Annotated in this window: 53 protein-coding genes, 1 tRNA gene and 1 pseudogene (2 of these 55 running past the window's edge); 24 read left to right on the top strand and 31 right to left on the bottom strand. The window is 64.6% G+C overall.

Annotated elements, in window-relative coordinates; all coding sequences use genetic code 11:
* Positions 1–413 carry the 3' portion of an NAD-dependent deacylase gene (locus C3E99_RS19015; RefSeq protein WP_076073520.1) on the top strand. 292 nt of this gene lie to the left of the window's left edge, so 413 of the gene's 705 nt are visible here — the last part of the coding sequence; the start codon falls outside the window, past its left edge; the stop codon is at positions 411–413.
* Positions 414–434: 21 nt separating this feature from the next.
* Here the strand turns inward: C3E99_RS19015 and tadA are convergent, their stop codons facing one another.
* On the bottom strand, positions 435–890 hold the full coding sequence (gene tadA, locus C3E99_RS19010; RefSeq protein ID WP_076073518.1) for a tRNA adenosine(34) deaminase TadA: 456 nt from the start codon (positions 888–890) through the stop codon (positions 435–437).
* A 130-nt stretch (positions 891–1,020) separates the two neighbouring features.
* On the opposite strand from tadA, the gene rpmB reads away from it, so the two are divergent.
* On the top strand, positions 1,021–1,314 hold the full coding sequence (gene rpmB / locus C3E99_RS19005) for a 50S ribosomal protein L28 (RefSeq protein ID WP_076073516.1): 294 nt from the start codon (positions 1,021–1,023) through the stop codon (positions 1,312–1,314).
* A 36-nt stretch (positions 1,315–1,350) separates the two neighbouring features.
* Here the strand turns inward: rpmB and C3E99_RS19000 are convergent, their stop codons facing one another.
* Complete coding sequence (locus C3E99_RS19000; protein WP_076073514.1) at positions 1,351–2,349, bottom strand: esterase-like activity of phytase family protein; 999 nt, start codon at positions 2,347–2,349, stop codon at positions 1,351–1,353.
* A 162-nt stretch (positions 2,350–2,511) separates the two neighbouring features.
* Between C3E99_RS19000 and C3E99_RS18995 the strand changes: the two genes are divergently transcribed.
* The 4 genes from C3E99_RS18995 (at position 2,512) to C3E99_RS18980 (ending at position 6,406) form a co-directional block, all read left to right on the top strand.
* Positions 2,512–2,901 (top strand): glycine zipper 2TM domain-containing protein, encoded by a 390-nt coding sequence (locus C3E99_RS18995; protein WP_104960264.1) that lies wholly within the window; start codon positions 2,512–2,514, stop codon positions 2,899–2,901.
* Positions 2,902–3,103: 202 nt separating this feature from the next.
* A complete protein-coding gene (locus tag C3E99_RS18990; protein WP_076073512.1) occupies positions 3,104–4,198 on the top strand; it encodes a Ppx/GppA phosphatase family protein in 1,095 nt (364 codons plus the stop codon).
* A complete protein-coding gene (locus C3E99_RS18985) occupies positions 4,195–4,926 on the top strand; it encodes an RlmE family RNA methyltransferase (protein WP_076073510.1) in 732 nt (243 codons plus the stop codon). The genes C3E99_RS18990 and C3E99_RS18985 overlap by 4 nt, the downstream gene beginning before the upstream one ends.
* A gap of 19 nt (positions 4,927–4,945) precedes the next feature.
* A complete protein-coding gene (locus C3E99_RS18980; RefSeq protein WP_104960263.1) occupies positions 4,946–6,406 on the top strand; it encodes a S41 family peptidase in 1,461 nt (486 codons plus the stop codon).
* A 19-nt stretch (positions 6,407–6,425) separates the two neighbouring features.
* On the opposite strand, the gene C3E99_RS18975 is transcribed toward C3E99_RS18980, so the two are convergent.
* Positions 6,426–8,129, bottom strand: coding sequence for a class I adenylate-forming enzyme family protein (locus tag C3E99_RS18975; RefSeq protein ID WP_420894044.1), 1,704 nt, complete (start codon positions 8,127–8,129; stop codon positions 6,426–6,428).
* A 183-nt stretch (positions 8,130–8,312) separates the two neighbouring features.
* Complete coding sequence (locus tag C3E99_RS18970; protein ID WP_076073506.1) at positions 8,313–9,287, bottom strand: DMT family transporter; 975 nt, start codon at positions 9,285–9,287, stop codon at positions 8,313–8,315.
* Positions 9,288–9,385: 98 nt separating this feature from the next.
* On the opposite strand from C3E99_RS18970, the gene C3E99_RS18965 reads away from it, so the two are divergent.
* Both C3E99_RS18965 and C3E99_RS18960 read left to right on the top strand, forming a co-directional pair.
* The gene (locus C3E99_RS18965) at positions 9,386–9,898 is read left to right on the top strand and encodes an Lrp/AsnC family transcriptional regulator (protein ID WP_076077459.1); all 513 of its coding nucleotides are present in this window, start codon (positions 9,386–9,388) and stop codon (positions 9,896–9,898) included.
* A 99-nt stretch (positions 9,899–9,997) separates the two neighbouring features.
* A tRNA-Glu gene (locus tag C3E99_RS18960) sits at positions 9,998–10,072 on the top strand.
* A 288-nt stretch (positions 10,073–10,360) separates the two neighbouring features.
* On the opposite strand, the gene C3E99_RS19925 is transcribed toward C3E99_RS18960, so the two are convergent.
* Entirely contained in the window at positions 10,361–10,585 is a 225-nt protein-coding gene (locus tag C3E99_RS19925) for a hypothetical protein (protein ID WP_158682374.1), read from the bottom strand.
* A gap of 96 nt (positions 10,586–10,681) precedes the next feature.
* On the opposite strand from C3E99_RS19925, the gene C3E99_RS18955 reads away from it, so the two are divergent.
* Positions 10,682–12,265: an ISL3 family transposase gene (locus C3E99_RS18955; RefSeq protein ID WP_104959409.1), complete on the top strand. Its 1,584-nt coding sequence runs from the start codon at positions 10,682–10,684 to the stop codon at positions 12,263–12,265.
* 90 nt (positions 12,266–12,355) lie between these two features.
* On the opposite strand, the gene C3E99_RS18950 is transcribed toward C3E99_RS18955, so the two are convergent.
* The 6 genes from C3E99_RS18950 to C3E99_RS18925 form a co-directional block, all read right to left on the bottom strand.
* Positions 12,356–13,723, bottom strand: a complete 1,368-nt coding sequence (locus tag C3E99_RS18950; protein ID WP_104960262.1) for an aminotransferase family protein — start codon at positions 13,721–13,723, stop codon at positions 12,356–12,358.
* Positions 13,724–13,797: 74 nt separating this feature from the next.
* The gene (locus C3E99_RS18945; RefSeq protein ID WP_104960261.1) at positions 13,798–14,400 is read right to left on the bottom strand and encodes a TetR/AcrR family transcriptional regulator; all 603 of its coding nucleotides are present in this window, start codon (positions 14,398–14,400) and stop codon (positions 13,798–13,800) included.
* A gap of 48 nt (positions 14,401–14,448) precedes the next feature.
* Positions 14,449–16,533, bottom strand: coding sequence for a TonB-dependent receptor (locus C3E99_RS18940; RefSeq protein ID WP_267894978.1), 2,085 nt, complete (start codon positions 16,531–16,533; stop codon positions 14,449–14,451).
* Between the two features lie 196 nt (positions 16,534–16,729).
* Positions 16,730–18,058: an MFS transporter gene (locus C3E99_RS18935; RefSeq protein WP_104960259.1), complete on the bottom strand. Its 1,329-nt coding sequence runs from the start codon at positions 18,056–18,058 to the stop codon at positions 16,730–16,732.
* Positions 18,059–18,080: 22 nt separating this feature from the next.
* Positions 18,081–18,668: a hypothetical protein gene (locus tag C3E99_RS18930; protein WP_104960258.1), complete on the bottom strand. Its 588-nt coding sequence runs from the start codon at positions 18,666–18,668 to the stop codon at positions 18,081–18,083.
* A 10-nt stretch (positions 18,669–18,678) separates the two neighbouring features.
* On the bottom strand, positions 18,679–19,284 hold the full coding sequence (locus C3E99_RS18925; protein WP_104960257.1) for a hypothetical protein: 606 nt from the start codon (positions 19,282–19,284) through the stop codon (positions 18,679–18,681).
* Positions 19,285–19,419: 135 nt separating this feature from the next.
* On the opposite strand from C3E99_RS18925, the gene C3E99_RS18920 reads away from it, so the two are divergent.
* Both C3E99_RS18920 and C3E99_RS18915 read left to right on the top strand, forming a co-directional pair.
* Positions 19,420–19,626, top strand: a complete 207-nt coding sequence (locus tag C3E99_RS18920; protein WP_199775045.1) for a hypothetical protein — start codon at positions 19,420–19,422, stop codon at positions 19,624–19,626.
* A 93-nt stretch (positions 19,627–19,719) separates the two neighbouring features.
* On the top strand, positions 19,720–20,169 hold the full coding sequence (locus C3E99_RS18915; protein WP_104960256.1) for a hypothetical protein: 450 nt from the start codon (positions 19,720–19,722) through the stop codon (positions 20,167–20,169).
* Here C3E99_RS18915 and C3E99_RS18910 read toward each other — a convergent pair.
* Positions 20,166–20,498, bottom strand: coding sequence for a helix-turn-helix domain-containing protein (locus C3E99_RS18910; protein ID WP_104960255.1), 333 nt, complete (start codon positions 20,496–20,498; stop codon positions 20,166–20,168). The genes C3E99_RS18915 and C3E99_RS18910 overlap by 4 nt on opposite strands.
* Positions 20,476–20,916 (bottom strand): type II toxin-antitoxin system RelE/ParE family toxin, encoded by a 441-nt coding sequence (locus C3E99_RS18905; RefSeq protein ID WP_234002542.1) that lies wholly within the window; start codon positions 20,914–20,916, stop codon positions 20,476–20,478. The genes C3E99_RS18910 and C3E99_RS18905 overlap by 23 nt, the downstream gene beginning before the upstream one ends.
* 401 nt (positions 20,917–21,317) lie before the next feature.
* On the opposite strand from C3E99_RS18905, the gene C3E99_RS18900 reads away from it, so the two are divergent.
* Positions 21,318–21,551: a helix-turn-helix transcriptional regulator gene (locus C3E99_RS18900; RefSeq protein ID WP_439512233.1), complete on the top strand. Its 234-nt coding sequence runs from the start codon at positions 21,318–21,320 to the stop codon at positions 21,549–21,551.
* Complete coding sequence (locus C3E99_RS18895; protein WP_267894965.1) at positions 21,548–21,742, top strand: helix-turn-helix domain-containing protein; 195 nt, start codon at positions 21,548–21,550, stop codon at positions 21,740–21,742. Before C3E99_RS18900 ends, C3E99_RS18895 begins: the two co-directional genes overlap by 4 nt.
* Here the strand turns inward: C3E99_RS18895 and C3E99_RS18890 are convergent.
* The gene (locus tag C3E99_RS18890; RefSeq protein ID WP_104960254.1) at positions 21,717–22,913 is read right to left on the bottom strand and encodes a tyrosine-type recombinase/integrase; all 1,197 of its coding nucleotides are present in this window, start codon (positions 22,911–22,913) and stop codon (positions 21,717–21,719) included. The two genes, C3E99_RS18895 and C3E99_RS18890, sit on opposite strands and share 26 nt — an antisense overlap.
* A 257-nt stretch (positions 22,914–23,170) precedes the next feature.
* On the opposite strand from C3E99_RS18890, the gene C3E99_RS20200 reads away from it, so the two are divergent.
* Positions 23,171–23,575, top strand: coding sequence for an Arm DNA-binding domain-containing protein (locus C3E99_RS20200; protein WP_234002541.1), 405 nt, complete (start codon positions 23,171–23,173; stop codon positions 23,573–23,575).
* A 376-nt stretch (positions 23,576–23,951) separates the two neighbouring features.
* Here the strand turns inward: C3E99_RS20200 and C3E99_RS20195 are convergent.
* Positions 23,952–24,083 (bottom strand): annotated as a pseudogene (locus C3E99_RS20195) (helix-turn-helix transcriptional regulator); the annotation flags it as partial.
* A 516-nt stretch (positions 24,084–24,599) separates the two neighbouring features.
* On the opposite strand from C3E99_RS20195, the gene C3E99_RS18875 reads away from it, so the two are divergent.
* Genes C3E99_RS18875 through leuD form a run of 3 tightly spaced genes read left to right on the top strand, consistent with a single transcriptional unit; the run spans position 24,600 to position 27,777 of the window.
* Positions 24,600–25,784 (top strand): CaiB/BaiF CoA transferase family protein, encoded by a 1,185-nt coding sequence (locus tag C3E99_RS18875; RefSeq protein ID WP_104960253.1) that lies wholly within the window; start codon positions 24,600–24,602, stop codon positions 25,782–25,784.
* Positions 25,781–27,190 carry a 3-isopropylmalate dehydratase large subunit gene (locus C3E99_RS18870; RefSeq protein ID WP_104960252.1) on the top strand — a complete coding sequence of 470 codons (1,410 nt, stop codon included), beginning with the start codon at positions 25,781–25,783 and terminating at the stop codon, positions 27,188–27,190. The genes C3E99_RS18875 and C3E99_RS18870 overlap by 4 nt, the downstream gene beginning before the upstream one ends.
* On the top strand, positions 27,187–27,777 hold the full coding sequence (gene leuD, locus C3E99_RS18865) for a 3-isopropylmalate dehydratase small subunit (RefSeq protein ID WP_104960251.1): 591 nt from the start codon (positions 27,187–27,189) through the stop codon (positions 27,775–27,777). The genes C3E99_RS18870 and leuD overlap by 4 nt, the downstream gene beginning before the upstream one ends.
* Positions 27,778–27,839: 62 nt before the next feature.
* On the opposite strand, the gene C3E99_RS18860 is transcribed toward leuD, so the two are convergent.
* From C3E99_RS18860 to C3E99_RS18840, 5 genes are all read right to left on the bottom strand, one after another.
* Positions 27,840–28,967, bottom strand: a complete 1,128-nt coding sequence (locus C3E99_RS18860) for a DUF4437 domain-containing protein (RefSeq protein ID WP_158682372.1) — start codon at positions 28,965–28,967, stop codon at positions 27,840–27,842.
* Between the two features lie 13 nt (positions 28,968–28,980).
* Complete coding sequence (locus tag C3E99_RS18855) at positions 28,981–29,913, bottom strand: DUF4437 domain-containing protein (protein WP_104960249.1); 933 nt, start codon at positions 29,911–29,913, stop codon at positions 28,981–28,983.
* 54 nt (positions 29,914–29,967) lie between these two features.
* On the bottom strand, positions 29,968–30,978 hold the full coding sequence (locus C3E99_RS18850; protein ID WP_158682371.1) for a DUF4437 domain-containing protein: 1,011 nt from the start codon (positions 30,976–30,978) through the stop codon (positions 29,968–29,970).
* 104 nt (positions 30,979–31,082) lie between these two features.
* The gene (locus tag C3E99_RS18845; protein ID WP_158682370.1) at positions 31,083–33,302 is read right to left on the bottom strand and encodes a TonB-dependent receptor; all 2,220 of its coding nucleotides are present in this window, start codon (positions 33,300–33,302) and stop codon (positions 31,083–31,085) included.
* Positions 33,303–33,555: 253 nt separating this feature from the next.
* Complete coding sequence (locus C3E99_RS18840) at positions 33,556–34,875, bottom strand: MFS transporter (RefSeq protein WP_104960246.1); 1,320 nt, start codon at positions 34,873–34,875, stop codon at positions 33,556–33,558.
* Positions 34,876–35,083: 208 nt separating this feature from the next.
* Between C3E99_RS18840 and C3E99_RS18835 the strand changes: the two genes are divergently transcribed.
* The 5 genes from C3E99_RS18835 (at position 35,084) to C3E99_RS18815 (ending at position 39,381) form a co-directional block, all read left to right on the top strand.
* On the top strand, positions 35,084–35,857 hold the full coding sequence (locus C3E99_RS18835; RefSeq protein WP_104960245.1) for a GntR family transcriptional regulator: 774 nt from the start codon (positions 35,084–35,086) through the stop codon (positions 35,855–35,857).
* A 90-nt stretch (positions 35,858–35,947) separates the two neighbouring features.
* Positions 35,948–36,907 carry a hydroxymethylglutaryl-CoA lyase gene (locus tag C3E99_RS18830; protein WP_324787693.1) on the top strand — a complete coding sequence of 320 codons (960 nt, stop codon included), beginning with the start codon at positions 35,948–35,950 and terminating at the stop codon, positions 36,905–36,907.
* Entirely contained in the window at positions 36,904–37,599 is a 696-nt protein-coding gene (locus C3E99_RS18825; RefSeq protein WP_199775043.1) for an isochorismatase family protein, read from the top strand. The genes C3E99_RS18830 and C3E99_RS18825 overlap by 4 nt, the downstream gene beginning before the upstream one ends.
* Complete coding sequence (locus C3E99_RS18820) at positions 37,592–38,467, top strand: polysaccharide deacetylase family protein (RefSeq protein ID WP_104960244.1); 876 nt, start codon at positions 37,592–37,594, stop codon at positions 38,465–38,467. Before C3E99_RS18825 ends, C3E99_RS18820 begins: the two co-directional genes overlap by 8 nt.
* Positions 38,464–39,381, top strand: a complete 918-nt coding sequence (locus C3E99_RS18815) for a polysaccharide deacetylase family protein (RefSeq protein WP_104960243.1) — start codon at positions 38,464–38,466, stop codon at positions 39,379–39,381. Before C3E99_RS18820 ends, C3E99_RS18815 begins: the two co-directional genes overlap by 4 nt.
* A 552-nt stretch (positions 39,382–39,933) precedes the next feature.
* Here the strand turns inward: C3E99_RS18815 and C3E99_RS18810 are convergent.
* Complete coding sequence (locus C3E99_RS18810; RefSeq protein WP_199775042.1) at positions 39,934–41,940, bottom strand: phytase; 2,007 nt, start codon at positions 41,938–41,940, stop codon at positions 39,934–39,936.
* Positions 41,941–42,077: 137 nt separating this feature from the next.
* Here C3E99_RS18810 and C3E99_RS18805 point away from each other — a divergent pair, with 137 nt between their 5' ends.
* Positions 42,078–42,878 carry an inositol monophosphatase family protein gene (locus C3E99_RS18805; RefSeq protein WP_104960241.1) on the top strand — a complete coding sequence of 267 codons (801 nt, stop codon included), beginning with the start codon at positions 42,078–42,080 and terminating at the stop codon, positions 42,876–42,878.
* On the opposite strand, the gene C3E99_RS18800 is transcribed toward C3E99_RS18805, so the two are convergent.
* The 10 genes from C3E99_RS18800 to C3E99_RS18755 all read right to left on the bottom strand — a co-directional run bounded on the left by C3E99_RS18800 (position 42,866) and on the right by C3E99_RS18755 (position 54,977).
* A complete protein-coding gene (locus tag C3E99_RS18800; RefSeq protein WP_199775041.1) occupies positions 42,866–43,990 on the bottom strand; it encodes a Gfo/Idh/MocA family protein in 1,125 nt (374 codons plus the stop codon). The two genes, C3E99_RS18805 and C3E99_RS18800, sit on opposite strands and share 13 nt — an antisense overlap.
* Positions 43,987–44,175 (bottom strand): hypothetical protein, encoded by a 189-nt coding sequence (locus tag C3E99_RS18795; RefSeq protein ID WP_158682369.1) that lies wholly within the window; start codon positions 44,173–44,175, stop codon positions 43,987–43,989. Before C3E99_RS18795 ends, C3E99_RS18800 begins: the two co-directional genes overlap by 4 nt.
* Before the next feature lie 17 nt (positions 44,176–44,192).
* Positions 44,193–45,596: an alkaline phosphatase D family protein gene (locus tag C3E99_RS18790; protein WP_158682368.1), complete on the bottom strand. Its 1,404-nt coding sequence runs from the start codon at positions 45,594–45,596 to the stop codon at positions 44,193–44,195.
* A gap of 11 nt (positions 45,597–45,607) precedes the next feature.
* Positions 45,608–46,942, bottom strand: a complete 1,335-nt coding sequence (locus C3E99_RS18785; RefSeq protein ID WP_199775040.1) for an MFS transporter — start codon at positions 46,940–46,942, stop codon at positions 45,608–45,610.
* 96 nt (positions 46,943–47,038) lie between these two features.
* The gene (locus C3E99_RS18780; RefSeq protein ID WP_067106852.1) at positions 47,039–48,547 is read right to left on the bottom strand and encodes a CoA-acylating methylmalonate-semialdehyde dehydrogenase; all 1,509 of its coding nucleotides are present in this window, start codon (positions 48,545–48,547) and stop codon (positions 47,039–47,041) included.
* A 9-nt stretch (positions 48,548–48,556) separates the two neighbouring features.
* On the bottom strand, positions 48,557–49,348 hold the full coding sequence (iolB, locus tag C3E99_RS18775) for a 5-deoxy-glucuronate isomerase (protein ID WP_199775039.1): 792 nt from the start codon (positions 49,346–49,348) through the stop codon (positions 48,557–48,559).
* On the bottom strand, positions 49,348–50,241 hold the full coding sequence (gene iolE, locus C3E99_RS18770; RefSeq protein WP_104960237.1) for a myo-inosose-2 dehydratase: 894 nt from the start codon (positions 50,239–50,241) through the stop codon (positions 49,348–49,350). Before iolE ends, iolB begins: the two co-directional genes overlap by 1 nt.
* Positions 50,238–52,073 carry a 3D-(3,5/4)-trihydroxycyclohexane-1,2-dione acylhydrolase (decyclizing) gene (gene iolD, locus C3E99_RS18765; RefSeq protein ID WP_104960236.1) on the bottom strand — a complete coding sequence of 612 codons (1,836 nt, stop codon included), beginning with the start codon at positions 52,071–52,073 and terminating at the stop codon, positions 50,238–50,240. The genes iolE and iolD overlap by 4 nt, the downstream gene beginning before the upstream one ends.
* Positions 52,070–54,010 (bottom strand): bifunctional 5-dehydro-2-deoxygluconokinase/5-dehydro-2-deoxyphosphogluconate aldolase, encoded by a 1,941-nt coding sequence (locus tag C3E99_RS18760; protein WP_104960235.1) that lies wholly within the window; start codon positions 54,008–54,010, stop codon positions 52,070–52,072. Before C3E99_RS18760 ends, iolD begins: the two co-directional genes overlap by 4 nt.
* A 94-nt stretch (positions 54,011–54,104) precedes the next feature.
* On the bottom strand, positions 54,105–54,977 hold the full coding sequence (locus tag C3E99_RS18755; protein WP_199775038.1) for a MurR/RpiR family transcriptional regulator: 873 nt from the start codon (positions 54,975–54,977) through the stop codon (positions 54,105–54,107).
* A gap of 147 nt (positions 54,978–55,124) precedes the next feature.
* Between C3E99_RS18755 and iolG the strand changes: the two genes are divergently transcribed.
* Positions 55,125–56,088 carry the 5' portion of an inositol 2-dehydrogenase gene (gene iolG / locus C3E99_RS18750; RefSeq protein WP_104960234.1) on the top strand. It continues 20 nt past the right edge of the window, so 964 of the gene's 984 nt are visible here — the first part of the coding sequence; its start codon is at positions 55,125–55,127; its stop codon lies off the right edge, out of view.

Raw genomic sequence — 56,088 nt, 5'->3', positions numbered from 1 at the left:
AACGCGCCGGCGCCCGGCGGCTGGTCCACATGCACGGCGAGCATCTGAACGCCTGGTGCACCGCATGCGACACGCGCAGCCGCTGGACCGGGCCGCTGATCGACCGCCCCCCCTGCCCCGCATGCGGCGTGGCCGGCCATCTGCGCCCCGACGTCGTATGGTTCGGCGAGATGCCCTATCGGATGGACGACATCTATCGCGCGCTGAACCGGGCCGACCTGTTCGTGTCGATCGGCACCTCGGGCGCGGTCTATCCCGCCGCGGGTTTCGTCCGCGAAGCGCGCCAGTCGGGCGCACGCACGCTCGAACTCAACATGGAGCCGAGCGAGGGCAGCCATTGGTTCGCCGAGGCGCGGCACGGTCCGGCAACGCGGCTGGTGCCGACATGGGTCGACCGGATGCTGGAGGTCTGAGCTCGAGCCTCCGCGCGCTTTTCAACGGCGCGCGGCGAAGAAATCGCGGAGCAGCACCGCCGCCTCGCCCGCGCCGATGCCGTCGTAGATTTCGGGGCGGTGATGGACCGTCGGCTGCGAAAAGACGAGCGCGCCATGCGCGACCGCGCCGCCCTTCGCATCGTCGGCGCCGTAATAGAGCCGCGCGATCCGTGCATGGGCGATCGCGCCCGCACACATCGCGCAGGGCTCCAGCGTCACATAGAGGTCGCAGCCGTCGAGCCGCTCGTTGCCGAGCTTGGTCGCCGCGGCGCGAATCGCGACGATTTCGGCGTGCGCGGTGGGATCGTGCGATTCGCGCGGACGGTTGTGCCCTTCGGCAATGATCGCGCCGTCCTTGACGATGACGGCGCCGACCGGCACCTCGCCCCATTCGGCGGCGATTCGCGCCAGATCGAGCGCGCGGCGCATCGGGTCGGGAAGTGGGAAACAGGCCATAACTTTCCCGCTAATCGCTTGACGAATCTCCGGCAAGCGGATAAGCGCGCGCCTTTCCCGGCCGATCCGGTTTCCTTGGCGCTTGTCGCGCCAACCGGCGCGCCGCCCAGATTTTGTGAGGACGAAGACGATGTCGCGCATTTGCGAACTGACCGGCAAGGGCCGCCAGGTGGGCCACAATGTCAGCCACGCCAACAACAAGACCAAGCGCACCTTCCTGCCCAATCTGCAGAATGTGACGCTGTTGTCGGAAGCGCTGGGTCGCGGCGTCAAGCTGCGCGTCTCGACGCACGGCCTGCGTTCGGTCGAGCACAACGGCGGCCTCGACAACTGGCTGATGAAGACCGGCGACGACCTGCTTTCGGCCAACGCCCGCAAGGTGAAGAAGGAAGTGGCGAAGAAGCTGGCCGAAACGGCCGCCTGACCGCCTTTCCATCGCCGACGCAATCAGGCGGCCCGGTTACGGCGCCGCCTTTTTGCTGTCCGCAGTGCGCGGCGGCAGCCCGACGAGTTCGAATTGCAGCAACAAGCTGCGCTGCCAGCTGGTGAAATTGTCGTCGGACACCAGCCAGACATAGGTGCGCCCGCGCTCGACCGAAACCGCCGCGCCTTCGAAATTGTCGGCGATCGCGCGCGGAACGCGGCCGATGGTGCGCGACCGGACGACCGTATCGGAGCCGATGTCGGCGGGATCGACCACGGCGAGGATCGTCGTGAAGACCGGCAACAGGCCGAGCCTGCGATGGACGAGCAGGACGCGCCCGTCGGGAAGCGGCGCCGCGTCGCTGACCGATCCCTTGGCCTGTGCATCGTAGAAGAAACGCAGCGGCGGCGGGCCCGGCGCCGCCGGATCGGTGGCGTAGAGCAGCGCCTCGCGGCCGCGCGGATCATCGTCGGCATCTTCCGAAAAGACGATAGTGCGCCCGTCGGCCAGCCGTGCCATCGCTTCCGGCCCGCCATTGCCCGGCCAGGCGGGCTGCGGCAGCGTCCGGCGCGATTCGATCCGCGACAGCGCCGGATCGTATCGCCGGATCTCGTTGACGCCCTCGAATGCGATCCAACTCGCGCCGCTTGCCGGATCGATCGCCATCGCCTCGGCATCGACCAGCGACTTGCGCCCCGATCCGCCCTCCAGCGTCGGCAACAGACCGATGCGCACATTGGTCACGCGGCCGTCGGGGTGCAGCGTCAGGCGTGTCCAGCCGCCGGCGTCGCTGACGAGCTGGAAGCGGCCCGGCCCCACCCGGGCGAGCGCGGAGAAGCCGCCGAAGCGGCTGTTCGGGCTGACCAGATGCCAGCCGCGCACGAAGCGGAGCGCCCCGGTCCGACCCGGCGCGCCGTCGAGCGGGCGCGCGACGATGCTTTGGGTGAAGTTATCGACCGGAAAGCGAAAGGCCGTCCCCAGAACGGGGCCGACGGCAAGGAAGATCAGCAGGGCGAAGAGCAGGCGGCGGCGCATCGCCGCCGGGCGTAGGGCCGCGACGCGGGAAAGGAAAGCCGCGCATCGAAGCTGAACGCCAGCCGACAGCCATGTTCAGGCTTCGCTCAAACCGAATCGGGCAAAACCGCATCATCGACCCACCGCCCGGCAAGGGCCCAAGACGAAAGAAGGAGACAAGAGATGAAAAAGATGATGACGCTCTCCCTCGCCGCCCTGATGTCCACTGCGACCCTGGGCCTGGCGACTCCGGCCGCGGCGCAGAACGGCTATTACGACCGCGACGGCTATTCGACCTATTATGCGGGCCATCGCGACAACCGGCGCTACGATCGCTCGGACCGCCGCGATTATCGGAACGACCGGCGCTATTACAACCAGCGCTATGACCGTCGCAATTATCGCCAGTGCGACAACGGCACCGGCGGCACGGTGATCGGCGCCATCGCCGGCGGGCTCGCCGGCCACGAGATCGCCGGCCGCGGCGACCGCACCGTCGGCGCGATCATCGGCGGCGCCGTCGGCGCCATCGCGGGCCGCGCGATCGACAAGGGGAATGACGGCTGCCGTTAAGAAGGCAGACCCGACCCCCAACGAAAATGCTCTTCCCTCCTGCCCCGTCCGGTTTGCGCCGGGCGGGGTTTTGCTTGCGCCGAATGGGGATGGGGAAGCGAGGCGATGCGGCTTGCCATCGCCGCAGGGCGCGCCTAGTCTCGATGCCAAGTGCACGTCCGCGGTCCTGCGGGCGCGTGAATTGAGACAGGTAATCATAGCCATGCGGCAAATGGCAGCGCCAACAGGGCAGCCGCCGCGGCCCGGAGCAGCGGTGGCGACGGACAGACGAAAGGGCGGTTCCCTACCTCGCCCCTTCGCATTCACGCGACCGAAAAGCTATGGCGCCATCGACCTCGGCACCAACAACTGCCGCCTGCTGATCGCGCGGCCGCAGGACGGCGAACTCGTCGTCATCGATGCCTTTTCACGGATCGTGCGGCTGGGCGAGGGTCTGCACGGCAGCGGCCGAATCGGCGCGGCGGCAATCGACCGCGCGGTCGCCGCGCTCGCCGTCTGCGCCGACAAGCTGCGCCGCCGCCATGTCGCGCTGTCGCGCGCCGTCGCGACCGAAGCCTGCCGCCGCGCATCCAATTGCGACGAACTGGTCGACCGGGTGCGGCGCGAGACGGGCATCGTGCTCGACGTGATCTCGGCCGCCGAAGAGGCGCGGCTCGCGGTGCTCGGCTGCCACAATCTGATGGAGCCCGGCGACGGGCCGGCGCTGATCTTCGACATCGGCGGCGGATCGACCGAGTTGATGCAGGTCGAGGTGAACGGTCACGACGTCGCGATCCACGACTGGGTGAGCGTGCCGTGGGGCGTCGTGTCGCTGACCGAGCATGCCGCGACGACGACCGACGACCTGCCGGCGCGGCGCGCAAGCTATGCGCAGATGCGCGAGGTAACGCGCGCCGCCTTCGCCGCCTTCGCCGATCGCGCGCAGCGATTCGCGGGCCAGCCGCTGCGCCTGCTCGGTACCAGCGGCACCGTGACGACGCTCGCCAGCGTCTTCCTCGACCTGCCGCGCTACGACCGGCGTGCGGTCGACGGGCTGATCGTTCCCACCAGATCGATGCGCGACATCAGCCACCGCCTCGCCGAGGCAAGCCTCGCCGACCGCGCGGAGATCGCCTGCATCGGGCGCGAGCGCGCCGACCTGGTCGTGGCGGGCTGCGCGATCCTCGAAAGCATCATCGACCTGTGGCCCGCCGCGCGCGTCGGCGTCGCCGACCGCGGTATCCGCGAGGGGATATTGCGCACGCTGGCGGTGCAGGGCCGCGACGTACCGGTGACGCGCCGCGAGCATCGCCGGTGAGCGGCCCGCATCGCAAAGGCGGGGGCGCCGGGGGCGGCAGCGGACGCGGCGGCCTGCACGAGCGGGTGAAGACCGCGCGGCGGCGCACCGCATCGTCGACGCGCTGGCTGCAGCGCCAACTCAACGATCCCTATGTCCGCCGCGCGCAGGCGGAGGGCTATCGCTCGCGCGCCGCTTACAAGCTGATCGAGCTCGACGAGAAATTCGGCTTCCTGAAAAAGGCGCGCGCGGTCGTCGACCTCGGCATCACGCCGGGTGGCTGGTCGCAGGTCGTGCGCAAGACCAACCCGCGCGCGCGCGTTGTCGGGATCGACCTGCTCGCCTGCGAGCCCATCGAAGGGGTCGCGATCCTCGAGATGGATTTCATGGACGACACCGCCCCCGACGCACTGATCGAGGCGCTGGGCAGCGCCCCCGATCTCGTCATCTCCGATATGGCGGCGAACACCGTCGGCCATCCCCAGACCGACCATCTGCGCACCATCGCGCTCGCCGAAACCGCCGCCGATTTCGCGGTGCAGACGCTGCAGCCCGGCGGCGCCTTTGTCGCGAAAGTTTTCGCGGGCGGCGCCGACCGCGAGCTGCTGACCATCCTCAAGCGGAATTTCGCCACGGTGAAGCACGCCAAGCCGCCGGCCAGCCGCAAGGGATCGCCCGAACTCTATGTCGTCGCACAGGGCTTCAAGGGCCGGGAAGGCGCCGGGGCAAGCGAAGACGAGATGCCTTGAACGAAGGCGGGGGGACGGCATGAAGCGGACAGGGGCATCGGGGGCTTCGGTCGTGCTGGCGGCGCTGATGCTGGCCGCGTGCGGCGGCGGAGGTGGCGGCGGCGGAACCGGCGCACCGCCGGTCACGGTGACGCCGACACCATCGCCCACCCCGGCGCCGACCGCGAGTTGCACCCTTTCGGCGCGCCAGGGGTTCGCAAAGGCCGTGCTCGACGAATGGTATCTGTTCCCCGGCGACATGGCGCGTAACGCCGATCCGGCGCGGTACGCCGACGTCCAATCCTATATCGACGCACTCACCGCGCCGGCGCGCGCGCTCGGCAAGGATCGCTATTTCACCTACATTACCTCGATCGCCGAGGAGACGGCCTTCTACGCACGCGGCGCGAGTGCGGGATTCGGATTGCGGCTCGCCTACGATCCCTATGCGCAGCGCATCGTCATCGCCGAAGCCTATGAGGGTGCGCCGGCGCTGGCGGCGGGAATCGACCGGGGCGCGCGCATATCGGCGATCGGCACCAGCGCCGATTCGATGCGCACGCTGTCGTCGCTCGCCGCCGCGGGCGGCACCGACGCGATCATCGCCGCGCTCGGTCCCGACGAAGCCGGCGTGACGCGCGTGCTGCGCGTCACCGACGCCTCCGACACGCGCGACGTGCGCGTGACCAAGGCCGAATATGACATCGACCCGGTGTCCGACCGCTATGGCGCCAAGGTCATCAGCGAGGGCGGGCGTAGCTATGGCTACGTCAATCTGCGCACCTTCATCCGCTCGGCCGACCAGCAGCTTCGCGACGCGTTCCAGACCTTCCGCGACCGGGGCGTGACCGACATCGTCGTCGACCTGCGCTACAACGGCGGCGGGCTGGTTTCGACCGCCGAACTGTTCGGCGACCTGCTGGGCCGCGACCGCAACGCGAGCGAGATTTTTTCGCAGACACGGTTCCGCCCGGAAAAGGCATCGAAGGACGAACGGCATTTCTTCACCGCACAGGCCCAGGCAATCGCGCCGACGCGCATCGCCTTCATCGGCACCGGGTCGACCGCCTCGGCGAGCGAACTCGTCATCAACGGCATGCTGCCGTGGCTCGGCACCAACATGACGCTGGTCGGCGGCAACACCTATGGCAAGCCGGTCGGGCAGATCGCGCTCGACCGCCCCGAGTGCGACGACCGCTTGCGCGTGATCGCCTTCGCGACCGGTAATGCGGCGGGGGCCGGCGATTATTTCGGCGGGCTGGCGCCCCGGATCGCGAACAGCTGCGCGGCCGCGGACGATCTCGACCTGCCGCTCGGCGACCCGCGCGAGGCGTCGGTTCGCGCAGCGATCGATTTCCTAGCCGGGCGAAGCTGCGGCGCGCCGATCACCGGGCTCAGCGCATCGACGACGCGCAGCATCGCCGCGGTGCGCGAACCGACCGAGATGCTCGCCCCAGCCCGGCCGACCACGGCACAGCGCGAACTGCCCGGATTGTTCTGAAGTGCCGAACTGACGCCGCTCAGGCGGCGGCGCTCTCGCGGTCGGCGAACAGCGCTTTCAGATCCTTCTTCAATATCTTGCCGTTGGCGTTGCGCGGCAGCGTGTCGGCGGCGAAGCGGATCGCGACCGGCACCTTGAACGCCGCGAGCCGGGCACGCACCCAATCCTGCAGTTCGACCTCGGTCGCCGTCGTGCCGGGCGCGAGATGCACGATCGCCGCGGGCTCCTCGCCCAGCGTACGGTGCGGAATGCCGATTACCGCACAGTCGGTCACCGCCGGATGGTCGTACAGCACATTCTCGACCTCCGACGAATAGATATTCTCGCCGCCGCGCAGCACCATGTCCTTCGCGCGGTCGACGATATAGACGAAGCCCTCCTCGTCGAGCCGCGCGAGGTCGCCGGTGCGCACCCAGCCGTCGACGAAGGTCTCGGCGGTTGCCTCTGGCTTGTTCCAATACCCCATCACGATCATCGGCCCGCGCGCCCACAGCTCGCCGACCGTGCCGACCGGCAGCACCGTAACGCCGTCTTCGGCGCGGATTTCGAGGTCGGCGACCGCGACCGGCGGCCCCGCGCTCGCCGGGCGGTTCAGATAATCCTCCGCCCCGTGCGAGGTCACCGTCGCCATCGTCTCGGTCATTCCCCAGCCGTTGCCGGGCAGCGCGCCGAACTCCTCATAGATGCGCCGCACCAGTTCGGGCGCCGACGGCGCGCCGCCATAGGCGATCGCCTCGAGCGACGAGAGATCGTAATTCGCGCGGTCGGGATGCTCGATGAGCTGCCAGGCGATCGTCGGGACACCGCCGGTGACGTTGACCTGCTCGCGCTCGATGATCTCCATCGCGCGCACCGCGTCCCATTTGCGCATGAAGATGGTCGTGTTACCCGCCGCCATCGCGCCCATCAGCATGGCCGAACAGGCGGTAACGTGGAACATCGGGATCACCGTCAAGATCGTGCGCGGCTGGGGCTCCGGCAACGTCTCGCCGCGGCGCAGGAAGCTGCGCGCTCCCGAAAAAGCGCCCGAGAGGATGTTGGTCATCATGTTGCGATGCGTGCCGAGCGCTCCCTTGGGCTGCCCCGTCGTGCCGCTGGTATAGAAGATCGCCGCCGCATCGTCGCTGTCGATCGCGACGCGCGGGCGATCGTCGCCGGGCAGAGCGGCCCAGCTTGCCGGAGCGCCGACGATCTCCTCCAGCGCCGTCGTATCGGCGATCGGCCCCGCGCCGCGCGCGACGATCCACTGTTCGACGTCGGGCAGCATCGCGCGATGCTCGCGCAGCCGCTCGTAGCGCTCGCCATCGACGATCACGATCTTCGATCCCGAATCGCGAATGCCATAGGCCAGTTCGGCGCCGGTCCACCAGGCGTTGAGCGGCACCGCGATCGCGCCGATCGTGGTGATGGCGAAAAAGACCATCGGCCATTCGGGCAGGTTGCGCATCGCGAAGGCGACCCGGTCGCCCGGGCCGACGCCCATCGCCTGCAGCGCCCGCGCGAAGGCCGCGGTCGCGCGCCAGTTCGCCGCATAGCTGATCCGCTCGTCGTCGAGGATCGTGAACGGCCGCTCCCCGTGCACGCGCGACAGGTCGAGCAGTTCGCCCAGATCGTGCGGCGCATTCTTCCACACCCGCGTCGCAATGCCGCGGATCGGCACCACCTCCATCTCGAACGGAGCGCCCGGCGCGGTCAGCGCCGCGGTCGCATCGGCCAGCGACATCTTCGGCCAGCTGGGGTCGAGGGGCACCACGGGTTCGCCGGTCGGATCATTCGCCACGAGACATCTCTCCATCATCCTGCGCGCCGTTGAATCGGCGGCTCGGCGGCAAGGTTAGGATCGCCCGGCCCGTTCGACAAGGGTGCGGCTCGGCGCGCACGAGCAGCCCCCGCCCGCCCGCTCCGGTCAGGCCGGCTGGATCGCTTCGGGCGCCGCCGGCTCCCTGTGCGCGGCGATGCACGACAGCACGCTGGCGACGACCAGCACGAAAGCGGCCGCTTCAAGCCCGGTGGGCAGGCGTGCTTCCCACAGGAAACCGTATAGGAGAGCGAACAGCGTCTCGAAGAGGATCATCTGCCCGACGAGGGTCAGCGGCAGCAGCCGGCTCATCCGGTTCCACAGCAGATTGCCGAGGATCGACGCGAGCAGCGCGACGCCCATCGACACGCCAGCGAGCCGCGCCCAGTCGAGCATCGCATGCGGTTCGCCGTCGAACGCCAGCGACCAGGGGATCAGCAGCAGCGACAGCGAACCGGTGACGATCCCCATCAGCAGGTTCCAGTCGTGCGCGCCGATATGGTCCAGGCGGTTCAGCGCGCGGCTGTTCCCCACCGCGAACACGACCCAGCTGAGCAGCGCGCCGCCGGCGCACGCGAGCCCGAGGAGCTGTCGGCCGGTCGAACCCGTCGCAGGCGCGGCGACCGCCTGCCAGCCGATGCACAGCACGCCAGCGACCGACAGCAGCAGCGACGGCCACAGCCGGACGAGTGGAACCGCGCCATGATCGCAGCTTCCGACCAGGGTGACTGCAACCGGAAGGAAGCCGATGACGAGCGACGTCATCGCGATCCCGCCGAGCTGCACCGCGCCGGACAGCAGGATATAATAGAGGATGTTGCCGCAAAGCCCCAGCCAGCCGAGCGCCAGCCAGTCGCTGCGCGTCGCCTGCGCGACGGTGCGGCGCCAGCGCGGCGCCATGATCGCCGCGGAAAAAAGGCCGTAGAAGACATAGCGACCGATCGTGAGCTGGATCGGGCTGAAATCATGCGCAAGCGCCGGCGCGAGGAACACCAGCCCCCACAGCGCCCCCGCCCCCATTCCGCACGCGATCCCCAGCATTGTGCGGCGCGACGCATGCGGTCCGGCGGTATCTGGGATCATGACGCTGTCCTTGGTGACGATTGCTGGGAAATATCACCGTCAAAGCGGGAATTGCGCCCTTGATTCGAGGGCGAAATGCAACAAAAACTCGCTTCATGATGCCGGCCCGCTCCACCAGACGCAGCGAACTCGACAATTTCGATCGTGCCATCCTGCGCATCGTACAGCGCGACGCGAAGAAGCCGCAGCGATTGATCGCCGAAGCGGTCGGCCTGTCGGCGGCGGCAGTGCAGCGCCGCATCGCCGCGATGGAGGATGCGGGCATCATCGATCGGAACGTGGCGATCGTCGACCCCGCCGCGGTCCGCATGGCGATCACCGCGATCGTCGAAGTGCATCTGACCGACGAGAAGCTGCCGACCGTCGACAGGGCCAAGGCGCTGTTCCGCGCCGCGCCCGAAGTGCAGCAATGCTATTATGTGACCGGCGGGATCAGCCTTGTGCTGGTGATCGTCGTGCCCGACATGGCCGCCTACGAAGCCTCGACACGCCGGCTGTTCGCGCAGAACGAATCGGTGAAGAGCTTCCGCAGCCTGATCGCACTCCACCGGGTCAAGGCCGGAATGGAAATCGAAATCCCCGCGACGACCTCGCCCGCCCCGCGCCGCTGATCGCCGCAACGGCAAGGCTGTCTGCGTCAGCGGGCGGAAAAGCGACCGGCTCTTGCCTGCGCCGCGGAAGCAGGGTAGAGACCCGCCCGGCCATGCCATGGCCCCTTCGTCTAGCGGTCAGGACGCGGCCCTCTCACGGCTGAAACACGGGTTCGATTCCCGTAGGGGTCACCAGTCAAGCGGTTTATCGCGTTGATTTTGCGCGAGAATTTCAAATTCCCCTAAAACTGATACCACAAGTGTTCCCACATTATCCGTGGGGCGTGTTGGCATATCTCGGAACGCAACAGGACAGAATCAGGTCCATTCCGAAAATTTTTTCGAACGACGGGGCGCTTCGGTTCGTGTGGAAAGCACCTGCTCGTCGTGCAGGGATGCCGGGAATGGCTAACTTGGGGTGTGAAGCGATCGGATGACTTTGAACCCAGAGTGTAGAAAGCGGCCGCAATCGCTTTTCAATGATCAGCTTTCCGCGATCCATCGAATGGATGACCCATGCGGATTTGTCCAAGCGATGGGCTCAGCATTCAGCGAAAGTAGGAACGATCCCGCGACACCATCGGGAGTTTGTGTGGCAATCTGGGGAAGGACCATCGGAGATTCGTTCGAGATCCAGTAATCTGCCAACGTCATCGCCTGATCGGCGAAGCTGTCGCGACTCTCCTGATTGGGCAGATAGTTAAGCACGGCAGAATGTGTCAAACGGCGTTCAAAAGGGGCTCTGACTCACTTTTGGTGCAAGTGCGTTGATAATGGCGAGTTTCCCCGAAGGAGGATATCGCCATGCATGGGAGCGGTTTTCGCGAAGCCATTGCGCCAATAGGATTGGTGATCGACAAGGTCGAGTATGCCGCCGATCAGATACTGATCACCGGGCGATCCCGATTTCGAGTTTCGATCTGCCCGAACTGCTGCCGCCCATCTGCGCGTGTCCACAGTCGATATCACCGTACACTCGCCGATCTACCATCTCATGGCCGGCCGGTTCGGATTACTCTTGTCGCCCGGCGTTTTCGTTGCGCCACATCCCGCTGCACCACGCGTATCTTCGTTGAACGCTTTCCTCCGGATGTGACTGCAACATTTGCCCGGCGTACGACCCGCCTGGATTCTATCGTACATCACCTTGGGCTGGCGCTGGGTGGGCGTCCGGCGGCCAGCTTGGCGCGCCGCCTTCTGATGCCGGTCAGCAAGGACACATTGCTTCGAACTGTGCGTCGGCGCTTCAAGGGCGCTCAGGTTAAGCCTACGATCATCGGCATCGACGACTGGGCGTGGAAGCGCGGACAGCGATATGGCACGATCGTCTGTGATCTGGAGCGCCGACAGATTATCGACCTCCTCCCCGATCGTGGCGTCGCCACCGTAGAAGCGTGGCTCAAGGCCCGGCCGGAGATCTGCATTATCTCGCGTGATCGCGGTGGCGGGTACCGGCATGCGGCCGCGCGCGCCTTGCCTGACGCCCTGCAGATTGCCGATCGCTGGCATTTGATGGAGAATGCCAGCCAGGCGTTCCTCGACGCTGTCCGTAAATCTATGCGCGCCATTCGCCAGGCACTTCAATCCGCCGAACCCGATCCAGAACTCCTCACCTGCGCTGAGCGGCTTCAATACGAAGGCTTCAAGCGGCGTCAGGATGCCGATGATGCGATCCGTGTGCTGCTTGGAAAAGGGGCGTCCATCAAGGCGGTCGTTCGCGCGACCGGCTATGCCCGCAAGACCGTACGCCAGGTCGCTCGTGGCGGACGATCCGATATGTTCCGCACCCGGCTTAGCTCTCTCGACCCGTGGCTCGGGACGCTCGATGCCGAATGGCGTTCCGGTTGCCAAAATGGTGCCGAACTCTGGCGGCGGCTCAAAATCATCGGCTTTAACGGAAGCCTGCGTGTCGTTGCAGAATGGGCGACGCGGCGGAGGCGCAACGAGGCAGCTCCGAACAACGTGTCGCGCGTCATTCCATCAGCCCGTGTGATTGCCCGGCTTATGACGATGGCACGCGATCAACTCTCGCAATCAGAAGCCACGCTTATCGCGACGATTGAAGCCGCCGTCCCGGCGCTCGTCGTCGTTCGAAATCTTGCCGACCGATTCCACCGGATCATCAGGCAACAGAAAGACTTCGAGCTCGCCACATGGATCGACGAAGCCCGGAAAACGCCGCTTCGTTCGTTTGCCAATGGCTTGAGCGACGACTGGAATGCGGTGAAGGCCGCTATCGTAGAGCCCTGGTCCAACGGGCAAACGGAAGGGCAGATCACGAAGTTGAAGCTCGTCAAACGCCAGATGTATGGGCGCGCCAAGCTCGATTTGCTGCGGGCGAGGCTGATGCCACCTCTCGATCATCCCTCTTTATTGCACCAAAAGTGAGTCAGAGCCCTTTTTGCACGCCGATCACCCCACGAAGGGGGTGCCTATTGCACGCTGATCCTCAGTTTTGGTATCTGACATTCAAGAACGTCATGGCATCGTCATCCCCTGCTCCCACTGGTGCAGCGCACGATCGATCCGATCCATCATTTCGGCCATCTCAGCCTCACAAATGATAAACGCAGGCGCAATCCACATGGGCAAGCCGCGTTGCATCACCGGGCGCCGGTTCGGGCCGTAAAGCGTGGAGTACATCGCAACCCCATTGCGCAGCATCGCCGTTTGGAACTTGAGCTCCGCCTGATCCTGCGGGGCGAAGAAATTGCGCTTCCCATCAGGATCGGGCTTGACCAGTTCGAGCACCATGAACAGGCCCCACCCGCGCACGTCGGCAACGTTCGGATGCGCGAGCAGTCGGTCGCGATAGGAGAAAAGCTGCGCCTCGCGCTCGCGCACCGCCTCAAGCAGACCGTCCTCGCGGATCGCCTCGATCACCGCACAGCCGACGGCGCAGGCAAGCGCATTGCCGCCGTTGGTGAAGCCGTGAACGAACCCCACCCCCTTGTTGAACACGTCATTGACCGCGTCGCTGACGATGACGCCGCCGAGCGGCACATAGCTGGACGAGACCCCTTTGGCGAAGGCGATCATGTCGGGATCGACGGAATAATGGTCCATCCCGAACCATTTGCCCGTGCGCCCGAAGCCCGTGACGACCTCGTCGGCGATGAACAGCACATCGTTCTCATCGCAGATGCGACGGATTTCGCGCCAATAGGCGTCGGGCGGCACGACGCCATAGTCAGAGCCGCAACCGTGCGGCGTAGCGATATAGGCGGCGACTGTGTCGGCGCTGTGATAAAGGATGCTCTTTTCCAGCTCTCTCGCCACGAGCACGCCCCATTCGTCACGCGACAGGCCCTCGGGTTTCCGATAGTCGCTATATTGCTCGATCTTGGGCCACTGCAGCATCATAGGATCATAGTGACGCGTCGTGCCTGGATTGCCTGACAAGCTCATCGTCGCCAGCGTCATGCCGTGATAGGATTCATAATTGCTGATGATCTTGTGCTTGCCGCCGTTCCCACGCGCGACATGGTATTGCCGCGCGATCTTGATCGCCGTCTCGACCGCTTCCGACCCGCCCGAAACCAGATAGCTGGCCCGCATCCCCTTCGGAGCGACCTCGGCGATGCGGTCGCAAAGGTCGGCGCGCCGAAGATTGCCGAGCATAGGATGGACATAGGCGTAAGAGGAAAGCTGCTCGGCGATGGCCTTGGTCAGCCGCGGATGGCCATGCCCCATGCTGACCGCGAACGGTCCGCCCGAAGCGTCGAAATAGCGTTCGCCCTGCGTGTCGAAGAGAAAAACCCCGTCCGCGCTGGCCAGATCGACCGGCATGGGATGATAGGAAAACACATTGTCCCAGTTGGTTCCATTTCCGGTCGTGGTGCTCATATCGTGTCCTTCATGATGACTGTTGTTATTTATGCGGCGCACTGTGAGCCGCTCGACTTTTGAAACGCTGCTTTTCAGGAAGTTATGCTGGAAAAATGGCGGGTCAGGAGCGCCCGCTGACGATTGGGCGGCAGCTTGTCGGGAGAGATCAGTATCTGAACCCCCATGCCGTCGAGCAGCGCAAGCAGACTGTCGCCTTCCAGCGCCGGGTCGATGTCGGAACGTATCTCACCCCGCGCTGCAAGCTCGCGGAAACTGCTTTCCCAATTGCGGCGGAGCTGGTCATAGAAACGGGTATGCGTGGATCCCCGGCGCCCGGCCCCGAACGACGCCGAGGTAAAGGCCAGCCAGGCCTTCCACCATTCGATCTGATCGTCCGAATTGGGCAGGGTGTCGCACAGATAGTCGATGACGTCGGCGAGGCCGTAATCGCCGGACAGCAGCCGCTGGCGCCGGTTGTCGACGCCCGCGACGATTTCGGCGAGCACGACATCGAGCATCGCCTCCTTGTCGCGGAAATAATGCGTGAGCACTCCCGTCGTACAGCCGAGTTCCTGGGCGATGGCGCGCATCGACGCCTTGTCGAGACCGTCGCGCGCGATGACCCGTCGCGTCGCCGCGACCACCTCCGCGCGCCTGTCCTGACCGTCTGCAACCGTGCGTGACGCCGCCCTCACTATCCTCTCCTCTGGTAACGGGCCGCGCCCGGCGCGGCCCTTCGGCTCCTAGAATTGCGCTTTCACCCCCACGGCGACCCGTCGCGGCTCTGCGTACATCGACTGGGTAAAGCCCAGCGAGTTCACGTCAACCGCATAAAGCCGGTAACGACGGTCGAACAGGTTGACCGCCGAGACATAAAATTCTGGGCCATCATTGCCCACCCGATAGGCGATGCGCGCATCGACCAGGAAATTGGCGCGTTCGCGCGTGACGGGCGAATTGGCGATATTAAAATATTGCGACGACGCATGGCGGCCGTTGAAGTCCAGGCTGACCGCACCGCTGCCGAGCGGCGCTTCGTAGTGCATCCCGGCAACCAGGGAAAAGCGGGGCGCATTGGCCAGACGCCGGTCGGCCTGGCTGCCGTCGGGCAGGTCAATGTCGAAGGCCTTGGCGTGCAGCAGTTCAAACCCGCCGCTGAGGGTCAAGCCGCGCACCGGGCGCAGGTTGAAATCGACGTCGACGCCGTAGATTTCCGCTTGGACGTTCGACAGGAAACTGCTGAGACCTTGCGACCGGAACGCCTGAAAATCCTGGTAGTCATAGTAGAAAGCATTGACATTGAACCGCAGCCGCCGGTCCGCCGTTTCGGTCTTGATGCCGATGTCATAGCTGTCGAGCGTTTCCGGCTTGTAAGGCATCTGGACCGGCGTAACATTGCTGGCGTCGAGCAGATTGTTGAACCCGCCCGATTTGAAGCCGCGGTTATAGGCGGCGTAGGCAAGCACCCCATCGCCGGGGCGCCATTCAACCCGCGCCCGCCCGCTGATCCGGCTAGTAGCCTGCCGCGCCGCGTCGCCGTTGACGGTGCGATTGAACTCAAACACCCGTGCGACATAGTTGGTCGGCGAATAAAGCCCCGAACCGTCAATGTCGGCGAACAGGTCCTGCGCGAAATCGACGTGCCGGACTTCGCGGGTCCAGCGCAACCCGCCCACCAGCGTCAGCGTGGGCGCCACCTTGACCGCCGCTTCACCAAAGAATGCGACAGACTCGGCTTTGAGGGAGAAGTCCGAGCGGAGTGCCGTATCGAGGAGATAGAGGTTGAAGTCGCGGTCATTGCGCACGCGGTTATGGAAATAGTAGCCGCCAAGCACCCAGTTCACACTGTCGCCCGTTCCCGCCAGGCGAAGTTCCTGCGAGAATTGGCGGGTCCGGCTGTCCGACGCGATCTCGACCAGTTGGAGTGGCGTAACGTCAGTGTCTTCGAGGAATTCGGTTTCGTTGCGGGTGACGTCGGTGATCGACACCAGGTCGATGCCATCGGCCAGCGCCGCCTCCAGACGAAGCGTCCCCCCGACATTTTCGCGGCGGTCGCGTCCCGGCGTATTCACTGCGCCGCTGTGGGGGTCGTCGTCGTCGAGTGTCGCGAGGCTCGGCGTGTTCGGCACTCCGAAAATCTGGTGTGCGGGCGTATCGATCGGAACACCCTGGCCGTGGGCGCCGGTTCCGGTCGCCTCGAACGTATATTGCGGGCGGGATTTGCCCCGACCCGCCCGCAAGATCAGGTCGGCACGAACCGTATCGCCTTCATAGGCGAGACGGAACCGTCCGGCGAGCTTGTTGATTCCCGATCCGTCGGGTCCGTCGTGGTTGTCGATAAAGGATTCGGCCTGCTCGGTGACGACCGCGATCCGGGCGGACAGGCGATCGGCGATTGGAATGTTGAGCGCGCCTTCACCATAGAAGCTGGTGTCGCCCGCGCGCAGATCGATGCTGCCGCCCCATTCATGCTTCGGCCGATTGCTGATGAAATGAACCAGTCCACCGGTCGCGTTACGGCCGAACAATGTTCCCTGCGGCCCGCGCAGCACCTCGACGCGTTCGATATCGAATATCGGCGCCGCCGCCGAATTCAGCGAGGCGTTATAGACATCGTCGACATAGATCGCCACCGGCCCCTCGTTTCCGACGCCGAAATCGTTGAGCCCGACGCCGCGCAGGTTGAAAACGATCGTGCCGCTGCCGCCGGTGGGCGCGGTGAAATTCACCCCCGGGACCGCGCGCGCCAAATCCTTCCCCGACGCAACTCCCATCGTCTGCAACTGATCTCCCGACAAGGCCGAGACTGCGATGCCCACATCCTGCATCCGTTCCTCACGTCGCGACGCGGTGACGATGATATCGCCGGTCCCGGCGTCGGAGGCCCCCTCCTCCTGTGCTTGGGCCGCGGCGGGCAAGGCCGCAAGTCCGAAGAGGCAAGCGGTTGCGAGCATAGCTGATTTGGAATTCTTCATGACGTCCCTCCACTGGATATATGTTTGCATAATCTAATCATGACTGTTGTTATGTATTATTGGCGTATTGAGGCTGAGAATCGTGCATCGGCGATCCGGGGTGATGCCGGATCAGCAGTGGCAGGATGGAAAGCAGCAGTGCGGTCCCGCTGTAAAAAGCTATCGCAGCAAAGCCGTGTTCCTCGATCAGCCACCCGGCCGCATAAGGACTCGCAGCGCCGAGCAGCATCGACCATCCGTGCGCATAGGCTGCGGTTCGACCGCCATCCTGCTCTTCGAGCGCAACAGCAGTAAGGAACGGCAGAGTGAAGGTCAGGGCAAAGGCCTGCATCAACAGCGCCGCAGCATAAACGGTGGGCGACGGGGCAAGAATGATCGACAGATTCGACAAACCAAAGCCGGTCAGGCCCACCAGCGCCAGTGCGGTGCGCCGTTGCAGCCGCGCCGCGCGGGCCGCACAAGCGGCGCCGATGATCGCGCTCACGGCAGTCGCGGCAAGGATCGTCCCGATCGTCGCCGTCGGCAGGCCGAGGCGGTGGCCTACCCGCTCGGTGAAAGCCCATACCGCCATACCGCCAATCTGCATGAATATCATCGCGACCACGACCGGCGGGACCGCGCCGCGGGGGCGCTTGGGTGGCGAAGCCGAGGGCCGCACGGATTGCAGCCGGAACGGAAGCAAAAAGGCCAGCGCCAGTTGGACCAGCGGAATCAGAGCCAGCGCCGCAAAAAATTGAGGAATGGTAAGATGCGGCACCGCCGAAGCGAAAGCGATGGTAAGTGCCGCGACCAGCGAGGACCCGATCACCACCGCGATGGCATAAACCCGGTCGGAATCCGCGCGATGCGACAATAGCGCTGCCATCGCGCCCATCTGGAACCCGATCCCCACGCCGCTCAGCCCAAAACAGAGCATCAGCATTTCGCTTTGCTTCGCAAAACCGGAAGCGACGTAGCAGGCCATCGTCCAGAGCGCCGCGATGATCGCGCTCCGGCGCATCCGCAAACGGCCGACGAACCGCCCCGCCAGGATGGTGGCAATCGCCATCGCCACAAAATGCGCGCTGATAACCAGACCCGCCTCGCTGGGCGCCAGATCGAGCCGGTCGGTCCAGACCCCGTTGAGAACGGGCGTGACGTTGAGCCCGAGCATATAGGCCAGCATCAGCCCGACAAGCGCGACGACCAGACTGGCGGTACTGGGAGTAGCCGACGGCGGAGCGTCGTCACCTACGAAAGCCGGTCCGCTATCGGTCATGCTGCCTCCCTCGCGCGAATCGGGTTCGAGCCCGATCGTCGCCCTTACATACATAATAACTGTTATGATGCAATAGAGATCATATGCACCAACTGAAGCGGACAGAATGTCGGCACGCATCTGACCGCCCGTTCCGCAATAGCTAGGTTGTGGCTGGCTTCTGCAACGGCGCGGGCTTTGGTGTCGTGCAATCTGTCGGCTCCCATTCCTGCCGCATCCACGCCTCGTTCGACCTGCGGAAAAGGACGTGCGACCCGTGACAGTAATTGATGCCAACGCCCTCCCTCAAATCGATGGCGCATAGGCCCGCATCCCCTGCCAGCAGGCGCACGGCATCAAATGGCCTGAACCAGCCGCGCAACGCGCGTGATCGCCGTCCCATCACGGAATCCGTTGTCATGATTATCTCGCGAAAGTGGGGGCCTGCGGCCTGACGTATCCGATCTATTGTTGGGCCGGGCTTTATGTCGAAATAATGATATTCGGCGAGAGCATTGGGATCGCATATCTCGCCTGCGAGGCGCGGCGGCTTGTTCGGCAGAGGCGGAAGCTCGTCCAATAAATCGACCGTCAAAACCTCGATCTCTTTCGGCGGTTCCGTTTGCTCCTCCGGCGGCTGCGAAATCGAGCAACCGGGAATCGAGAGCGGCACCAACAGCGCAACGTGTGCCAGCGCCGACAACAGCAGGGGACCGGCCACCTTCATTCTGCCGCGCCGGTCGTCCGTCATGGCTATGGCATCAACTGCGCCGCCCTCGGGGGCGCGGATGGCCGGTTACGTCCCGCACACGGTCCAGCAGGGCGCGGAGCAGCGCATGAACCTGCGGGGCTGTCAGTCCATCGTCATCGGGTTCCGGTTCACCAAAGAGCCGTACTTGGTTCCATCGCCAATAGGGCGTGAGGACAACCGCCAACCGCGCCATGTCGGGGCAGTCGTGCCCCAACCCCGTCGCATTCGCGTAGGCGAGCGACTTGGCGACACGCAGGCCGATATGGCGGGCGCACCAGTCATCGGCAAAACCCATGTCCAGCAAATGAGAGGACAAAGCGAGTTGGGCGGTTATCCCGGCTCGATACAAATAGCCGCGCCAATCCGCCCGCTCTTGCGCGGCGGGAAAGAAGCCCTCCGCGACATGATAGCGACGGCGGCTCAAGGCCCGCCCTTCCTTCGTTCGCATGATCGCGGCCGGGTCGTCGCCACAGTCAGCGTGAAGCGACGCCAGCGGCTCCGCCCAGGGCGAGGAGATCACCGGAGCCATAACCGGCGCTGCCGCCAACCCTTGCAGCAGGGAACGGCGCGACGTGGCCCCCGCCGAATCACTCAAGAAGTAATCGCGAGAAGTCATCTGCCTGCCTTTCCCTTTTGCTGTGCGGGGCGTTATCGAACGTTCCGGACGGTAAGCGGCACCGCTTATATCACTAAAGGCGGAAAATGTTCAATAAGCGGTGCCGCTTACTCAGCTTCCGATTGAACGGGCAGGATGCGCGGTTACGACGCGACTATGGGAAGGCCGCCGCTCAACGTGAAATCGACCAACATCCGTTTGCCGGAAGGTCTGGGCGAACGGATTGACAAGCTGGTCGGTCGGCAACGAAGAGCAGCCTTCATCCGCGAGGTTCTCGAGCGCGAGGTGAATCGACTGGAAGCGGAGCGCACAGAAAATGGCGCAGGATTTCCCACGACCTAAAATTCGAGGGTAATCATAGCTGGTTGGAGGATTTTGGAGGGTCGGCAGGCGGCCGATAACTGACGTTAAGCCTTTTCCGCTACGCCAATAGCGATGAACAGAAAGCGCAACAGATTCATATACGGATTGCTCGCTGCACCGTTGCTAGGCGGGTACTTCGCTATCGTTTTGCTTATGTGGTTTAAGAAACTGACCGGCGTCGCCGGGATCGGCATAGAACCTTCGTTCGACATAAACATTGGCGACATGCTGGCTATCGCAGCCATCGCGCTCTTTTATGCGATTGTCGCATCACCCATTTTCTATCTCGGAATGCTTGGAGCTGGGTTGCCAATTTTCTGGCTTCTCCAAAAATATAGTATGGAGCGATGGTGGTCGTACTTTGCGACAGGCGCGCTCGTCGGCTTTGCGATTCCTCCTCTCGCAGGGCAAGGCCTCCTTCCTCGCGCCCTCAATGGAGTCGCAGCTGGGTTGATATTACTGGTGTTTTGGTTTGTCGCGCGCCGTGGCGTAGAAGAGAGCCAGACGAGGCGGCAAGTCTAAGCCACTGCCTGCAATCCCTTCCGCTGAATAATAGAGAGCAGACGCAAGGCGGGTCCGCCGGGACGCTTCACGCCACGCTCCCAATCCGAAACCAGATTGCGCGACACGTTGAGATAGGCGGCGAACACCGGCTGCGAGACATGCTCGCGCTCGCGAATTGCACGGATTTCATCGCCTGCCAGCACCGGGGCCGGAGCAAGGCACGCATCGTCAAACGTGCGGAGCGTCGCGCGCGACACAATGCCCGCGTCGTGCGCGTCGCTCATCATCTCGTGGATCGCCCCCGCGATCTCGCTGCGATACCCCTTATCCTTCGTCGTCGTTGCCATCTTCAATCTCCACCAGCGTTCCCGACGCCACCAGCCGATCCAGTTCCTCGCCGCTCCATCCCAGCGCTTCGGTTGCCGCGTCACGCAACAGCGCCAGGTCGGCTTTCGATATGTTCGCCTGTGCGCTCTTGGCGAACCCGAAAGCGAATATCGCGCGGTCGCCGTGCCGGAACAGGATCAACGTGCGATAGCCGCCCGATTTGCCCTGACCGGCACGCGCCACGCGCTGCTTGATGACGCCGCCGCCAAGGTCGGCGTCAATCAGCCCGCTTTCGCCCCGCTGCACGGCGTCACGAAGGGCCGAATCATCTATTCGCTCCTTCCGCGCAAAGCGCTCGAACCAGCCATTCTTGAAAATGCGCGTTATGGCCGGTTCTCCTGCTCGACTGCATATATAACACTTAGCGTTATATTTCAATGTTGGACATCGGCGTTCAAACGCGCCGAAGCGCCGAAACCCGCTGCGATCGGCACTTTAGCGCCTCACCTCTTGTGCGGCGGGGCGAGGCGATACAGCCTGCATCGTGGCGAGCGGACCGGCCGATGGAACACCCGCGATGACGCAAGAATCGATCGCTTCAACAGTTGCTCCGATTCGCAGGCAAGCGCCTGTCATAACGAGCCGGATGCAGACGGAAGACCTCAAAGCGCGCGGGCTGGGACGAAATGGGAAAAAATGTTCGCAACGCTGTCGCACGACAGGAGACGACAGGGGACGCCAGCGGACGACAGAGCCCTACGACACCATTTTCGGCACTCTTGCGCCATGTCGCAGAAGCGCCAACTTTCAACCCAAGGGGCACCATCGACAACCATAGCATGGAGAAGAAGCGCCCCGTGTCCCAACGCGAAAAAATCATCCGCCTCAAGACGGTGCTGCTGCGCACCGGACTTTCCCGTTCCACCCTCTATCGCAAGATCGCAGACGGGACGTTCCCCCGGCAACTGCCGATCAGCATCAACGGCGCTGGCTGGCATGAGTCCGCCGTCGATCGCTGGATTGCCGATCCGGGCGGCTATCGCGCCAGCGATAGCGAAAGGGCTACGCGGTGAAGACCGCGCCTTCTCCCGATCCGATCTGCGTCCGCGTCAATGACGCTGCACGCATGATCGGCGTCGGGCGGACTAAGCTCTACGAGTTGATCGCGGCCGGAGAAGTCGAGACGGTGAAGCTCGGCAAGGCCACCCGCATCACCACGGCAAGCCTGCATGACCTCATCAGGCGGCAGCGCGGAGCGGGATAGGCTCAGACGCCGTGGCGGCGGCGTCCTTCCCCTTGCGGTCCAGATACTCGGCCCAACGCGCCATCAGGTTCCGGCGCTTCTCGAAAAAGTCCGTGCGGCGATAAGCGGCCTCGACCTTGTTGGGCAGCTTATGCGCCAACGCCTTGTCCGCAACCTCCTTGGGGAAGCGGGTGCGCTCCGATGACCAGTCGGTGAAGGCCGAACGGAAACCATGGACGGTCACGCCCTTGATACCGTCATCGCGGAGCAGCTTGGTCATGGTCATGTCGCTGATCGGCTTTTCGCCGTCGTTGGAGAATACAAGGCCGGTGTCGCTGGTGCGCTCGTTCCACCGCTTGCGGAGCAGCGCGACGGCGGGCGCGGACAGCGGCACGACATGGGTTTCCCCGGCCTTCATACGCTCGCCCGGAATAGTCCATATCGCCTTGTCCAAGTCGAACTCGGACCATACGGCAAAGCGCGTTTCATTCGAGCGGACGGCGTTGTAGATCGTGAAGCGCAGAGCATCGCGCCCGGTCGTGGGTGACGCCGCCGCCAGCTTCTGCATGAAGGCCGGAACGTCGGCATAGGGCATGGCTTCCAGATGCCCGCCCTTGTCCATCTGACGGGGAAGCCCCTTGCGGACTGAGCGCAACGATACCTCGCCGGGAAGCCATCCCTTGATGTGGGCGAAGTCCAGCACCGCGCCGATGCGCTGCAATATGCGCCGCGCCGTGTCGGGTATCTCAAGCCAGATGGGCGATAGAATCTCGACCACGGCGGCGCTGTCCACCTGATCCACTGGCCGCGTTCCGACCATCGGAAAGACATGGTTCTCAAGGCTGGAAATCCAGTTGGCATGACGGCGGTTCTTCCAGCCCTCTTTCAACGCCTCATAGCAGTCGCGCGACGCCGTCTCGAAGCTCGGCACGACCTTGCGCGACTTGCGCCGTTCCGCAACCGGATCGACGCCTTCGCGCACCTGACGGCGTAGCGCCGATGCGGCATCGCGCGCCTCTGCCAGCGACACGTCCAGCACCGATCCCAAGCCATAGTCGCGCCGCTTGCCATGCCGCTGCATCCGCAGCACCCATGTCCGCGCGCCGCTTGGCTTCACCAGCAGGCAAAGTCCTCGGCCATCGACATGCCGACCGGGCTTCGCGTTCTTCACCTTCAATGCCGTGAGGGCCATCGGTTCTATTCCCTGCCTGAAATGATCCCACAATCGTTCCCACATTTCGGTGGAAATTCAGGCAAATCAGGGCGACCGACCGCGAGCACATTACAATATAAATCTCTGATTTTACAGTGTAGTTAGGGACGCCTTGAGCTTGCTTGACACAAAAGTTCTACACTCGTAGGGGTCACCAAAATCCTCTCGCGGAGGATTCCAGACAATACCACAAGCGGCTGATTTCTGAGGGTTTTTCGTGGTATAGGTATTCCCATATGGAGTGGCTTCATTCCACCGAATACCACCATGGTGATGGTATATCTGATGGTAGCGCGGTCCTCCCCATGTCGGAGATGCCATCATGGCGCTTACCGCTGTTTCGATCAAAACGCCAAGGGCCGCGCAAAGCCCATAAACTCACCGATGGTGACGGATTATTTCTCTACGCCACTCCCAATGGCGGACGCTATTGGCGCATGAACTATCGCTATCTCGGCAAGCAGAAGACGCTGGCGTTCGGCGTCTATCCCGATATCAGCCTCGCCGAGGCCCGCGAGCAACGGAATGCAGCCCGGAAGCTTCTGGCACGCGGCTCCGATCCCGCCGAGCAGATCAAGCTTGAACGCATCGCGGCAGCGGTCGCCGCATCCAACAGCTTCAATGCGGTTGCCGACGAATAGCTGATCAAGGTCGAGCTTGAGGGCCGTTCCGCCGTCACCATGAAGAAGCTGCGCTAGCTCCTGGACTTCATCAAACGAATCGATCGGCAACCGCCCGGTCGCCTCCATCACCGCGCAGAAGCTTCTAGTAATGCTCCACAAGATGGAGAGCAAGGGTCGCCGTGCCTACACGTGGGGCGAGTATTGGGACGAGCGCGTTCGCATGATGCAGCATTGGTCGGACCATCTCGATCTTCTCCGCGATGGCGCGAAGGTCATCAAGGGCATGTTCCGAAAGGCGAAGGCCAGACATTAGCCCGGCCGCCTCTCACTCGGCATGATCTTCGCAGTAGCTGGTGGGATTGGCGATCCAGCGATCGACGGCTGATTCGTGTCAGCCAGTACCATGGATGCTGATCTTCAACTGCGCCGGAAACGTCCCCTCGGCGATCTTGCGGTAGAGCGTCGAGCGGGACAGTCCGGTGCGGGCGAGGACGGTCTTGAGGCGGATGATTCTCCCCGGGGGCAGGCATGGGAAGAACACACTCCATTGCTGACAGCTGTGTTCTCCCCTAGGGTCAGAATGACCATGCTGCCGCGTCGAGCAAGGGTATGGCGCCATGGTGTCGCTTTTGGAATCGAGGTCTGGCGTCCGCTATCGTCCCGCGGCGTTGCTTGCCGTGCACCGGCATGGTGAAAAATATTTTCCCAGTTCGTCTTAGCCGCGCAAACGGAGGCACACGGATTCCAGCGCACTGACTTGCCCTCGTGGGCGTCAGGCTCGACGTTATCGCTATGGCAACCCCCAAAACGCTTGGCGCCTCCTAATCGGTCATTCAGTCGATCCGTCGATGGGCTCAGCAGTTGCCCTTCGTTTGCGGAGAGCCGATCGCCGAATGCCGGTGAATCTCGGATCTACAGTTTTCAACGGCGCAATGGCGCTCAGATGCGTGTTCAACCCGCGCAAAACCTCTTGGCATTTTTGTTATATATCTATATCAAATTGCGAGTTTGCATTTGAGGACGAGGCGGGATTCGAAGATATATGGACGAACAGGAGCTGCCGCTTGCCGGCATCAGGATCGTTGAATTTTCACACATGGTCATGGGTCCAGCCGTCGGTGTGATCCTCGCCGATCTGGGTGCGAACGTGATCAAGGTCGAGCCGATCGGCGGCGATCAGACGCGACGCCTGATGGGGTCGGGCGCGGGCTATTTCCCGATGTTCAACCGCAACAAGCGGAGCATCTGTCTTGATCTGAAAAGCGCCAAGGGGGTCGATGCCGCGCGCCGTCTGGCGGAGAAGGCTGATATCGTGATTGAGAATTTTCGCCCCGGTACGCTCGACCGGCTCGGCCTGGGCTATGAAGCGCTGCGCGCGATCAACGAACGGCTGATCTATTGCTCGGCCAAGGGCTTTCTCCCCGGTCCCTATGAGAATCGGACCGCACTGGACGAGGTCACCCAGATGATGGGCGGTCTCGCCTATATGACGGGGCCACCGGGCCGGCCGCTGCGCGCCGGATCGTCGGTAATCGACATCACCGGCGGTATGTTCGGGGTGATCGGCGTCCTCGCCGCGCTCGAGCGCCGCCACCGCACCGGCCAGGGGGGCGAGGTTAAATGCTCGCTCTACGAAACCACCGCGTTCCTCGTCGGCCAGCATATGGCGCAAAAGGCGGTCACCGGTAGGGCGGCCGCGCCGATGCCGGTGCGGATTTCGGCCTGGGCGATCTACGACGTGTTCGAAACCGCCAATGCCGACGAACAGCTCTTCGTCGGCGTGGTCAGCGACAGCCAGTGGCAGGCCTTTTGCCGCGCGTTCGGATTCGACGCACTCGCTGCCGAGCCAGCCTATGCGACGAACAATCAGCGGGTGATGGCGCGCGACACGCTGCTGCCCCGGGTGCGCACGCTGTTCGAATCGATGTCCCGGGCGGATCTGGTCGCGAAGCTCGAAACGATCGGCCTGCCTTTCGCCGCGATCGTGCGGCCCGAAGATCTGTTCGACGACCCGCACCTGATCGCCAGCAACGGGCTGGTCGACGTCACCATCCCGGGCGGCGAGGCGACGCGCCTTCCCGCGCTGCCGATCGCGTTCGACGACGAACGCCCCGCACTGCGCCACGACATCCCGGCGATCGATCAGAATGGCGCGGACATTCTGCGCGAAATCGGATTTGGCGAAGAGGATATCGCCGAACTGACACGCATCGCCGTCGCCGGATGACACCGCGAACCGCTTTCGAGAAGATCTGGGCTGACCATCTGGTGGCGGATCTCGGCGATGAGACCGGGCTGCTGCTGATCGATCGCATTCTGCTGCACGAACGCACCGGCGGCGTCGCGCTGAACAGCCTGGCCGAGGCGGGGCGTACCGTGGCGGCACCGACGCAGGTCTTCGCGACGATGGATCATGTCGTCGATACGCGGCCGGGGCGCACCGATACCACCATGATGCCCACGGGCACCCGGTTCATCGCGGCAACCCGCGCCGCCGCCCACGCCGCGGGGCTGACGCTGTTCGATCTGGACGACCCCCGCCAGGGGATCGTCCATGTCATCTCGCCCGAACTGGCGATCGTCCTGCCCGGGCTCACCCTGGTGTGTCCCGACAGCCACACCTGCAGCCAGGGCGCGCTCGGCGCGCTCGCCTGGGGGATCGGTTCGACCGAAGCAGAGCATGCGCTGGCGACCAACACGCTGCGCGTCGGCAAGCCGAAGACGATGCGGGTCACCGTCACCGGCCGGCTGGGCGCGGGAGTCACTGCCAAGGACCTGGCGTTGCACCTGCTCGACCGGTTCGGCTCCTCCGGCGCGAAGGGTCATGTCGTCGAATATGCCGGTGAAGCCGTCCGCGCGCTCGATATCGAGGCGCGGCTGACCTTGTGCAACATGGCAACCGAATTCTCGGCATTCAGTGCCTTTATCGCCCCCGACGAGGTGACGTTCGACTATCTGAGGGGCCGCGCCTATGCCCCGGAGGGCGCGGAATGGGATCGCGCCGTCGAGAATTGGCGCGGGCTTGTCACCGATGCGGGCGCGATGTTCGACGCAGAGCTGACGGTCGATGCCGCCGATGTCGCTCCGATGGTGAGCTGGGGCACCAGCCCGCAACAGGCGGTGCCGCTGGGTCGGCCGGTGCCGGATCACGACGCGATCGCGGGGCGCGACACACGCGAGGCTTATGACCGCGCACTCGCCTATATGGGGCTGAAGGCTGGCCAGGCGATCGAGGGGCTGGCGATCGATGCGGCGTTTATCGGATCCTGCACCAACAGTCGCCTGTCCGACCTGCGCCGCGCCGCAGCGATCCTGAAGGGCCGCCGTGTCGCCGATGGCGTCAGAGCGATCTGCGTGCCAGGATCGACCATGGTCAAGGCCGCGGCCGAGGCGGAGGGGCTCGACCGCGTCTTCCGCAACGCGGGGTTCGAATGGCGCGAGTCGGGCTGTTCGATGTGTTTCTTCGCGGGCGGCGAGAGCTTTGGGGTGCAGGAGCGCGTGATCAGTTCGACCAACCGCAATTTCGAGAGCCGCCAGGGCCCCGGCACGCGCACCCATCTCGCCTCGCCCGAAACCGTCGCTGCTTCGGCCGTTGCAGGCCGTATCGCCGATCCGCGCCGGATCGGCGCATGACCCCGTTCACCATCCTCACCGCGATCGCCGCGCCGCTGATCCGCGATAATATCGATACCGACGCGATCATCCCCTCGCGAGAGATGAAGTCGATCGGAAAGACCGGACTCGCCGACGGGCTGTTCGCCGGATGGCGCTACACCGCGATCGGATCGCGCGAGCCCGACCCGTCGTTCATACTAAACGATCCACGCTATGCCGGGGCGCAGATTCTGCTCGCCGGGGCCAATGTCGGCTGCGGGTCGAGCCGCGAACATGCCGTCTGGGCGCTCGCCGAATATGGCTTTCGGGCGATCGTCGCGGCGTCATTCAATCCGATCTTTCGCGGCAATTGCGTACGCAACGGCATCGTCCCGGTGGAGATCGACGCGATGCTGATCGACGCCGACGGGCCGATCACGATCGACCTGCCGCGGCTGACGCTGACGAGCGCATCGGGGCGGGACATCGCCTTCGCGATCGACGCGGAGGCCAAGGCGATGCTGATCGGCGGACTCGACGCGATCGACATGACCCTAACCCGCGCCGCCGAGATCGCGCGCTTTCGGGAAGCCGACCGCAACCGGCGTCCCTGGGCCTATCTCTAAAAGAAGACGGGCCGCCGAAGCGACCCGAAGTTTCGCGGCAGGCGATGACGGCCCTTGCGAGCCTAGTCGTGCGGCTCGTATCGCGGCACGTCATAATCATATTGGCGCCACTCGCCGTTGATATATTCGATGCCGGTCTTGTAGCTGCAATCGGTGACATAGGTCGCCCAGAGCCGCGTGCCGGTACGCACCAGCGTCCAGCCCCAACTGGGTTCGCCATTGCCCTTTTTGAGGTTCCCGTCACCGTCCCGTTCGCCCGGAGGCGCCTGGGCGACGGTGCCGTGCGCCACGCCGGCGGCGCGCCAGAAATAGCCACGCGTCCCGCGTTTGTAGGTGGAAATGCCCTGCTCGACGCATTCCCCGCCATAGACGGCGCGGGTGGGACCGCGTTCGTCACTGGTGGCGACGCGGGTGCCCTCGGGGATGTAATATTCCTCGAAACTGGGGTGCACCTCGGCGCCGCCGCCGAAATTGCCGGGCTTCGAACTCGGCGGGGCGGGAATGCTGGACACGAAGGTCATCCAGGTCATTTCGCCGGTGTCCGGATCCTTGCGCATCAGATTGTGCAGATAGCCGGGGAAGTTGCCGCCGGTGCGATAGGCCGGGAACGGCTCGTCGATATACCAGGGCTCCTTGTAACGGTTCCAGTCGCGGACACGCGCGTGGGTGCGCGCGCCGGCCTTGCCCTTGGCCGCGGCGACAAACTTCGGCGGTCCCTTGAACCATTGCAGCAGCACCGCGCCCTGACGCGACTTGACCTGGCCGCGAAACATACCGGCCGGGATATAGCTGTAGGAATATTTGGTCAGCTTCTCGTCGCCAATGCTCAGGTCGCCATCGAGGACGACGATCTCGTTATCGACCTCGTCATAGCCGGGGGGAAGGCTCCAGCCTGCGGGAACGTAGGTAATCTGCGCCACTGCATCCATGCTGGGCGACTCGCTCAGCAGGCGGCGATACAGGCCCGGGGAGAAGCCCGGCGCGTCGAAGGGTTTCCAATCCACGAATTCGATGTTGGGGATGTTGTGCATCAGCCCCGGACGCCCTTCGACCTCATAGCCCTTGTCGGGCACCGGAAAGGGCGGCGCCTGGCTGACTGTGGGCGGACCATAGGACTGGGCGAGCGCGGGGACCGCCACGGCGGCGAGACCGGCCGACAAAGCCAGGGTCAGATGCGTTTTGCGCGACATGGTATCCTCCCCCTCACTTCGCCTGGGCCGAAGGCTCGGCGCACGAATTGCCATAGGTTTTCCATGAGCCGGGCCCCCTGCGGTAGAGCCACACGGAATAGCTGTCGGAAAACTGGCTCAAGCCGCCATGCGCGATGCCGGCGGGGCGGAAGAAATAGCCGTTCGGAGCATAGGTCCCGGCCACCTGCCCCTCGGGCAGGCATTCGGCGATCGTCATGTCGCCGGCGAGCATATAGCCCTCTTCCCAACTCTTGCTGGTCGCCCAAAGCGGCAGGTCACCTTCGCCGCTCATGACCGGATAACCGCCGGGCGAGGTTGCGATCCAGGTCACCTCGCCGGTAGCCGGATCGGACCGGAGCAGTTTCACATGCACCGGCGAATTCTTCATGATCGGTTCGTCGCGGAACTTGGGCAGGACGTTCGGCGTGGCGGTGGGCACGTCGTGATAGGCAAGCCCGTCGATCGCACCCGGCTTGGCCCCGGGGCGCGACGTCGCGCTCGCGATGTAATCCGGCGCTCCGTTCCAGAAGAACAGGACGGTCGCGCCTTCCTTGGTGCCGAAGCTGTGCGCGGTGCCGGCCGGGTAATAGGCATAGGCATAGCGGCCCATCGGCTTGTCGCCGATGCTGATCCCGCCTTCGACCACGAACATCTCCAGATCGGCACCATGATAGCCGGAGGGCTGTTTCCAGCCGGCCGGCAACGTGACGAGCAGCGTCCGCGCGCCGGTCTTTTCATCGAAGCTCAGCTGCTTGAATTCGACCGGCGGCAGGCCCGCGAAAATCAGCGGGCGCAGGTGCAGGTTGCGCGGCGCCACGAAGCCGACAAATTCGCTCGATCGATCGCGCGACTGGGGGATGCGGATGTCCTGAGCCAGTGCTCCGGTCCCGAGCAGCAACGCGCCGCACAGTGACAGGCCCGTTCGCAGTCTTTTGCTTGTCGGCATTGTTAGCTCCCCTGGTTTCGATGTCGTCAGACGGTAGGCGTCATGGGCGCCGCGCTACGGCTTCGGCCGGTATCGCGGCACATTGTAATCGTATTTTTTCCAGCCTTTTCGGGTGTATTCGAGCCCGGTTTCATAGGTGCAGTCGGTGACATAGGTGGCCCAGAGCGACGTCCCCGTCCGCACCAACGATATCGTGTAGCCGGGCGTGCCGGGCGACGTGCCATGCGAACCGCCATGCGCGACGCCGCCGGGGCGCCACCAATAGGTGCCGTTGCCATAGGTGACCGGTGTTTCGCCCTGTTCGAGGCACTCGCCGATGACAGTGTCGTGAGTCTTTTCGAGGAAATAATATTCCTCGAAGCTGGGATGCACTTCGTAGCCCCCGCCGAAATTTCCCGGCTTTCCGCTGGGCGCCGCCGGGATGCTCGCGCCGAAGGTCATCCATGTCATCTCGCCCGAATCGGGATCCTGACGCAGCAGCTTGTGGAGCGCGCCGGGAAAGTTTCCGCCGGTGCGATAATCCGGAAAGGGCTTGTCGATATACCAGGCGGCCGAGAAATGATTCCAGTCGCGAACACGGGCATTTTCGCGGGCGCCCTTCTTGCTCCTGGTCGCGGCGACGAATTTGGGCGCCCCCTTGAACCATTGCAGCAGCACCGCGCCCTGCCGTGACCGCACCGGCCCGCGCACCACGCCCGCGGGGACGTAGCTGTAGGAATATTTGCCCAGCTTTTCGTCGCCGATGGACAGATCGCCGTCGAGCACCAGGATTTCGTTGTCGACCTCGTCATATCCGATCGGCTGGCTCCAGCCCGCGGGCACATAGGTGATCTGCGCCACGGCGCCCATGCTGGGCGACTCGCTCAACGGACGGCGCTGCAGCCCCTCGGGAATGCCCGGTGCGACAAAGGGCTGCCACGCCACCTTGGTCGTGTCGTAATGGAGGACGAACCCGGAGCCGGGCGGCCCCGGGCGGCCCTCGACCGCATAGCCGTCGTCAGGCACCGCGAAGGGCGGCGCCTGATCGGTGGAAGGCGGCCCCTCCGTCTGGGCCGCAGCGGGCAACAAGGCCATAGCGGCACAACAGGCCGACAGGATCGTCCGCAGCGCGACACCACGCGATGCCGCGCCCGCGCCGCGGGTCGCTCCCGCTCGGCCCGCCGCCCGCATCAGAAGGAGAACCCGACGCGGAACAAGACCTGGCGCGGCTCTCCGGGATAGCCGGTCACCGCAGGCCGCGTCGCATTGGCGCTCAGCAACCCCGCCACCAGATAGCGCTTATTGGCGAGGTTGCGCCCCTCAATCGAAAAACTCCAGGTGCGATCGTCGCTGCGCCATCCGATCGAGCCGTTGAACAGATCCAGCGGTGCGGTCTGAACCAGGTCGGTCTGGTTGGAAATAGTATTGTACACCTTGGACGTGTGGTCCCAGTTGCCGCCGATCGTCAGCGAGCCCCAGCCATCGGCCAGCGTCGGCGAGTAGCGGAAGCCAAGGCCGATCTTCGCCTTGGGCAGCCCCTTGATCTCGTTGGCGGTACAATCGACCCAGACGCCGAACTGGTTCGCGCAGGAGAAGCTCTTGGTATATTTTCCGTCGTTGAACGCCATGTTGCCATAGAGTTCGAGATCGTCGGTCACCTTCCAGTTCGGTTCCAGTTCGAGACCCCAGACGCGCGCCGCGCCGGCGTTGAGCGTCACGATGAACGCGGCGCCGGGAATGATCGTGCTCAACTGCAGATCGCTGTAATCCGCCACATATCCTGTCGCGTTGAGCCTGAACCCGATGCTCGGGAAGTTCATCTTGGCGCCCAGCTCATAGCTGTCGACGAACTCCGCACCGAACGGAGTCGGCACGAGCTGCGCGGTGATCGGATCGCGCGAGTTGAAGCCGCCGCTGCGCGTACCCTTCGTCCATGAGATATAGGTGAACAGATTCTCGTTGACCTCCCAGTTCAGGCCCAGCTTGGGCGTAAGCGAGGAGAAGGTGGAGTGGCCCACCTGCGAGCCGGCCGCCGACCCGATCGTCAGCGCATAATAGTCCGTCGTCTCGCGGGTGTAGCGCAGGCCGCCCAGCACGCTGACCCCGCCGCCGATCGTGTAGGTCGCCTGGGCGAAGACTGCGGGCGCTTCCACCTTGTTGGAGGCATCGTCGGTCTGCGCGGTTCCCGCTGCGCCCTGCTGGGTGCCTTTTTCGGTGAAATAATAGACGCCGGCGACAGCCTTCAACCTGTCGCTCGTGTAGATGAGGTTGACTTCCTGGGTCCACCATTCGCTGTCGAACTGCACGCGGTTGGGGTTGGCGACGACCAGTCGCCCGCCATTGGCGGCGATACGCGCCGGCGACAGAAAGCTGTCATTGCCGAGGCTCTCCTGGTTCAGCCGGCCATAGCCGGTGATCGAGCCGATCTCGAGATTGTCCGTGATCGCATAGGTCGCGTTGAGGCTGAAGCCGCGCTGATAGATCCGCTGATAGAGGTTGGCGTACACTTCGTTGACCGACAGGTCGCGGTCCGGAACCGCATAAGGATCGGTCACGCCGAGCGGCGCGATCAGCGGAATGGGGATGTTGGAGTCCGAACGGTCCTGCATCGCATAGCCCGAAAGCTCGAACGTCAGGTCGGGGGTCGGCTCGAACAGGAGCTTGATGCGCTGAGCGGAACGGTCGAGATCGCCGATCCGCTCGCCATGCTCGATGCCGTAGACGAAGCCGTCACGCTTGCGGTAGATGCCGCTCACCGCGAACGACAGCACATCGTCAATAATCGGCCCGCTGAGATAGCCCTTGGCTTCGAACGCCTCATAGTTGCCGATCCCCAGCTGTCCCGCGCCGGTCCAGTCATAGGAAGGCCGCTTGGTCACCAGCTTGATCGCGCCGCCCGAGGTGTTGCGCCCATAGAGCGTTCCTTGCGGACCGCGCAGGAACTCGACCCGCTCGACATCGAAGAAATCGAAAAAGGCGCCGTTGGGCCGGGGCTGGATGACGTTGTCGATATAGACGCCGACGGTGCCGTTCGCGCGGATACCGCCCGTCTCCGTACCGGCGCCGCGCACGACGATCTTCATCTGGGACGAACCCGCCGTCGCCTGCGACAGCGTGATGCCGGGGACCTGGTTGGCGATATCGCGAACGTCGCGAACCTGCCGCTCTTCCAGCGCGCCCTCGCCCAGTGCCGTCACCGAGATGGGAGTGGTCCGCACCGTGCCGCCATAGCGCTCGGCGGTGACGACGATCTCTCCGCTACCGGCATTCCGCGATTCGTCGGCGGTCGTGGCTTCGGTCGCCTGACTGTCCGATGCCTCCTGAGCCCAGGCGGGCCCGGCCATCGCGACGGAACCCAGAAGTGCAGCAAGCAGGATTGCGCGTGCTGTAGGCTTGGACAGATGCGTCATGATGACCCCCCTCATTATCCCTGTGGCCCAATCGGCCAATTGCTCCCCGACTCTGCGCGCGGAGCGTCTTTTATGCTTCGAGGTCAGGCCGCGACTCGCGGGAGCTGCGTGACCTCATTTGTTATGCATTCATATCAAATCATGAGTTGGCCGGATCGGCAAGTGATTTGTTATAGATTTATGATGATTGAGTGGTTGAAAGCGTCATTTCGGTGACTTGGCTCGCAAGGTTCGTGCGCCGCGGAGCGCGAAATCAGGCCAAATCGGCCCGCCCACGGACAAGCGCGGCAAGAATGCCCGACAGTGCGAGCGGGATGGCGAAGCACAGGAAGACGATCCACAGCGGCAAGTGCTGTCCGAGCAGGAAACCGCCGAGCAGCGGCCCGATCACCGATCCGCCGCGACCGATGCCGATCGCCCAGCCGATGCCCGAACTGCGGACTTCGGTCGGGTAGATCTGCGCCGCCAGCGAATAGAAGCCGCTGAAGCCGCCCTGCACCGCGAGCCCCATGCCGACCGCGACCCCAAGCACCGCCACCAGCGGCATCGGCTGGCTGAACACCACCAGCAGCACCGCGCCGACCAGCATATAGCCGCGGATCAGCCAGCCGATGTCGCGTTTGGTCGCCAGCCAGCCGATGCTGGTCGTGCCGATAATCCCGCCGACATTGAAGACCGAGCCGGCCCAGAGCGAATTGGCGGCACTCAATCCCGCTTCCGACGCCAGGCGCGGGATCCAACTCGTCACGAAATAGAGCACCAGATAACCAAGGAAGATCGACAGCCACAGAATGAGCGTCGATTTCCACAGTCCGCCTGCGAACAGGTGCCCCAGCTTGGGAACGGCACCGCGGCTGCGCGGCGGCGGCAGGCTGTCGAGCTGCGGCAGTTCGAGGCGGAGGCGCAGTGCATTGATCTTCGCCAGCGCGCCAGCGGGCTGGCGGTTCTGGAGGAAATCCAGCGACTCGGGCAGGAGCATGAAGGCGAACGGCAGCACCACCGCGCTGACCACCGCGGTGCCCAGCAACGTCGCTTGCCAGCCAAATTGCGGGATCGACCAGATCGATACCAGGCCGGTCAGCACCGCGCCGATCGGATAGCCTGCCTGGAACCAGCCGATCGCGATGCTGCGCTTGCCCGGCGGCGCATATTCGCTCGCCAAAGCGGCGACGCTGGCGAGCAAGGTGCCGATGCCGAGGCCGGTCAGAAAGCGGAACCCCACAAAGGCGGGAATCGTCTGGGCCAGACCGGTACCGAACGCGCCGACCGTGATCACCATCAGCGCGCCGAGCACGACCGGGCGCCTCCCGATTCCGTCGGCCAGCGGCGCGATTACGATCGAACCGAGCATCATGCCGACCAGTCCCGCGCTGAAGATCACCCCCAGCACCTCGAAACTGACCCCCCAGTCCTTGGCCATTGCCGGAGCGATGTAGGAGATTATGAGCACGTCCATGCCATCGAGCATGTTGATCACCGCGCAGATTGCGACCACGGTGACCTGAATCGGGGTCCAACCGGCGGTGCCGGGCGCCGCTGCGTGAAGATCGCCTGTCGTGCCGCCCGTCGCCATCTTCGTCTCCCCTCGTGCCGGATGGGATATACGCCGGGATGACGGGGCGGCAAGTTATTTGTTATAGACTTATAACTTTATAGCAAATTTCACATTCGGCCCGGTAAACGGCTTTCCACGCGCCGAACTGCCAAGTTATAGGAATAGCCGCGATGCCCGACGGGCACCCGGCCATATATGCGCCTTCAGTCGCGCGGAGAGGGATTGGATGATTAGCGGCAAGCAGGAACTATCCAGCGTCGATCGCAAGACCGCCGTTCCGCTGTATCATCAGATTTTCGTGCAGTTGCGCGACGAAATAGTTTCAGGCAGCCGCCCGCACGGCTCGCTCGTGCCGACGGAACAGGAGTTATCGGACACCTTCGGGGTATCGCGGATCACCGCGCGCCGCGCGCTGGACGAGTTGGCGCTGCAGCATTTCGTCGAGCGCAAGCGCCGCGTCGGTACCCGCGTCATTTATGACCTGCCGGTGCGGCCCATCGAGGCCGATATCGGCAAAGCCGTCGATTCGCTGGTGACCTTCGGCCGCAAGACCAAGGTGACTGTGCTCGAACTGACGCGCGAGGAGGTGCAGGATCCGGTCGCGTCGCTGCTGGGGGTCCCGCCGGGAACGCGTGTCATGCGCGCGGTGCGCCTGCGCTGGCTCGACGGCGAGCCGCTGGGGGTGACGATTGCCCATGTGCCGGAGCCGCTCAGCTTCATGATCACCGAAAAGAGCCTGAGGCGGACCCCGATCCTCAACCTCGTCCAGCAATCGGGCCGAGAATTTGGCGGTGCGGCGCAGACGATCGCGGCGGTTTCGGCGGATCCGGCGATGGCGGCCGCGCTCAAGATCGACTCGATGGCGCCGTTGCTGCGAATCACCCGCGCGTTTCGCGACAAGGGGGGCGAGCCGATGCTGCTGACCCAGGCCTATTATCGCGCTGACCGGTATCAGATGCGCTTCGACCTCCAGTCGCACACGCTCCACGCCGAAATCTGAGCAGCGCGCAAAAAATTGAACGGACACCCTTGCCATTCCATGCGCTTCGGCTATTTGTTATAAGAGTAGTACAAATATAGGGCGTCAGCCGTGGCCGATCCGATGGGCGATATCGACATATTGGTAAGCGAGGTCGGTCCGCGCGACGGGCTTCAGAGCATCGCCACCATCATGTCGCTGGAGGCCAAGAAAGCGTGGATCGACGCCGAGGCCGCCGCCGGCGTCCGCGAGATCGAGGTGGGCAGCTTCGTCCCCGCCAAGCTGCTCCCGCAGCTCGCCGACACAGCCGAGCTGGTCGACCATGCCCGCACCATCCCGGGCCTCAGCGTCGCGGTACTGGTGCCCAACGCCAAGGGCGCGGAGGCGGCGATTCGCGCCGGCGCGCACAAGATCACCCTGCCGCTTTCCGTCTCCGAAACGCACAGCCTTGCCAACCTGCGCCGCTCGCACGAACAGGTGATCGACGAGGCGATCGCCATCGCCACTCTGATCCGTGCACTGCCCGCGGCTGATCGGCCGCATTTCGAGGGCAGCCTGTCGACCGCGTTCGGCTGCACGCTGGAGGGCGCGATCCCCGACGCCCAGATCGCCCGGCTCGCCGCCGCGCTGATGGATGCGGGCTGCGACGAGGTCGGGCTGTCGGACACGACGGGCTATGCCGATCCGCGCGCGGTGAAGCATCTGATCGGACTGGTGCGCGGCGTGGTCGGCGACGGTGCGCTGACCGGTATCCATCTGCACAACACGCGCGGCCTTGGCCTCGCCAACGCGCTTGCCGCGCTCGAATGCGGGCTGACCACGCTCGATGCGTCGCTGGGCGGGCTTGGCGGATGCCCGTTCGCCCCCGGTGCCAGCGGCAATATCGTGACCGAGGATCTGGTGTTCATGCTCGAGGCGATGGGCCTGCGCACCGGCATCGATATCGACCGGCTGCTGGCGGTTCGTGAGATCGTCACCGCGGCACTGCCGGACGAGGAGATGTACGGCTTCCTGCCCGATGCGAAACTGCCGCTGGGCTTCAGGCCCGCCCATGCCATGGAGATCGTATGATAAGCGAAATCGTCGGAACCCGGATGGTCAGCGACGGCAGGACCGCGCGTCAGATCTTCGAGGAGGTGATGGCCAATCCGGCCCGCGCCAAGTTCGGCTTCGGCAGCAAGCTCGCCATCGTCAATGTCGATCTCCAGAACGCCTATACGCGGATCGACCGGTACAGGACCGCCTACGAAACCGACCCGCGCCAGATCGAGCATGTCAACACCATCTCGGCCCTCGCCCGCGCCAGGGGCATGCCGGTGATCTGGACCCGTGTCGCCTATGCCGAGGATGCCAGCGACGCGGGCGTATGGGGCACGCGGACCGATACGCCGGACAGCCTGCAGAACATCAAGTACGACAGCGACCGCCACGCCTTTGACGAGCGCTGCGCGATCGCTCCGGGCGACACGATCTACACCAAGCGCATGCCTTCGCCCTTCTTCGAGACCCCGCTTCAGAGCCTGCTGGTCTGGCACAAGGTGGACACGGTGGTGATCACCGGCGGCTCCACCTCGGGATGCGTCCGCGCCGCCGCGGTGGACAGCCTCAGCCGCGGCTATCGCACGATCGTGCCGGTCGAGACCTGCGCGGACAAGCACGAGAGCTATCACTTCGCCAATTTGACCGACCTTCAGCTGAAATATGCGGACGTCGAACCGGTGCGGACCGTGATTGACTGGCTGGAGGCCCAGGCCGATGCGTGAGGGCGAGAAGGACCCCGGTCTCTATGACTTCCGCCCCTATCGCGGCCGTCCGAAGCTGGAATGGCCCGGGGGCAAGCAGGTCGCGGTCTGGGTGTCGCCCAATATCGAATTCTACGAACTCGATCCGCCCGCCAATCCCCACCGCAAGAGCTGGCCCAAGCCGCATCCGGACGTGGTCGGCTATGGTCACCGCGATTACGGAAACCGCGTCGGTCACTGGCGGCTGGCAGAGGCGATGTCGCGGCACGGCTTCCCGGGATCGGTCAGCCTGTCGGTGGCGATGTGCCAGCATCTGCCCGAAGTGGTGGCCGACGCCGCCGCGCGCGGCTGGGAGTTCTTCAGCCACGGCATCTACAACACGCGCTACAGCTATGGCATGGACGAGGCGCAGGAGCGCGCGCTGATCGAGGATTCGATCCGCACCGTGCGCGAGGCGACCGGCCAGACGATCAAGGGCTGGCTCGCCCCCGCACTGACCCATACGCCGCGTACGCTCGACCTGATCGCCGACTATGGCCTGTCCTATACCTGCGACCTCTATCACGACGACCAGCCGGGCGAGGTTCATGTGAAGTCGGGCCGGTTGATCTCGATGCCCTACAGCCTGGAGGTCAACGACCATTACGGCTTCTTCGTCTACAACATGTCGCCGCGCGCCTATGCCGACACGCTGATCCGCCAATATCAACGGCTGGCGGACGAAGGCGGCACGGTGATGTGCATCCCGCTGCACGCCTATCTGATCGGCCAGCCGCATCGCATCGGTCCGTTCGAAGAGGTGCTGAAGCACATCGCCGCCGACGGCCGCGCCTGGATCACCCGAAGCGGCGACATTGCCGATCATTACATGCAGCAGGTGGCGGCATGAGCCTCGACCCGGCCTATCTCGACTATCCCCTGCGCAAGCGGGGCATGGATCACGATTATTACCCCTATTCCAACCTGTTCGAACGGCCACCGATCGCCTGGCCTTCGGGCAAGACCGTCGCAGTGGCGATCGTCGTCGATCTCGAATGGTTTCCGATCCTGCCCGCGGACAAGCCGTTCCGTGCGCCGGGGCATATGGTCACCCCTTATCCCGATTACCGGCACTATACCGCGCGCGAATATGGCACGCGGATCGGCTTCTACCGGATGCTCGATGCGTTCGCGAAGGTGGATGCGCGGGTATCGGTCGCGATTAATAGCGCGATCGCCGAACGCTATCCGCGGATTATCGCCGATATCCTGTCCGCGGGGCACGAGATCGTCGCGCATTCGACCGACATGAACGGCACCATCGCATCGGGCCTGCCCGAGGACGAGGAACGCGCGCTGATCGCGGCCGCGCTCGACGCGTTGGAACAGGCCGCGGGCACGCGCCCGCGCGGCTGGATGTCGATCGCGCGTTCGCAATCGTTCAACACGCCGCGCCTGCTCGCCGAGGCGGGGCTGACCTATATGGCGGATTGGGTGAACGACGAATTGCCCTATCGATTCGAGACCGGCGCAGGCGCCATCGTCAACGTGCCGGTCAACCACGAGCTTTCCGACCGGCAGATCGTGACCGTCCAGCAGCAATCGGCCGATTCCTATGTCGAGCAGATCATGGACGCCTATACGCTGCTGCACGGCGAAGCCTCGACGCTCGGCGCCAGCCGCATGTTGCCGCTGAACGTCACGCCCTATATCATGGGCCTGCCTTACAGGATCGACGCGCTTGAGCGGCTGCTGGGTTGGCTGGCCGATCAGGACGACGCGGCCTTCCACAGCCTGGGCGAGATCGCGGACGCGCTGCGTTAAAACGGAGCAGAAGCAGTCCGAAAGCGTCGCGGAGCAGCGCTGAGCACCTCCCAAGCTCGCTGTCGATGACCTCGCGAGCCCGGTTCCAGCAGCACGTGGCTCACGGCAAATGCCCGCCCCCGGCTGAACCTGTATGATGTTAGCGGGTCCTGACCCTCAGGATGGCTGCCAGTCATCCATTCCCCGCTTGCGGGGAGCGCCACACAGGACGCAAGAGACTCACAATCCGCTCGCCCGTTATCCTCGGCTCAATGCGCAGGCGCCGGCGCGGCTGATCGACATATTCCCCGCCCTGCCGCCGATCGACAAGGCGGAGATCGCCGCTGCCGAACGATTGTCAGGCAAGCTGGCCGCCTTATCGCGATCACAGCGACAAGCTGTATCCGTCGCCCGCCGCGCTGTACCCTGCTTTCTCCCCCCCAATAGCTGCGGCGGCCGCTGCGCTGTGTTGGCTATTCTGCGACTGCGCATAATCCACGGGCCGAGCGCGCCCGCAGCGCCATGTGGGCATTGCTGCCCCGCCTCAGCGATCATATCTCTGTCAAAGTACCGCTATTGGCCGATTTCGAGACCGAGCGCCTTTGCCACCCGCTCCCACGGTACTAGCTTGAAATTCTGATTCTCGGGAGGCGAAACATTTCGGCCATCCTGCGCGACCATCAGGCCGTGGGGAAAGGCCGGTCCCGCCGCCATGCTGGTGACGTCGAGGCCGTCGGTTTCGGATACACCGTCGATCCCCGCCGCCATGTCGGCGCCGATGCGGAACGAGCCGACATAGGCATTGTCACCTTCACGGCGGAACACCGCATAGCTGTCATTACCCTGGCTCGAGACGACGAGATAGCCTTTGCCGTCAGCCATGGCATAGAGTCCGATCCCCTCCATATCGTCCTTGAGCGCCGGGTTGTCGGCGACTTTCGCCAGCGTCGTGCGTGCGGGACCACCGCGCGGCTCGGCACCCTCGCGCCAGATGCCGACATCCTCTTCACCGGTATAAAGCATGCCGGTCTCGTCATCGGCGACACAGCCCTCGACCTGCGTTTCGAAAGGCAGGTCGCGCACGAGTTTCGCCCGCACCTTGCCGGCGGGCGTCGCGACCAACTCCCACTGGCGCATCTTGCCGTCGCTCTGATTGACGAAAACATAGGTCTTTTTCGTCTTCGCGCTGCGATACATGCAGAGGCCATAGGGATCCTTGAAACCGGTGTCCTGTAACCCGTCCGCAACGTCGGTCAGCTTGCGCGTCGCGGGATCGAGGACATAGATCGAGATGCCTTTGGTTGTGCGATTGCTGGCCGTCACGAGCGTCACGTCGCGGCCGCCGAGGCGGAAGCCGCTTCGCAAATCGACATTGTTCATGCGCCCGTCGGGAAGGAACTGAATGACTTTCCCTTCCAGATCATACACATAGAGTCCCGATTGCTTTTGCGTCCCGATCACGACGCTTTGCGCGGGGTCGGCGGGATTGATCCAGATCGCCGGATCGTCTGCGGCGTCGCCGCCGGTCTCCACCGGCACTGTTTCGACTGTCGGGCGCGCGAGCGGCATCGTCTCGGGCGCCGGCACCGCCGGCCGTTCGGGAAGCCCCGCCGCGGCGAGGATCGCCTGCCAACCCGCAATCTTGAAATTCGGTTCCTCAGGCGAATTATCGTCATCGGCGACCAGCACGACCGGCCCTGCCACCGTGACGCTGCCGCCATCCTCGACCTGGTCGGTACCCGCCGCGAGCGCCACCGAGCCAAGATAGGCATAGCCATCGAGGGGATCGTAAATGTTCAGCCGATTGGCCGACGCGTCCGAAACAAGCAGGCGGCCGTCGGCGGCGATGCCGACACCCTTCGCTTCTTCGGTGATGTGGCCGAGGCGGACGATATCGACGATCTCGGGTGCGATCTCGGCCTCGGGTTCGGCGGCGAAGCGCCATACCCCCACGGCTTCCTGCGAGAAATAGACCGAACCGCGGTCGTCGGCGGCGCAATAGCCGATTTCCGACCCGAGCGACCAGCGCCGCGCAATCCGCCCGTTCATGGCGCCCGACGCTTCGGACGACAATCCCCACTGCTCGATCTCTCCCTTGTCACCGACGAGGAACAGATAAAGGGTATCGTCGCGATGGCTGCGCGAGAAGCAGAGCCCCGCGACCGTCATCCCAGGCTCTATTCCGGTCAGCGCGAGCGGCGCCGGGACACCACCGGCCATCACACGAAAGAGTTTGGGCGCATTATCCTTGCCATCGAGCGCGGCCAGCAACGGTCCCCCGCCCGGCGCGGCATCGGCGCGCAGATCGAGCGCGCGAATATTGCCGACCTTGTGCGTCCCCACACGTTTCCCGGCCAGATCGAAGACATCGATTCCGGCGGATTCGGCGCCCGCGAGAATCAACGAACGCGATGCATCGGCGGGGTCGGCGACGACCACGGCGCCATCGGCACCGGATCCGTCGGTCGCCTGCGTTTCGGCGGAGGCGGCGACGACCGGAATCGAAGCAGCCTGCTGTGCCATGACGCCTGCCGGAACAGCCGCCAGCCCGGCGGCGATTGCAAATAGACTCGTTTTCACGCACCCCTCCCTTTTCTCTTCGAGATCGCAATCGAGCCAATACCCGATCGTCCGACAACGGCCGCAAAAGCAGCCCGCAACATCATTTCAGAATAATTTTTCTATCTTTTCCAGAAAACAGAACGTATATTCATTCCATGCCAATGTCACCCCTTATTTCCGCCATGATCGCCGCCGCCCACGCCGCCGGCGAAGGTTTGATCGCCGATCGCGAGCGCATCGCCACGCTCACGATCCATAGCAAGGCCGGCGCCGCCGACATGTTCACCGAGGCCGACCTGAAGGCCGAGGCGACCGTCCGTGAGCGGCTGATGGCCCATGCCCCCGACTATGGCTTCCTCGGTGAGGAAAGCGGGCTGACGCCCGGCAGCGACACCGACCATGTGTGGGTGGTCGATCCGCTCGACGGTACGACCAACTTCCTGACAGGATCCCCACTCTTCGCGGTCAACATCGCGCTGGCGAAGCAGGGGGAGGTCGTCGCAGGGGTCACCTATGTCCCCGCGATGGACGAGCTGTTCTGCGCGGAAACCGGCGGCGGCGCATGGCTCGGCGAACGTCGCATCCATATCTCGACGCGCACGACGATCGAGGAATCGGTGCTGGGCGTCGGCATTCCCTTTGCGACCAAGCCGAACCACGAACAATTCTATGCCGAGATGGAGCGGCTGACCCCGCGCGTCACGGGCATCCGCCGCCTTGGGGCGGGAGCGATCGACATGGCCTGGGTCGCCTGCGGCCGCCACGACGCCTATTGGGAGCAGAGCGTCAGCGCCTGGGACATGGCGGCCGGGGTCGTGATCGTCCGCGAGGCGGGCGGCGTCGTGACCGACACGCGCGGCAACGCGCTCGACCTGATGAACGGAACCGTGCTGGCATCGACGCCCACAATTCATGAGGAAATGCTGGCGGCGCTGGCGCCAGCCTACGCCGTCTGAAGTCCGATCCAGCATCCTTCGCGATGCGACCGGCGGATTGCGTCGGCGACCCGCTCGACCGCCAGCGCGTCGGCGAAGCTCTTCGCGGCCGACGGCAAGCCTGCGGCCGCCTCCACGACGGCCTTGACCTCGATCGTCTTCAGGTCGTTGTAGCCGATCTGATGCCCCGGCGCCGGACAGAAGGCGCCATAGTCGCCATGCTCCGGCCCCGCGCAGATCGTCGTGAAGCCATTGGTGCGCCCCGGTCCGGAGCGATAGAGCCTGAGTTCGTTGAACCGCTCCTGCGTGAAGGCGATCGATCCGCGTGTCCCGCTGACCTCGAATGCCAGCCCCATCTTGTGCCCGCTCGCGATCCAGCTCGCCGCGAGCGTCCCCGTCGCACCGCTGGCGAATTCGATCACGGCATCCATCTGATCGTCGACCGTCACCGTGCGGTCGGTGCCCTGCGCATCGCGGCGCGTCGGATAGGCGGTATGGAGACGGCCCGACACGACGGCGATATCGCCCACCAGATGGCGCGCCATCGCAATGATATGGCTGCCGATGTCGGCGAGCGCGCCGCCCGCCTGATCGGGCTCGCATCGCCAATTGAACGACGCGTCGGCCGAAGCCATGAAATCCTCCGCGTGAATGCCGCGAAAGGCGGTTACCTCCCCAATCTCTCCGCCCGCGATCAACTCGCGCGCAAGGACGATCATCGGATTGTAGAGATAGGTGAAGCCGACCGCGGTGGGCAGCCCCGATGCCGCGGCGGCCGCAGTCATCGCCTCGGACTCGGCGATCGTCGTCGCCAGCGGCTTTTCGCAATAGACCGCCTTGCCCGCTTCGAGAGCAGCGATGGCGATCGGGGCGTGGAGCCTGTTCGGGGTCGCGATGGCGACGAGGTCGATGCCCGCATCGTCGATAGCCTCGCGCCAGTCGCCACTCGCCCGCGCTATTCCGAGCGATGCCGCGGCGGCGGTCGCTTTCGGCAGGTCACGGTCGGCAAGGAGCGCGACGTGCGGCGCGCGCGGCAAGTCGAAGGTGCGGTCGGCCGCCGCAAAGGCGAGGGCATGCGCGCGGCCCATGAAGCCGCTGCCGATCAGCGCGATATTGAGCGCGGGCCGCGTCACGCCCCGACAGCCTGTCGACAGCGTTCGCGTCGCCGTTCGATCGCCTGGCGCTTGACCGGTTGGCCGCCGCGCAGCTTGCGCCCGTCGTTCTGGTCGATCCGGTGGGTCCCGACCGCCTCCTCCGGCATTGCAAGCGGCAGTCGCGCCTTCACCGCCACGAACCCGTCGCGCGCGATCGGCGCCATCCCGAAGCGCATCCTATTCACTCCCCATAATAGCTGCCGCCGCGCTCGACACGCTCGCGCCGTTCGAGTTCATCCGGATCGATCACGGCGCGCCAGCTCTGCTTGCCGTTGACGAGGTCGGCGGCGCGAAGGCGGACGGGCTCGCCCGACGCCGATGCCCCGATCACGTCGCGAACGCTGAGTTCGACGCGCGGTTCGGGATCGAAGCTGAATTCGAGCAGCCCGAAATTGGTGCTGCGCACCCACGGAGCGCGCAATCGCACCTCGGGATGCTGGTCGACGAATTTGGGGGCCAGATATTGCGCCAGCCCCGAACTCACCAGATCATAGAAATCATAGCCGCCCCGTTCGGACCAGGGCACGCAGTTGACTTCGCCCTGATGGACGTCGCCCGAAATGCCGAGGCAACCGCCGATCCCCTCGTCCCGGATGAAATCGAGGATCTCGTTGCGCTCGTGGAGATAGGCGGCCCAGCTGTCGCCGCCCTTTTCGGCGAGCGACCAGCCGGTGCCCGAGGCAAGGATCTTGAACGCCGCTTTCGATGCCTTGAGCTCGCGCTTCAGCCACGCCTTCTGCCCGGCACCGAGCATCGTCTTTTCGGGGCCGTCGGGGGCCGATGGCGGATCGCGGTGGTAGCGCCCGTCGAGCATGAAGATGTCGACGGGACCAAAGCTGTGACGGAAGAAAATTCCAGGCGTGTCGGGCAGGCCGGAAGCGGGATTCGCCCACCAGCGGTCGAACAGGCGGCGGGTCATCGCCTTCACGCCGTTGTGACGATCCGAGTCATTATAGCCGAAATCATGATCGTCCCAGATCGCGAGTTGCGGCACCGAGCGGAGCAGCGGAACAAGCGCCGACACGCCCCGCTGGCGCGAATAGAGCGCCGAATAGGCGGTCTCGCTGTCACTGTCGGCATAGATATTGTCGCCGAGCCAAAGGAAGAGATCGGGCTCCATCGCGGCGATCGCCTCGAACACCGGCTGCTCGGGGTAGAGCTGGACGCGCGCGCACGAGCCGAAGGCGATCCGGATCGGGCGCGGCCGGTCGGGCGCGGTGCGGGTGCGAAAGGCAAGCGGCTGGTGGCGGTCGTCGATTCCATCGGCCTTGATGCGATAATAATAAATGGTGTCGGGCTTGAGGCCGCTAACCTCGACCACCGTGCACAGGTCGTTGTCCTGCGTCGCGGCGACCGGCGCGGTTGTTTTCGCATCGGCGAAGTCGCGGCGCGTCGCATATTCGACCGCGACCCCGAACGCCCCGCTTGCGCGCGACCAGACGGTGAAGCTGTCCGGCGTCGTCGCGCCGATCATCGGTCCGTCGAGCAAGCGTGGATAGCCGACCGCGGCGGCATAGAGCCGGCGCGGCAGCGCGGCGAGAAAAGCAAGGGCAGCGCCCCCGCGCAGAAGATTGCGGCGATGCATCGTCTTTTCCATCAGTCGCGGAGCTTCGTGTTCCATAGCGTCGTCGCCAGCAACGTCGCCAGTACCGAACTACCGATCCAGAACCAGATCACCGGTCCGAAATCATAGACATTCGTGCCATTTATCATATGCATGTTGGCGTCGATCAGCGCCCCCGACACCTGTTCCTGCACCGCCGCGCCGATATAGCTGAACACGCCGACCAGGCCGAGTGCGGCGCCGGCGACGCGCTTCGGGCAGATATCGATCGCGAACAGCCCGCCAAGCGAGGTGACGAGGCCGGTCATGCCGAGCCCGAACAGGATCACCGCGATGAAGACGATGACCGGATTGTTGGGACCGAAGAACAGCAGAAGAAGCCCGACGAGTTCGATGACCCCGAAGAGCAGATTGGCGGGCGGACGGCGCGCGCCGAAGAATTTGTCCGAGACGAAGCCGAAGGCGACCGCGCCCGCAACCCCCGCCAGCGTGCTGGCGGTGAGCATCGCACCCGCTTCCGCCAGCGAATAGGCACGCGCCTCCTGCAGATAGAGGATTCCCCAGCTGTTGATCGCGTAGCGCGTCACATAGTTGGCCGCGCTCGCCAGCGCGAGAATCCAGACCGCCGGTATTTTCAGGATCGATAGCTGGGTGGCGAACACCCCGCGCTCAGGCCCATCCTCCGCGGGCGGGGCATAATGGTCGTTCCGCCAGTCGGCGACGGTCGGCAAGCCGAGCGCGCGGGGCCGATCGGCCATCGCGTAATAGGCCGCGACGCCCGCAAGCACCGCCGCGACACCCGGACCCCAGAAGCCCCACCGCCAGCCGCCGATTGCGACGACCGCCGAGACGACCGCAAAGGTCAGCCCCTCGCCGATCGAATGCGCGGTCGACCAGATGCCGTAATAGCGCCCGCGCTCCCGGTTCGAGAACCAGCTGGCCAGCGCGACGACGCACGCCGGCGCGCCATAGCTCTGGAACCAGCCGTTGAGCCCCCAGATCAGCAGCGTCGCCCAGAACAATGTCGAGAAACCCATCGCGATGTTGCAAAGCGCCGACAGGATCATCCCGGCCGCGAACAGTCGCTTCACATTGCTGTGGTCTGCGACGAAGCCGTTGATCAGCTTGCCGGCGGCGTAAGTATAAAACAGCGCCGAGCCGATCATGCCGAGTTCGAGCGGGGTGAAGATGCCCTGATCGATCAGCGGCTTCTTGACGATATTGATCGCGAGCCGGCACGTATAGCTGACGGCATAGGCAAGCGTGATCGCCATGATGATCCGCATCCGATAGCGCCGGAACGCGCCATCGAGGCCGTCGTCGGTTCTGACCGGCAGGTCCGGACCCGTCGCGAAATATCTGAGCATCGCCTCTCTCCCGCATCCGGCGCCCTGTTGTTTCGGGTGTCCGGACATGATGCTATTTCATTTTATATAAGAATGGAAGATTTGTTTCGTTTTTGCTCAGGAGGTGGGAATGAGAAAGGCGTTGTCCCCTTCGCCGCCATCGGGCCAGCGCTGGGTTACCGTCTTGACCTTCGTCCAGAAGCGCACGCCCTCCATCCCATATTGATTGGTGTCGCCGAAACCCGAGCGCTTCCAGCCGCCGAAGCTATGATAGGCGACCGGCACCGGGATCGGCACGTTGATGCCGACCATGCCGACATTGACGCGCTGCGCGAATTCGCGCGCGGCGTGACCATTGCGCGTGAAGATCGACACGCCATTGCCATATTGGTGTGCGCTCGGCAGGCGCAAAGCGGTCTCGAAATCGGGGGCTCGGACGATCTGCAGCACCGGGCCGAAGATTTCCTCGCGATAGGCGCGCATGGCAGTCGTCACGCGGTCGAACAGCGTTGGGCCGACGAAGAATCCGTGCTCATGTCCCTGCAGGACCAGACCGCGGCCATCGACGACCAGTTCGGCGCCTTCATCGACCCCGGTCTGGATCCAGTCCTCGATACGCGCCTTGTGCGCGGCGTTGACGACCGGGCCATAATGCGCATCGGGATCGGTCGACACGCCGACCTTGAGCGCGGCCATCGCCGGGATCAGTCGCTCGCGAAGCGCGTCGGCGGTCGCGTCGCCGACCGGCACCACGACGGGCAGCGCCATGCAGCGCTCGCCCGCCGAACCGAAGGCGGCGCCGCACAGATCGTGCACCACCTGGTCGAGGTCGGCGTCGGGCATGACGATGCCGTGATTCTTGGCGCCACCCATCGCCTGCACACGCTTGCCGGCAGCGGCACCGCGCCCATAGACATAGTGCGCAATGTCGGAGGATCCCACGAAGCTGACCGCCGAAATCGCCGGATGATCCAGGATTGCGTCGACCATTTCCTTGTCGCCGTGGACGACCTGGAGGATGCCTTCGGGCAGCCCGGCCTCAAGCATCAGTTCGGCGAGGCGCACCGGCACCGACGGGTCGCGTTCGCTGGGCTTGAGGATGAAGGCGTTGCCTGCCGCGATCGCGGGGCCGAACATCCACATCGGGATCATCGCGGGAAAGTTGAATGGCGTGATACCCGCGACCACGCCGAGGGGCTGACGCATGGCATAGACGTCGATTCCCGGTCCGGCACCCTGCGTATATTCGCCCTTCATCGCATGCGGGATGCCGCACGAAAATTCGATCACTTCCAGCCCGCGCAGAACGTCGCCGCGCGCGTCGGCGACGACCTTGCCATGCTCGCTCGCCAGCAGTTCCGCGAGATCCTGCATGTTCGCCTCGAGCAGTTCGCGGAAACGGAACAGGACGCGCGCGCGGCGCTGCGGATTGGTCGCCGCCCAACCGGGCTGCGCCGCGGCGGCCGCGACGACCGCGCGGTCGAGATCGGCGGCGGTGGAGAAAGCGACGCGTGCCTGGACCTGTCCGGTGCTCGGGTTGAACACATCACCGGCGCGTCCGTTTTCCGGGCGCACGGAACCGCCGCCGGCGGCATCGCCGGCGATGAAGGGGTCAATCTGTCTCATCGCTCTTCCTTACTGGCGCACGATCCACTCGTGCGCGGGGTCGTTGCGGAACACCCAGTTGCGCCGGGGCCCCGCCATCACGTTCAGATAATAAAGATCATAGCCATGCGGCGCGCCGACCGGATGATAGCCGCGCGGCACCATCACGACATCGCCGTCCTCGACCGCCATCGTCTCGTCGATGTCGCGCTCGTCGGTATAGACCCGCTGGAAGGCAAAGCCCTGCGATGGCGAGAGGCGGTGGTAATAGGTCTCCTCAAGGAAAGTCTCCTCGGGGTAGGCGTCGCGGTCGTGCTTGTGCGGCGGGTAGCTCGACCAGTGCCCCCCGGGCGTGATCACCTCGACGACAAGCAGGCTTTCGGCGGCATCGGCATCGGACAGGATGTTCCGGACATGCCGCTTGTTCGTGCCTTGGCCGCGTACCTCGACCGCATCGGAGCGAATCAGGCGCACCGCGCCCGCCCCGGTTCCCGGCGCCGTGCAGATCGCGATTTCCGCATCGGACACGGCTTCGATCCTGTAGCGATGGCCCGCGGGCACGTAGACCGAGGTCGCCGCGCCGTCGAACACCGTCTGGCGACCGCCGATATTCTCGAAGCTCTCGCCTCCCGCCATGATCGAGACGGTCCCCGTAAGCACGACCACACACGCCTCGCGGCCGTCTTCGACGCGATTGTAGCTTGCCCCCGCCGCAAGGCGGACCACGCGAAAGCCGACATATTTCCAACCCGCGCTTTCGGGCGTGATGTCGAGCACCGTGCCGTCGCCCGCGGGCGAATGGGGATGGACGAGAAGCGACATCAGACCAGCGCCTCCTCACGCGCCAGCCGCTTCAGCGTGTCGAGGCCGAGCTGGCTATATTCGCGGGGGTTGGCGATCGCCGGATCCTGTTCGGCCTCGATCACGATCCAGCCCGAATAGTGCATGTCGGCAAGCGCACGCATAAACGGTGCATAGTCGTAATCGCCGTCGCCGGGTGCGGTGAACATGCCGCCGACGACACCGTTGAGGAAGCTGGTGCCGCTCGCGCGGAATTCGTCATATTTGGCGGTGCGGACGTCCTTGCAATGGACGTGCGCGACGCGCTCCGGGCGCGCCTTGATCACGTCGACGGGCTCGATCCCGCCGAACAGCGCATGCCCCGTGTCGAGCACCAGACCGACATGGTCGCCGGTCGCGTCGAAGAAGCGTTCGAGTTCATCCTTCGTCTCGACGACCGTGCCGAGATGATGGTGATAGGCGAAGCGCAGCCCGCGATCGTTGATGAAGCGCGCGACAGTATCCAGCCGCTCGCCGAACTGCTTCCAGTCGGCGGCGGGAAGCACCGGATGCGTATCGAGCCGGCTGCCGTAGCGGTCGCAATGCACCGCGTTCGACGTTTCCGCGAGGATGAAGACGCTCGAATCCATATATTCGAGCAAGGCAAGATGCTTCGACAGCGCCTCGATTTCGGCATCGGCATCGCGCACGAGCAGGTTCGACGAATACCAGCCGCCGACGATGTCGAGGCCGTAGTTCGCCATGATCGGCGCAAGCAACTCCGGATCGCGCGGGAACTTGTTCCCGAGTTCGACCCCGTCGAAGCCGATGTCGCGGACATCGGCGAGCAGTTCGTCGAGCGTCGTGTCGCCGCCCAGTTCGCGCATGTCGTCGTTGCACCAGGCGATCGGGCTCACGCCCCAGCGGATCGTCATGTCCTGCCTCCGTCGATTCGATTTTCATAGTCGCGGCGCGCGGCCTGCACTTCGGCGCGCGCCGACACTTCGGGGACCGCGACGTCCCACCAATGGCCGCCCGCCTCGGTGGTGATCGCGGGATCGGTGTCGATGACGATCACATAGCTTTTCGGCGATTGCTTCGCACGAACGAGCGCGGCTTCGAGTTCGGCGATGCCGCCGACCTTCTCCGCAGCGGCGCCGAGACTGCGGGCGTGGGCCGCAAAGTCTATGTCAGGCAGGATTTCGTGCGCCGCATCAGCGAGCAGATTGTTGAACGGGCGCCCGCCCGTCCCCTGCTGCAGTCGGTTGATGCAGCCATAGCCACGATTGTCGAGCAGGATGACGGTGATCTTGCGCCCGAGCATCACCGAGGTCGCCAGCTCCGAATTGAGCATCAGATAGCTGCCGTCGCCGACCATCACATAAACGTCACGCGCCGGATCGGCCATCTTGACCCCTAGTCCGCCCGCGACCTCATAGCCCATGCACGAGAAGCCATATTCGACATGATAGCCGCCGGGGCGGTGGGTCCGCCAAAGTTTGTGGAGTTCGCCGGGCAGACCGCCCGCAGCGCAGACGACGGTCGCGTCGTCCCCCGCCTGCCGCCACACCGCGCCGATCACCTGCGCGTCGGAGGGAAGCGCATTGACTGGCGCTGTCGCGGCGTCCCAGGCGGCGTTCCATTCAGCGACCGCGGCGCGGTTCGCGGCGCGCCACCTATCATCGACCTGCCAGTCGGCCAGCGCCTCCGCCAAGGCTTCGAGTGTCTCACGCGCATCGCCGACGACCGCTTCGGCGCCCTGCTTGATCGCATCGAGCGCCGCCATGTTGATCTGGACCAACCGCTTGCCCGCGAAAAGCGTGCGCGACCCGGTGGTGAAATCCTGCAGCCGGGTTCCGACCCCGACGATCAGGTCGGCGGCTTCGGCGGCGGCGTTCGCCGCGCTCGTCCCGGTCACGCCGATACTGCCAAGCGCCTGTGGATGATCCCAGACGAGCGCGCCCTTCCCCGCCTGCGTCTCGGCGACCGGGATACCGGTCCGTGCGGCGAGGTCGGCGAGGACTCTTTCGGCCTCCGAATAGAGGATACCGCCGCCCGCGATGATCAACGGCGTTTTCGCGGTGCGGATCGCTTCGACGAGATTATTCAGTTCTGCACGGTCGGGACGCGGCCGGCGTGAACGCCATATTCGCGGGGCGAAGAAGCTCTCGGGATAATCATAGGCCTCGGCCTGCACATCCTGACAGAGCGCGAGGGTCACCGGCCCGCAGAGCGCCGGGTCGGTCAGCACCGCCATCGCGCGCGGCAGCGCATCGATGATCTGTTCGGGCCGCGTGATGCGGTCGAAATAGCGCGACACCGGACGGAAACAGTCGTTGGCGCTCACCGCCCCGTCGGCGAAATCCTCGATCTGCTGAAGCACCGGGTCGGGACGGCGGCTCGCGTAGACGTCGCCCGGCAGGAAAAGCACCGGCAACCGGTTGACGTGCGCGAGCGCCGCCGCGGTCACCATGTTCGTCGCGCCGGGACCGATCGAGGTCGTGCACGCCATCGCGCGGCGGCGGCGGCTCGCCTTGGCAAAGGCGATCGCGGCATGCGCCATGCCCTGCTCGTTATGCGCACGATACGTCGGAAGCGCGTCTTCCATCCCGGCGAGCGCTTCGCCCATCCCCGCGACATTGCCATGGCCGAAGATCGCCCACATGCCGGCGAAATAGGGCAATTCGACGCCGTCCACCTCGACCCGCTGCATCGCAAGCCAGCGCGTCAGCGCCTGCGCCATCGTCAATCGTACATGCCCGCTCATGCCGCCACCCTAGCACGGCGCGCCGCGCGCCAGCCATCGGCGAGAACGCGCAGATTTTCACCGAGCGCGGTCATGGCGGCCTCGTCGTCGATCGCTCCCGTCAGCCATTGCTGCGCGACATCGTGAAAGATGGTGCGCCCCACCGCGAAGCCCTTGACCAGCGAAAAAGGCGCCGCCGCGACGATGCCCGCGAGCACTTCGTCCCGCGGCGCCGACAGGCCGAGCAGGACGATGCCGCGGCAGAGCGGATCGTGGCGCAATATCGCCGCCTCGCTCGCGGCCCAGGCGGCAGCATCGGTCGTCGGTTCGAGCTTCCACCAATCGGGATAGATGCCGAGCGAATAGACATGATCGATCACCGAGGCGATCGTGCCGCTGTCGACCGGACCGTGCTTCGACGCGATGATTTCAAGCAGAAATTCGTGGCGTGTGCGACGGCAGGCATCGAAGAGGCGCAGCAACTGCCGATCCTGCCGTGCGCGCATTTCGGCATCATCGTCCGGATGATAGAAAACGAGGCATTTGACGACGTGGTTCGTCGGCCAGTCGCGCAGCGTCATGCCGACGTCAGGCGATCCTTCGAAGAGCAGCGGGCGCGATCCGGGCACCTCGATCGGCCGCCCGATCCAATAGGGATGATCGGCCGCCGCCTCCAGCGCGCGTGCGCCGAAGCGGCCGTCGAGCAGAACGCCGTAATTGGGGTCGCCAGCCCCCATCCGATGAAGCGCCTCGAGCGCGAGATTCTTGAAATGATGGATCCGCGCCTCGTCGCTTTCGCCGAGCTCGGCGAGCAGGTCGTCGAACTGGCTGCGGTGATCGATCGCGAGCACGGTCAGTTCGTCGCGCTCGCCGTGGCGGTTGGTCGACCAGTGCAGTTGTTCGAGCTCGGCGCTCTCGCGCAGGCGGTGCGGCCATTGCCCACCGAGAAAATGCCGAAGCTCGTCCCAGGACGCCATCGCCGGGGCGCAGCCGTGCCGCGACACGACGAGCGCACCGCACGCATTGGCGATTTCACAGCATTTTTCGAGCGGCATGTCTTTGAGCCAGCCGCGCAGGAAACCCGCCATAAAGGCATCCCCCGCGCCGAGCACGTTGAACACCTCGATCGGAAAGCCGCGACCGACGATTCCGGCATCGAGCGACGCGGGAACGGCATCGGGAAAGGCGACGCATCCCTGTGCGCCGCGCTTGCAGACCAGCAGCGCGGAACTGTTCGCGCGGATCGCACGGAGCGCCGCGAGCGTGTCGGTCGAGCCGCCAAGGATATGGATTTCCTCTTCGGTGCCGACGATCAGGTCACAGAGCGGCAGGACACGCTGCAACGCTTCGGTGACGCCCTGGTCGGCGACAAAGCGATCCTCGCCATTGTCCTTGCCGGCAAGCCCCCAGAGCACCGGGCGGTAATCGATGTCGAAGACGACGCGCCCCCCGGCGGCCTTCATCACCGTCACGGCCTTGATGCTCGCATCGAACACGCCCGGCTGCGACAGATGGGTGCCGTTGATCAGCAGCGCATCCGCCGAAGCGACGAAGTCGGGATCGATGTCGCCGGCGCAAAGCGCCATGTCGGCACAATTTTCACGGTAGAAGATCAGCGGAAAGGTGTCGGGATCGCGAATGCCGAGGATCGCAAGCGCGGTCAGCCGGTCGGGGTCGGTGCGGACGCCGTCCGTCACCACGCCCTCGCGGTTCAACTCCTCGACGATGAAGCGGCCGAAATGATCCGCGCCGACGCGGGTGATCAGCCCGGCGCGAAGACCGAGGCGCGCCGCGCCGACCGCGGTATTGGTGGGACTGCCGCCGATATATTTGGCGAAGCTCGCCATATCTTCGAGCCGCCCGCCGATCTGCTCGCCGTAAAGGTCGATCCCCGCGCGCCCCAGCGTGACGACGTCCAGCCGGTCCTCTCCGCCCCGTTCCTGCCCTTGTTGCGCCATCGTTTTCGAGACCATCCTTCCTTGGCCTGAAACGCTTATTCCACTTTTAGAATGTTTGCAACATATGTTTCACACGGCGCCAGAAATGAAATGGCTATGCCGAGCCGTCCTCGCGTGCCTTGCCGTCGGCGCGTGTCGCCTCGAAGGCAAAATTGATGACGAGCGCCTGCGCGAGACACATCGACGCGGACAGCGAACGGAATTTCCGTACCTCTGCCTCACGAATCTGAAGAACCTGCTCTGCGGGCTTGGCGACCGGGCTTACCAGGCTGTCGCTGATCGCGAGAACGCGGCCGCCGCTCGCCCGGGCGGCATTGACGACGGCGATCGTCTCTTCCGAATAGGGGTGAAAGCTGATCGCGATCAGCAGGTCGTCGGGACCCATCGCATGCACCTGCTGAAGCCCGAGACCTCCGACTCCGTCGATGAACACCGCGCGCTTGCCCGCCTGGAGCAGCGAATAGGCGATATAGGAGGCGACGGGGAAGGAGCGGCGAAAGCCCGCGACATGCACGGTATCGGCCGCCATCAGCAAATCGACCGCCGCGCGCATGTCGGCGCCGCTGACCGTCTGCAACAGATTCTGGATCGCGAGACTGTTGCCCTCGACAAATTCGGAGAGAAGGTTCGCGGGCTCGATATCGCTGGCGCTGGTTGCCTGATCGAGCTGGCGGACGCGCTCCGAATAACCGAGCGCGGCGTTGTTGCTGAGCAGACCGTCGCGGAACAGTCGTTGCATCTGGCTCGCGCCCTCGAACCCGAAGCTCTTGGCAAAGCGCACGATCGCCGAGGGCTGGACGCCGCAACGGTCGGCGATCACCGCAAGCGTTTCGAGCGCAATGTCGTTGGGTTCGTCGAGGATATAGCGCGCGATCTGCTTGAGCCGCTTGCTCAGCGTCTCGTAACGGCTCACGATCTCGGCGCGCAGTTCCTCCGCCGAGGCGGGGGCAGTCGGGACGTCGGTCAAATATATTCTCCCCCATTCATCCGGAAAAACGGAATATCTGTTCAAAACTTGTAACGCAACTGTCGCCCTGCGGCCCGTTCCACGCTATGGAATATGTATTCCATATCATATAGACATGGAATATGGTTTCAACCGGAAGAGGATAGAATGCACGACATCGCACTGATCGGCGCCGGCAGGATCGGCAAAATCCACGCGGCGAACCTGACCGCCAACCCACGCCTGCGGCTGACGCGGGTTGTCGATCCCTTTCCCGAGGCAGCGGCGGCGATCGCGGCGCAATATGACGCTCGCGTCTCGACAATCGAGGAAGCGCTGGCCGATCCGGCGGTTGCGGGGGTCGTCGTCGCGAGTTCGACCGACACCCATCTTCCCTACAGCCTCGCCGCTGCCGAGGCCGGCAAGGCGATCTTCTGCGAAAAGCCGCTCGATCAGGATCTGGCCGCCGCGCGCGAATCGGCGGCGCGGTTCGCGGCGCTGGACGCGCGGTTGTTCCTGGCATTCAACCGCCGCTTCGACCCGAACTTCTCGGCATTGCAGGCGCGGCTTTCTGCCGGCGCGGTCGGCACGCTCGAAACGCTGCACATCATCAGCCACGACCCCGCACCGCCGCCGGTCGATTATGTCAAAGTGTCGGGCGGTATCTTCAAGGACATGGTCATTCACGATTTCGACATGGCGCGCTGGCTGCTCGGCGAGGACGTGACGGAAGTCTTTGCCAGCGCGTCCGTGCTCGTCGATCCCGCGATCGGCGAGGCGGGCGATGCCGATACCGCGAAGACGATCCTGCGCACGGCGTCGGGCCGGCTCTGCATGATCTCGTCGAGCCGCCGTAGCGGCTATGGCTATGACCAGCGGATCGAGGCCTTCGGATCGAAGGGCATGATCCGGGCGCAGAACCAGCTCGAAACGACGGTCGAGACGTGGGGCGAAGAGGGCGCCGCCGCCGACCGCTTCCAGAATTTCTTCCTCGATCGCTACGCGGTCGCCTACGCGCGTGAAACCGATCATTTCGCCGACATCCTCGACGGCGCCGTACCGCTCGTCGATTTTCGCGACGGCGTCGCGGCGCTGGCGCTGGCCGAAGCGGCGGCGCAGTCGGCGCGGACGG

Origin of the sequence: Sphingopyxis sp. MG (assembly GCF_002953155.1) — a bacterium.
GTDB classification, from domain to species: domain Bacteria; phylum Pseudomonadota; class Alphaproteobacteria; order Sphingomonadales; family Sphingomonadaceae; genus Sphingopyxis; species Sphingopyxis granuli.
The sequence above is the reverse complement of the archived record's forward strand: the minus strand, read 5'-3'. Positions and strand labels throughout refer to the sequence as shown.

What these genes read in the sequence shown, in the direction of transcription:
- tadA (WP_076073518.1), bottom strand. Translation starts at nt 890, where the DNA reads ATGGCCTGTTTCCCACTTCCCGACCCGATGCGCCGCGCGCTCGATCTG.
- rpmB (WP_076073516.1), top strand. Translation starts at nt 1,021, where the DNA reads ATGTCGCGCATTTGCGAACTGACCGGCAAGGGCCGCCAGGTGGGCCAC.
- C3E99_RS19000 (WP_076073514.1), bottom strand. Translation starts at nt 2,349, where the DNA reads ATGCGCCGCCGCCTGCTCTTCGCCCTGCTGATCTTCCTTGCCGTCGGC.
- C3E99_RS18995 (WP_104960264.1), top strand. Translation starts at nt 2,512, where the DNA reads ATGAAAAAGATGATGACGCTCTCCCTCGCCGCCCTGATGTCCACTGCG.
- C3E99_RS18990 (WP_076073512.1), top strand. Translation starts at nt 3,104, where the DNA reads ATGCGGCAAATGGCAGCGCCAACAGGGCAGCCGCCGCGGCCCGGAGCA.
- C3E99_RS18980 (WP_104960263.1), top strand. Translation starts at nt 4,946, where the DNA reads ATGAAGCGGACAGGGGCATCGGGGGCTTCGGTCGTGCTGGCGGCGCTG.
- C3E99_RS18975 (WP_420894044.1), bottom strand. Translation starts at nt 8,129, where the DNA reads ATGTCGCTGGCCGATGCGACCGCGGCGCTGACCGCGCCGGGCGCTCCG.
- C3E99_RS18970 (WP_076073506.1), bottom strand. Translation starts at nt 9,287, where the DNA reads ATGATCCCAGATACCGCCGGACCGCATGCGTCGCGCCGCACAATGCTG.
- C3E99_RS18965 (WP_076077459.1), top strand. Translation starts at nt 9,386, where the DNA reads ATGCCGGCCCGCTCCACCAGACGCAGCGAACTCGACAATTTCGATCGT.
- C3E99_RS18955 (WP_104959409.1), top strand. Translation starts at nt 10,682, where the DNA reads ATGCATGGGAGCGGTTTTCGCGAAGCCATTGCGCCAATAGGATTGGTG.
- C3E99_RS18950 (WP_104960262.1), bottom strand. Translation starts at nt 13,723, where the DNA reads ATGAGCACCACGACCGGAAATGGAACCAACTGGGACAATGTGTTTTCC.
- C3E99_RS18940 (WP_267894978.1), bottom strand. Translation starts at nt 16,533, where the DNA reads ATGCAGGATGTGGGCATCGCAGTCTCGGCCTTGTCGGGAGATCAGTTG.
- C3E99_RS18935 (WP_104960259.1), bottom strand. Translation starts at nt 18,058, where the DNA reads ATGCGTGCCGACATTCTGTCCGCTTCAGTTGGTGCATATGATCTCTAT.
- C3E99_RS18930 (WP_104960258.1), bottom strand. Translation starts at nt 18,668, where the DNA reads ATGACGGACGACCGGCGCGGCAGAATGAAGGTGGCCGGTCCCCTGCTG.
- C3E99_RS18925 (WP_104960257.1), bottom strand. Translation starts at nt 19,284, where the DNA reads ATGACTTCTCGCGATTACTTCTTGAGTGATTCGGCGGGGGCCACGTCG.
- C3E99_RS18920 (WP_199775045.1), top strand. Translation starts at nt 19,420, where the DNA reads ATGCGCGGTTACGACGCGACTATGGGAAGGCCGCCGCTCAACGTGAAA.
- C3E99_RS18915 (WP_104960256.1), top strand. Translation starts at nt 19,720, where the DNA reads ATGAACAGAAAGCGCAACAGATTCATATACGGATTGCTCGCTGCACCG.
- C3E99_RS18910 (WP_104960255.1), bottom strand. Translation starts at nt 20,498, where the DNA reads ATGGCAACGACGACGAAGGATAAGGGGTATCGCAGCGAGATCGCGGGG.
- C3E99_RS18900 (WP_439512233.1), top strand. Translation starts at nt 21,318, where the DNA reads ATGGAGAAGAAGCGCCCCGTGTCCCAACGCGAAAAAATCATCCGCCTC.
- C3E99_RS18890 (WP_104960254.1), bottom strand. Translation starts at nt 22,913, where the DNA reads ATGGCCCTCACGGCATTGAAGGTGAAGAACGCGAAGCCCGGTCGGCAT.
- C3E99_RS20200 (WP_234002541.1), top strand. Translation starts at nt 23,171, where the DNA reads ATGGAGTGGCTTCATTCCACCGAATACCACCATGGTGATGGTATATCT.
- C3E99_RS18875 (WP_104960253.1), top strand. Translation starts at nt 24,600, where the DNA reads ATGGACGAACAGGAGCTGCCGCTTGCCGGCATCAGGATCGTTGAATTT.
- C3E99_RS18870 (WP_104960252.1), top strand. Translation starts at nt 25,781, where the DNA reads ATGACACCGCGAACCGCTTTCGAGAAGATCTGGGCTGACCATCTGGTG.
- leuD (WP_104960251.1), top strand. Translation starts at nt 27,187, where the DNA reads ATGACCCCGTTCACCATCCTCACCGCGATCGCCGCGCCGCTGATCCGC.
- C3E99_RS18860 (WP_158682372.1), bottom strand. Translation starts at nt 28,967, where the DNA reads ATGTCGCGCAAAACGCATCTGACCCTGGCTTTGTCGGCCGGTCTCGCC.
- C3E99_RS18855 (WP_104960249.1), bottom strand. Translation starts at nt 29,913, where the DNA reads ATGCCGACAAGCAAAAGACTGCGAACGGGCCTGTCACTGTGCGGCGCG.
- C3E99_RS18845 (WP_158682370.1), bottom strand. Translation starts at nt 33,302, where the DNA reads ATGACGCATCTGTCCAAGCCTACAGCACGCGCAATCCTGCTTGCTGCA.
- C3E99_RS18840 (WP_104960246.1), bottom strand. Translation starts at nt 34,875, where the DNA reads ATGGCGACGGGCGGCACGACAGGCGATCTTCACGCAGCGGCGCCCGGC.
- C3E99_RS18835 (WP_104960245.1), top strand. Translation starts at nt 35,084, where the DNA reads ATGATTAGCGGCAAGCAGGAACTATCCAGCGTCGATCGCAAGACCGCC.
- C3E99_RS18825 (WP_199775043.1), top strand. Translation starts at nt 36,904, where the DNA reads ATGATAAGCGAAATCGTCGGAACCCGGATGGTCAGCGACGGCAGGACC.
- C3E99_RS18820 (WP_104960244.1), top strand. Translation starts at nt 37,592, where the DNA reads ATGCGTGAGGGCGAGAAGGACCCCGGTCTCTATGACTTCCGCCCCTAT.
- C3E99_RS18815 (WP_104960243.1), top strand. Translation starts at nt 38,464, where the DNA reads ATGAGCCTCGACCCGGCCTATCTCGACTATCCCCTGCGCAAGCGGGGC.
- C3E99_RS18805 (WP_104960241.1), top strand. Translation starts at nt 42,078, where the DNA reads ATGCCAATGTCACCCCTTATTTCCGCCATGATCGCCGCCGCCCACGCC.
- C3E99_RS18795 (WP_158682369.1), bottom strand. Translation starts at nt 44,175, where the DNA reads ATGGCGCCGATCGCGCGCGACGGGTTCGTGGCGGTGAAGGCGCGACTG.
- C3E99_RS18790 (WP_158682368.1), bottom strand. Translation starts at nt 45,596, where the DNA reads ATGCATCGCCGCAATCTTCTGCGCGGGGGCGCTGCCCTTGCTTTTCTC.
- C3E99_RS18785 (WP_199775040.1), bottom strand. Translation starts at nt 46,942, where the DNA reads ATGCTCAGATATTTCGCGACGGGTCCGGACCTGCCGGTCAGAACCGAC.
- C3E99_RS18780 (WP_067106852.1), bottom strand. Translation starts at nt 48,547, where the DNA reads ATGAGACAGATTGACCCCTTCATCGCCGGCGATGCCGCCGGCGGCGGT.
- iolB (WP_199775039.1), bottom strand. Translation starts at nt 49,348, where the DNA reads ATGTCGCTTCTCGTCCATCCCCATTCGCCCGCGGGCGACGGCACGGTG.
- iolE (WP_104960237.1), bottom strand. Translation starts at nt 50,241, where the DNA reads ATGACGATCCGCTGGGGCGTGAGCCCGATCGCCTGGTGCAACGACGAC.
- iolD (WP_104960236.1), bottom strand. Translation starts at nt 52,073, where the DNA reads ATGAGCGGGCATGTACGATTGACGATGGCGCAGGCGCTGACGCGCTGG.
- C3E99_RS18760 (WP_104960235.1), bottom strand. Translation starts at nt 54,010, where the DNA reads ATGGCGCAACAAGGGCAGGAACGGGGCGGAGAGGACCGGCTGGACGTC.